Annotated in this window: 49 protein-coding genes and 2 riboswitches; of the genes, 26 read left to right on the forward strand and 23 right to left on the reverse strand. The window is 66.9% G+C overall.

What is annotated here, in order from left to right; genetic code table 11:
- Positions 1-987: 987 nt before the first annotated feature.
- The 10 genes from EAE28_RS22880 to EAE28_RS22925 form a co-directional block, all read right to left on the reverse strand.
- Positions 988-2,010, reverse strand: coding sequence for an aspartate-semialdehyde dehydrogenase (locus EAE28_RS22880; RefSeq protein WP_127110681.1), 1,023 nt, complete (start codon positions 2,008-2,010; stop codon positions 988-990).
- 103 nt (positions 2,011-2,113) lie between these two features.
- Positions 2,114-3,139, reverse strand: a complete 1,026-nt coding sequence (locus EAE28_RS22885) for a glycosyltransferase family 4 protein (RefSeq protein WP_127110683.1) — start codon at positions 3,137-3,139, stop codon at positions 2,114-2,116.
- A 9-nt stretch (positions 3,140-3,148) separates the two neighbouring features.
- Positions 3,149-4,339 carry an MFS transporter gene (locus tag EAE28_RS22890; protein ID WP_127110685.1) on the reverse strand — a complete coding sequence of 397 codons (1,191 nt, stop codon included), beginning with the start codon at positions 4,337-4,339 and terminating at the stop codon, positions 3,149-3,151.
- A gap of 511 nt (positions 4,340-4,850) precedes the next feature.
- A complete protein-coding gene (locus EAE28_RS22895; RefSeq protein WP_127110768.1) occupies positions 4,851-5,336 on the reverse strand; it encodes an RNA pyrophosphohydrolase in 486 nt (161 codons plus the stop codon).
- An 11-nt stretch (positions 5,337-5,347) separates the two neighbouring features.
- Positions 5,348-6,679, reverse strand: a complete 1,332-nt coding sequence (locus EAE28_RS22900) for a S41 family peptidase (RefSeq protein WP_127110687.1) — start codon at positions 6,677-6,679, stop codon at positions 5,348-5,350.
- 53 nt (positions 6,680-6,732) lie between these two features.
- Complete coding sequence (locus tag EAE28_RS22905) at positions 6,733-7,854, reverse strand: murein hydrolase activator EnvC family protein (protein WP_127110689.1); 1,122 nt, start codon at positions 7,852-7,854, stop codon at positions 6,733-6,735.
- 3 nt (positions 7,855-7,857) lie between these two features.
- Positions 7,858-9,381: a 2,3-bisphosphoglycerate-independent phosphoglycerate mutase gene (gene gpmI / locus EAE28_RS22910; protein WP_127110691.1), complete on the reverse strand. Its 1,524-nt coding sequence runs from the start codon at positions 9,379-9,381 to the stop codon at positions 7,858-7,860.
- A gap of 328 nt (positions 9,382-9,709) precedes the next feature.
- Positions 9,710-10,180 (reverse strand): 23S rRNA (pseudouridine(1915)-N(3))-methyltransferase RlmH, encoded by a 471-nt coding sequence (rlmH, locus tag EAE28_RS22915; RefSeq protein ID WP_127110693.1) that lies wholly within the window; start codon positions 10,178-10,180, stop codon positions 9,710-9,712.
- Between the two features lie 6 nt (positions 10,181-10,186).
- Positions 10,187-10,534, reverse strand: a complete 348-nt coding sequence (gene rsfS / locus EAE28_RS22920) for a ribosome silencing factor (RefSeq protein WP_127110695.1) — start codon at positions 10,532-10,534, stop codon at positions 10,187-10,189.
- A gap of 144 nt (positions 10,535-10,678) precedes the next feature.
- Positions 10,679-12,022, reverse strand: a complete 1,344-nt coding sequence (locus tag EAE28_RS22925; protein ID WP_127110697.1) for a mechanosensitive ion channel family protein — start codon at positions 12,020-12,022, stop codon at positions 10,679-10,681.
- Between the two features lie 385 nt (positions 12,023-12,407).
- Here EAE28_RS22925 and leuC point away from each other — a divergent pair, with 385 nt between their 5' ends.
- The 6 genes from leuC (at position 12,408) to EAE28_RS22955 (ending at position 17,459) form a co-directional block, all read left to right on the forward strand.
- Positions 12,408-13,814 (forward strand): 3-isopropylmalate dehydratase large subunit, encoded by a 1,407-nt coding sequence (gene leuC, locus EAE28_RS22930; protein WP_127110699.1) that lies wholly within the window; start codon positions 12,408-12,410, stop codon positions 13,812-13,814.
- A 22-nt stretch (positions 13,815-13,836) separates the two neighbouring features.
- Positions 13,837-14,349, forward strand: coding sequence for an HdeD family acid-resistance protein (locus tag EAE28_RS22935; protein WP_127110701.1), 513 nt, complete (start codon positions 13,837-13,839; stop codon positions 14,347-14,349).
- Positions 14,350-14,391: 42 nt separating this feature from the next.
- On the forward strand, positions 14,392-14,997 hold the full coding sequence (leuD, locus tag EAE28_RS22940; RefSeq protein WP_127110703.1) for a 3-isopropylmalate dehydratase small subunit: 606 nt from the start codon (positions 14,392-14,394) through the stop codon (positions 14,995-14,997).
- A 242-nt stretch (positions 14,998-15,239) separates the two neighbouring features.
- On the forward strand, positions 15,240-16,091 hold the full coding sequence (locus EAE28_RS22945) for a hypothetical protein (protein ID WP_127110705.1): 852 nt from the start codon (positions 15,240-15,242) through the stop codon (positions 16,089-16,091).
- A 62-nt stretch (positions 16,092-16,153) separates the two neighbouring features.
- Entirely contained in the window at positions 16,154-17,071 is a 918-nt protein-coding gene (locus tag EAE28_RS22950; protein ID WP_246022579.1) for an endonuclease/exonuclease/phosphatase family protein, read from the forward strand.
- Between the two features lie 94 nt (positions 17,072-17,165).
- Positions 17,166-17,459, forward strand: coding sequence for a DUF2218 domain-containing protein (locus EAE28_RS22955; protein ID WP_127110707.1), 294 nt, complete (start codon positions 17,166-17,168; stop codon positions 17,457-17,459).
- Positions 17,460-17,554: 95 nt separating this feature from the next.
- On the opposite strand, the gene lhgO is transcribed toward EAE28_RS22955, so the two are convergent.
- The 7 genes from lhgO to EAE28_RS22990 form a co-directional block, all read right to left on the reverse strand.
- The gene (gene lhgO / locus EAE28_RS22960; RefSeq protein ID WP_127110709.1) at positions 17,555-18,742 is read right to left on the reverse strand and encodes an L-2-hydroxyglutarate oxidase; all 1,188 of its coding nucleotides are present in this window, start codon (positions 18,740-18,742) and stop codon (positions 17,555-17,557) included.
- A gap of 21 nt (positions 18,743-18,763) precedes the next feature.
- Complete coding sequence (locus EAE28_RS22965; protein WP_127110711.1) at positions 18,764-20,272, reverse strand: GTPase family protein; 1,509 nt, start codon at positions 20,270-20,272, stop codon at positions 18,764-18,766.
- A complete protein-coding gene (locus EAE28_RS22970; RefSeq protein ID WP_220443990.1) occupies positions 20,259-21,251 on the reverse strand; it encodes a GTPase in 993 nt (330 codons plus the stop codon). Before EAE28_RS22970 ends, EAE28_RS22965 begins: the two co-directional genes overlap by 14 nt.
- 62 nt (positions 21,252-21,313) lie before the next feature.
- Positions 21,314-22,246: an esterase-like activity of phytase family protein gene (locus EAE28_RS22975; protein ID WP_164736757.1), complete on the reverse strand. Its 933-nt coding sequence runs from the start codon at positions 22,244-22,246 to the stop codon at positions 21,314-21,316.
- Positions 22,243-23,163 carry a penicillin-insensitive murein endopeptidase gene (gene mepA, locus EAE28_RS22980; protein WP_127110718.1) on the reverse strand — a complete coding sequence of 307 codons (921 nt, stop codon included), beginning with the start codon at positions 23,161-23,163 and terminating at the stop codon, positions 22,243-22,245. The genes EAE28_RS22975 and mepA overlap by 4 nt, the downstream gene beginning before the upstream one ends.
- Entirely contained in the window at positions 23,160-24,506 is a 1,347-nt protein-coding gene (locus EAE28_RS22985; RefSeq protein WP_127110720.1) for an MFS transporter, read from the reverse strand. Before EAE28_RS22985 ends, mepA begins: the two co-directional genes overlap by 4 nt.
- A 118-nt stretch (positions 24,507-24,624) precedes the next feature.
- A complete protein-coding gene (locus EAE28_RS22990; RefSeq protein WP_127110722.1) occupies positions 24,625-26,940 on the reverse strand; it encodes a Tex family protein in 2,316 nt (771 codons plus the stop codon).
- A 115-nt stretch (positions 26,941-27,055) separates the two neighbouring features.
- On the opposite strand from EAE28_RS22990, the gene EAE28_RS22995 reads away from it, so the two are divergent.
- Positions 27,056-27,559, forward strand: coding sequence for a DUF1643 domain-containing protein (locus EAE28_RS22995; RefSeq protein ID WP_127110724.1), 504 nt, complete (start codon positions 27,056-27,058; stop codon positions 27,557-27,559).
- 225 nt (positions 27,560-27,784) lie between these two features.
- Here EAE28_RS22995 and cobO read toward each other — a convergent pair whose 3' ends face one another.
- Positions 27,785-28,405 carry a cob(I)yrinic acid a,c-diamide adenosyltransferase gene (gene cobO / locus EAE28_RS23000; protein ID WP_127110726.1) on the reverse strand — a complete coding sequence of 207 codons (621 nt, stop codon included), beginning with the start codon at positions 28,403-28,405 and terminating at the stop codon, positions 27,785-27,787.
- A gap of 36 nt (positions 28,406-28,441) precedes the next feature.
- Positions 28,442-28,650: riboswitch (cobalamin riboswitch) on the forward strand.
- A gap of 67 nt (positions 28,651-28,717) precedes the next feature.
- On the opposite strand from cobO, the gene EAE28_RS23005 reads away from it, so the two are divergent.
- Genes EAE28_RS23005 through cobJ form a run of 7 tightly spaced genes read left to right on the forward strand, consistent with a single transcriptional unit; the run spans position 28,718 to position 36,553 of the window.
- Positions 28,718-29,074 carry a DUF1636 family protein gene (locus EAE28_RS23005; RefSeq protein ID WP_127110772.1) on the forward strand — a complete coding sequence of 119 codons (357 nt, stop codon included), beginning with the start codon at positions 28,718-28,720 and terminating at the stop codon, positions 29,072-29,074.
- Complete coding sequence (gene cobW / locus EAE28_RS23010; protein WP_127110728.1) at positions 29,075-30,112, forward strand: cobalamin biosynthesis protein CobW; 1,038 nt, start codon at positions 29,075-29,077, stop codon at positions 30,110-30,112.
- A 7-nt stretch (positions 30,113-30,119) separates the two neighbouring features.
- Positions 30,120-33,344 (forward strand): cobaltochelatase subunit CobN, encoded by a 3,225-nt coding sequence (gene cobN, locus EAE28_RS23015; RefSeq protein ID WP_127110730.1) that lies wholly within the window; start codon positions 30,120-30,122, stop codon positions 33,342-33,344.
- Positions 33,334-34,461: a cobalamin biosynthesis protein CobG gene (locus EAE28_RS23020; protein ID WP_220443991.1), complete on the forward strand. Its 1,128-nt coding sequence runs from the start codon at positions 33,334-33,336 to the stop codon at positions 34,459-34,461. Before cobN ends, EAE28_RS23020 begins: the two co-directional genes overlap by 11 nt.
- Entirely contained in the window at positions 34,462-35,091 is a 630-nt protein-coding gene (locus tag EAE28_RS23025; protein WP_127110732.1) for a precorrin-8X methylmutase, read from the forward strand. It abuts the gene before it with no gap.
- Positions 35,088-35,810 carry a precorrin-2 C(20)-methyltransferase gene (gene cobI / locus EAE28_RS23030; protein ID WP_127110734.1) on the forward strand — a complete coding sequence of 241 codons (723 nt, stop codon included), beginning with the start codon at positions 35,088-35,090 and terminating at the stop codon, positions 35,808-35,810. Before EAE28_RS23025 ends, cobI begins: the two co-directional genes overlap by 4 nt.
- The gene (gene cobJ / locus EAE28_RS23035; RefSeq protein ID WP_127110736.1) at positions 35,807-36,553 is read left to right on the forward strand and encodes a precorrin-3B C(17)-methyltransferase; all 747 of its coding nucleotides are present in this window, start codon (positions 35,807-35,809) and stop codon (positions 36,551-36,553) included. Before cobI ends, cobJ begins: the two co-directional genes overlap by 4 nt.
- 89 nt (positions 36,554-36,642) lie before the next feature.
- Here the strand turns inward: cobJ and EAE28_RS23040 are convergent, their stop codons facing one another.
- Positions 36,643-37,374, reverse strand: coding sequence for a cobalt-precorrin-6A reductase (locus EAE28_RS23040; protein WP_127110738.1), 732 nt, complete (start codon positions 37,372-37,374; stop codon positions 36,643-36,645).
- Between EAE28_RS23040 and cbiE the strand changes: the two genes are divergently transcribed.
- From cbiE to EAE28_RS23090, 10 genes are all read left to right on the forward strand, one after another.
- A complete protein-coding gene (gene cbiE, locus EAE28_RS23045) occupies positions 37,373-38,572 on the forward strand; it encodes a precorrin-6y C5,15-methyltransferase (decarboxylating) subunit CbiE (protein ID WP_127110740.1) in 1,200 nt (399 codons plus the stop codon). The genes EAE28_RS23040 and cbiE overlap by 2 nt on opposite strands.
- Positions 38,569-38,916, forward strand: a complete 348-nt coding sequence (locus EAE28_RS23050; RefSeq protein WP_127110776.1) for a cobalamin biosynthesis protein — start codon at positions 38,569-38,571, stop codon at positions 38,914-38,916. Before cbiE ends, EAE28_RS23050 begins: the two co-directional genes overlap by 4 nt.
- Positions 38,913-39,698, forward strand: coding sequence for a precorrin-4 C(11)-methyltransferase (gene cobM, locus EAE28_RS23055; RefSeq protein WP_127110742.1), 786 nt, complete (start codon positions 38,913-38,915; stop codon positions 39,696-39,698). The genes EAE28_RS23050 and cobM overlap by 4 nt, the downstream gene beginning before the upstream one ends.
- Positions 39,695-41,020: a cobyrinic acid a,c-diamide synthase CobB gene (locus EAE28_RS23060; RefSeq protein WP_127110744.1), complete on the forward strand. Its 1,326-nt coding sequence runs from the start codon at positions 39,695-39,697 to the stop codon at positions 41,018-41,020. The genes cobM and EAE28_RS23060 overlap by 4 nt, the downstream gene beginning before the upstream one ends.
- Positions 41,021-41,059: 39 nt before the next feature.
- Positions 41,060-41,776, forward strand: coding sequence for a uroporphyrinogen-III C-methyltransferase (cobA, locus tag EAE28_RS23065; protein ID WP_127110746.1), 717 nt, complete (start codon positions 41,060-41,062; stop codon positions 41,774-41,776).
- Entirely contained in the window at positions 41,773-42,090 is a 318-nt protein-coding gene (locus EAE28_RS23070) for a DUF1636 domain-containing protein (RefSeq protein ID WP_127110748.1), read from the forward strand. Before cobA ends, EAE28_RS23070 begins: the two co-directional genes overlap by 4 nt.
- Before the next feature lie 75 nt (positions 42,091-42,165).
- Positions 42,166-42,352: riboswitch (cobalamin riboswitch) on the forward strand.
- A gap of 35 nt (positions 42,353-42,387) precedes the next feature.
- Positions 42,388-42,552 (forward strand): CbtB domain-containing protein, encoded by a 165-nt coding sequence (locus tag EAE28_RS23075; protein WP_127110750.1) that lies wholly within the window; start codon positions 42,388-42,390, stop codon positions 42,550-42,552.
- A 15-nt stretch (positions 42,553-42,567) separates the two neighbouring features.
- Positions 42,568-43,290 (forward strand): CbtA family protein, encoded by a 723-nt coding sequence (locus EAE28_RS23080; protein ID WP_127110752.1) that lies wholly within the window; start codon positions 42,568-42,570, stop codon positions 43,288-43,290.
- Complete coding sequence (gene cobF / locus EAE28_RS23085; RefSeq protein WP_127110778.1) at positions 43,287-44,018, forward strand: precorrin-6A synthase (deacetylating); 732 nt, start codon at positions 43,287-43,289, stop codon at positions 44,016-44,018. The genes EAE28_RS23080 and cobF overlap by 4 nt, the downstream gene beginning before the upstream one ends.
- 36 nt (positions 44,019-44,054) lie before the next feature.
- A complete protein-coding gene (locus EAE28_RS23090; RefSeq protein WP_127110754.1) occupies positions 44,055-44,690 on the forward strand; it encodes a DUF2461 domain-containing protein in 636 nt (211 codons plus the stop codon).
- On the opposite strand, the gene EAE28_RS23095 is transcribed toward EAE28_RS23090, so the two are convergent.
- Positions 44,687-45,391, reverse strand: coding sequence for an SDR family NAD(P)-dependent oxidoreductase (locus EAE28_RS23095; protein WP_127110756.1), 705 nt, complete (start codon positions 45,389-45,391; stop codon positions 44,687-44,689). The genes EAE28_RS23090 and EAE28_RS23095 overlap by 4 nt on opposite strands.
- Complete coding sequence (locus tag EAE28_RS23100; protein ID WP_127110758.1) at positions 45,391-45,714, reverse strand: darcynin family protein; 324 nt, start codon at positions 45,712-45,714, stop codon at positions 45,391-45,393. The genes EAE28_RS23095 and EAE28_RS23100 overlap by 1 nt, the downstream gene beginning before the upstream one ends.
- 67 nt (positions 45,715-45,781) lie before the next feature.
- Here EAE28_RS23100 and EAE28_RS23105 point away from each other — a divergent pair, with 67 nt between their 5' ends.
- Complete coding sequence (locus EAE28_RS23105) at positions 45,782-46,390, forward strand: TetR/AcrR family transcriptional regulator (RefSeq protein WP_127110760.1); 609 nt, start codon at positions 45,782-45,784, stop codon at positions 46,388-46,390.
- Between the two features lie 120 nt (positions 46,391-46,510).
- Here EAE28_RS23105 and EAE28_RS23110 read toward each other — a convergent pair whose 3' ends face one another.
- Both EAE28_RS23110 and EAE28_RS23115 read right to left on the reverse strand, forming a co-directional pair.
- Positions 46,511-47,524 (reverse strand): TAXI family TRAP transporter solute-binding subunit, encoded by a 1,014-nt coding sequence (locus EAE28_RS23110; protein WP_127110762.1) that lies wholly within the window; start codon positions 47,522-47,524, stop codon positions 46,511-46,513.
- A gap of 44 nt (positions 47,525-47,568) precedes the next feature.
- Complete coding sequence (locus tag EAE28_RS23115) at positions 47,569-49,467, reverse strand: TRAP transporter permease (protein ID WP_127110764.1); 1,899 nt, start codon at positions 49,465-49,467, stop codon at positions 47,569-47,571.
- A 104-nt stretch (positions 49,468-49,571) separates the two neighbouring features.
- On the opposite strand from EAE28_RS23115, the gene EAE28_RS23120 reads away from it, so the two are divergent.
- The gene (locus EAE28_RS23120; protein WP_127110766.1) at positions 49,572-50,351 is read left to right on the forward strand and encodes an IclR family transcriptional regulator domain-containing protein; all 780 of its coding nucleotides are present in this window, start codon (positions 49,572-49,574) and stop codon (positions 50,349-50,351) included.
- The last annotated feature ends 96 nt before the right edge of the window (positions 50,352-50,447 follow it).

Consider the following 50,447-nt stretch of genomic DNA (forward strand, 5'->3'; position numbering starts at 1 on the left):
GCCAGGATCAAACTCTCAAGTTGAAACGCCGTTACCAGCGTATCCTTGACGAGCGAACCTCTGCACATCACAGGTCAACCGAAGCTGACCCTTCATTTCTTTCCGTTTTGTGCTCAAGTTCCACAAGGAAACAAGAACCGCAAAACAGTGAAGCTGACACTCACATCATCGGCCGAAACCTAGTGAGCTGATATACAGACGTCCGATCCATCGAACTGGACCAAACCGCCCGCATATCCCTTCAAATAACCAAATTGTCAAAAAGCGTTCCAGACACAACACGAAGACTTCGCCAGTTACCCAGCGCCTTCGTTCGCCTTACATCCAGATAATCTCTCAGCGTTTCCGCCGCCGTCGCTGCTTCGTCGCGTTTCCGCGTCTTCGCCGCTTCGGTGAGGCGGTATCTAGGCCCAGTGGCTCGGACCCGCAAGAGAAAAAGCGACGTCACTGCGATAAAAGTTTCACACAGCCCTTCGCCCGGTGCATCGCCGGTCGGCCTGAAAGCACCCATCGTGGCAGAACACCGCGGAACCACAACATATTGAATTCTCCATGGAAACCGCCGCAGCGCGCTGCGAGGTAAGGTTCGCGGACACTCTGGTGGTGGCGAGTCGGACCGGGCGATTTTCCGACTCGCTGTGCGAAATACTCACCCCTAAGCGGCGTGAGGATCGCAAATAAATGTCGGGAAAGGCTCCTGCCGGGGGCGAGTCGCGCTCGCCGTCGGAGAATCGCGGGAAATGGGCGCGGGCGATTCTGCCAAACCGGGCGCTGAGTCGCGCTCGGCGACTGCCGGGAAGCTCGGCGCGGCTGCGTCCACCCCGCCCGCCAGACCCTCAACGGGTCCACGCCGGGGACCAGGCAGGGCAAGCACGCCGCCATATCCGCCCCCAAGCGAGCAAGAGCACCCGCCGCCCCCTTAACCAGACAAAACAAAAAGGGCGCCCTGCGGCGCCCTTTTCCAAAATCGATCCCGTCAGTCGGGCCTCAGCCCTTCTTCAGGCACCGCTGTCCCAGCACTTCGGCGATCTGCACCGCGTTCAGGGCAGCGCCTTTGCGCAGGTTGTCACTGACGCACCAGATGTTCAGGCCGTTCTCGATGGTCGAGTCCTGACGGATGCGGCTGATATAGGTCGCGTATTCGCCGACGCATTCCACGGGGGTGATATACCCGCCCGGCTCGCGCTTATCGACGACCAGAATCCCCGGCGCTTCGCGCAGGATCTCGGTGGCTTCCTGCCAGTCGAGCGGATCTTCGAATTCGATGTTGATCGATTCCGAATGGCCGACGAAAACCGGCACGCGCACGCAGGTCGCGGTCAGCTTGATCTTGGGATCCAGGATCTTCTTGGTCTCGGCGACCATCTTCCACTCTTCCTTGGTCGAGCCATCGTCCAGGAAGACGTCGATGTGCGGGATCACGTTGAAGGCGATCTGCTTGGGGTAGACCGACGGGGCGACTTCCTGACCCGGCACGAAGATGCCCTTGGTCTGGTTCCACAGCTCGTCGATCGCCTCTTTGCCCGTGCCCGACACCGACTGATAGGTCGACACCACCACCCGCTTGATGCGCGCGCGGTCGTGCAGGGGCTTGAGGGCCACCACCATCTGCGCGGTCGAGCAGTTGGGGTTGGCGATGATCATCTTCTTTTTATAGCCCAGCACCGCATCGGCGTTCACCTCGGGCACCACCAGCGGCACATCGGGGTCATAGCGATAGAGCGACGAGTTATCGATCACCACACAACCGGAGGCCGCAGCGCGGGGCGCGTAGATCTTGGTCGCGTCCGAGCCGATGGCGAACAGGGCGATGTCCCAGCCAGTGAAATCGAAATTCTCGATATCCTGACATTTCAATGTCTTGTCGCCAAAGCTGCATTCAGTACCAAGGGAGCGACGAGACGCCAGCGCGGCGATCTCATCGACAGGGAACTCCCTCTCGGAAAGAATATTCAGCATTTCGCGGCCCACGTTCCCCGTGGCGCCGACAACGACGACTCGATAGCCCATCAGGACCTCCATCTCGAAAGAACGCTGCCGAGTAGCGGATTGCCGGTGCAATGGAAAGAGGCACTGGTCTTTTCTGGCGCAGTGGTGCGCGAAACACGCGCCCTCAGGCCAGCAAGCGACGGTAGATCGCGATCAGCGCGTCGGCCTCGTCCTGCAGGCGGAACCCGTTTTCGACATGCGCGCGGGCGGCAGTGCCCGCGCTCTGCCGCATCTGGGCATCGTCAAGGAAGGGTGCAACCCCCGCCGCCAGCGCCGGGATGTCATCAGGCGGGACCGACGCGCCGGTCTGGGGCGTGACGATCTCGGGGAACGCGCCCACGGTCGTCGCCACCACCGGCACGCCGCAGGCCATCGCTTCCAACGGGGTCAGGCCGAACCCCTCCCAGCGTTGCGGCGCGACGTAGAGGTTGAGCACACGGTACCAGTCGGCCATGCGGTCCACACTGACCTCGGGCAAAAAGAGGATGCGGTCGCTCTGTCCCGCCTCGGCCACCCGCGCCTTGAGCTGGTCGAGGAACCCGTTCTGGCCTTCGGTCGCGCGGCCCATCACCAGCGCGGTCACACCGGGCCGGTCGGGCAGCAGCGCGATCATCGCCTCGACGAACGCATCGGTGCCTTTCTGCGCGCGGATGCGGCCGTAGCAGCCGACCAGCACACCATCAGGGAGGCCTAGCGCCTGACGCAGCGCGGCCCGGTCGTCTGGCGGAGTGAAGCTATCGGTGTCGATGCCGTGCAGGATCACCGTCGCCGGGCGCTCAAGATACGCCGCCGTGCGGGCGGACGTCGCCACCACCGCATCCATCTTGCCGATCAGCCAGCGGGTATACCCCGAATGCTTGCGCTGGCTGGCCGAGGTGAAGAGCAGCTTCAACCGGCTCAGCCCCAGCCCGCGCAGGATCAGGCCCAGCGCCATTTCGGTATTGCGCCGCGCGTGCCAGACGCGGGTGCGGCGCGGCAGGAAGGGGATTTTCCACAGCGGTACATGCGGCACATGTGGCGGCAGGCCCGGCCCTGTCGCTACAATACCAAGCGTGCGCGCCTGAACCGGCACCAGCCGCACGATGGTCGAGGTAACACCCGACAGGCGGCGCTTGAGGTTCGGGGCGATGACGTCGATTTCGGTGCTCATGCCGGGGTTTTAACGCCCCGCCTCGCCCCTGTCGCGGGCAAAGAGGTAAAAGCCGATGCCGACCAGGTTGGGCAGCAGGAAGAACAGGAACAACAGGCCGTAGGCATGCGCCGGATCGCGCCCGCTTGAGGCCGCCTCGAACACGGGACGCGACGCGAACTGCATCAGCGCCACGCCCGAGATGGAGAACATGTTCAGCAGCGTCACCCCCCGCCCCAGCAGATGCGGCGGCAGAAAGCTGCGGCCATGCGCCATGACCACCGGGAACGATGCGCCCAGAAAACCCACCGCCGCCAGCAGCGCCGCGGCGGCCCAGATGCCGCTCCCCGGCGTCAGCCACAGCGCGGCCAGCGCCAGCGACAGGCCGATGTTGCCGACCAGAACGACCCGCTTGTGACTACCCAGCAGCCGGTCGGCGGGACCATAGGCGAAATTGCCCATGATCATCGCCAGCCCCATGACCAGCGTCACCGTGCCGATCAGCGCCGCATCCGCGCCATGGACCGAGGTCAGATACGGCCCCGCCCACAACCCGCGAATCCCTGCCGCCGCCGCGTAGTTGGTCATCGCCAGCGGCAGGATCAACCACAACCCCGGCAGGCGCAGCACATCCAGCACCGAGCCGCCCTCGCCCGGCGCGTGCACCAGCCGCTCGGGGTCGCGCACAAAGATCACCAGTGCCAGAGCGACGATCAGCGTCACACCTGCCAACGCGATCAGCGTCTCACGCCAGCCATAGGCCGCGACGACTGCCGCCAACGGCGCTGCCCCGGCCAGATTGCCCAGACTGCCCAGCCCGATGATCGCCGCCGCCAGCGTGCCGAACAGCGCCGGGCGGAAGCTGCGGCCAAAGATATAGTAAGACGCCATCAGCACCGGCGAACAGCCGACCCCGATCAGAACCATCGCCAGATGGATGCCCCACGGCCCCGTTGCCTGCGAGAACACCAGCGCCCCGGTGCCACCACCCAGCGCAAGCAACACGCTGGCTGTCCAGCGCGGCCCGATCCGGTCCAGCGCCGCGCCGACCGGGATCTGCATCAGCGCGAAGGCGAGGAACCACAGGCCCGACGACAGCGCCAGATCCTCAGGGCCCGCGCCGATCTCGCTGCCCAGAACCGGCGAGAGAACGGCCAGAAAGGCACGGTAGAACTGGCTGAGCACATAGGCGATGACCAGAAAGAACAGACCGATTTTCATGTCTTGCCGGCTCCCCCCGGAAGCGCCGATGCGCCGCAGTCGGCGCGACCTTGGCGTAACGGGTGCCAAAGGTCCAGATCACACAGGCTGATTTCACCAACGCCTGCAACACCCTGAACATGGACCGCGACGCTGGCGATGGAGCCCCTTGGCGGCACCGCGCTACAGCCGGTGCTACCCCGGCCACCTATGGTCCAGCATCCGGTTCAGCCCCGACAGCCGGTCTTTGGGGGAAGCCTGCCGCCGCCCTTCGCCCGCGTTGTTCTGGCCGGTCCGGGCAACCTGATCCAATGGCGGGGTCGCACCGGTGAGCGTGTCACTTTCGCGGTGACCGGGTCACAGGATGGCAAGGTCTGGGCGGATCAACATCCACGGCAATGGCGCGTCTCGGGCGGCGGCGACTGGACTGGCAGATACAGGTTTTCTTTCCCGTAAGACCTTCGCCCGCTGGCATGAAAAAAGGGGAGCCGGTTGCCCGCATCCCCTCTTTCATACAACGTGATCGCAGGTCTCAGGCCAGATGCGCCCGGAACTCTTGCACCACGCGGCTGTAGATCTCGCGCTTGAAGGGCACGATCGCCGCGATCATCTCGTCCCCGCTGATCCAGCGCCAGGCGCTGAACTCAGGGTGTTCTTGCTCAAGGTTGATCTGATCGTCCCGGCCCAGATAGCGCAGCAGGAACCATTTCTGCTTTTGCCCGCGAAACCGGCCCTTCCAGATGGTCGGAACCAGCTCATGCGGCAGATCGTAGGTCAGCCAGCCGTCCGACTCGGCCACCACCTGCACCAGCGCGGGCGGCACGCCGGTCTCTTCTTCCAGCTCACGCAAGGCAGCGGCGCGGGCGTCTTCACCTTCGTCAATCCCGCCCTGCGGCATCTGCCAGGCGGGCACCGCGCTATCCAGCCGCTGCGCCGCAAAGATCAACCCCGAAGGGTTGATCAGCATGACACCCACATTGGGCCGGTACGGCAGCGCCGCAATCTGCTCGGGCGTCATCGTGCGCGCGCTCACTGGCCGTTCATCACCGACAGGCCGCGCAGGATGTCCAGCGCATAGGCCAGCTGGTAATCCTCTTCGCGCAGTTGCGAGACTTCTTCGGCGGCGCGCTCTTCCTCTTCCATCTGCCGACGCTCATCATCGGTGATGGTCTCGTTGTTAAAGGCACCACGCAGGGTGGATTCGCTGCGTTGCGGACGCGCTGCCTCTTCCGGTGCCGCAACCTCGTCATGACGCGGCGGCTGGTGCACGACGATATCGGGGGCAACGCCCAGCGCCTGAATCGACCGGCCCGAAGGCGTGTAATACAGTGCCGTGGTCAGACGCACCGCGCCATCACCGCGCAGCGGGATCAGCGACTGGACCGAACCCTTGCCGAAGCTGCGCTCACCCACGATCACCGCACGGCGATGATCCTGCAATGCACCGGCAACGATTTCGCTGGCCGAGGCCGAGCCGCCGTTGACCAGAACCACCATCGGGTGCCCGTCGATCAGATCGCCAGCGGTGGCGTTATAGCGGTCGCCCTGCCCTTCGGAACGGCCCCGGGTCGAGACGATCTCGCCTTGCTCAAGGAACGCATCCGACACCTGAATGGCTTGCGTCAGCAAGCCGCCGGGGTTGTTGCGCAGATCCAGAACGACACCCTGCAACTGCTCGATACCGCCAATTTCGGCGATGCCATCAGCCAGCTGCGAGGCGAGGTTGTCATAGGTCTGCTCATTGAACGTGGTTACGCGCAGCACAACGATGCTGCCCTCGATCCGGCTGCGCACGGCGCGCAGGCGGATGGTGTCACGGATGATCGACAGATCGAACGGCTCGGCCACACCCTCGCGCAGGATGGTCACGACGATCTCGGACCCGACCGGGCCGCGCATCAGATCCACCGCTTCGGGCAGGGTCAGCCCCATCAGCCCGACGCCGTCCACATGCGTCAGCAGATCGCCCGGCTGGACACCGGCCTGCGCGGCAGGCGTGTCGTCCATCGGAGTGATAACGCGGACATAGCCGTCCTGCTGGGTGATCTCGATCCCCAGACCGCCAAAGGCACCGCGCGTCTGCACGCGCATGTCTTCGTAATCATCGGGGGGCAGATAGCTGGAATGCGGATCAAGCGAGTTCAGCATGCCGTTGATCGCCGCCTGAACCAGAGCACCGCTATCGGCCTCGGTCACATATTGCGAGCGGATCAGCTCGAACACATTGCCGAACAGGTCGAGCTGATCATAGACCGACTGCTCGGCGTCCTGCTCCTGCGCCAGAAGCGGGCCGGCCACCTGCGTCGACAGCACCGCGCCGCCCAGAATGCCTGCCGCTGCCGCCACCAGATATTTGTTCATCCATTCCATCCCGTCTGTCGGTCGAGCGCGTCTGCGCACCCTCTGCGGCCTCTCTAGGGCCGCTGTCCACTCAAGTCGAACCAGTCGGCCGGGTCAATGGCTTGCCCGCCCTGTCTGAGTTCCAGATACAGCGTTTCGCTGCGTCCCGCTACCGGGGCCGCCTGCACAAACTCGTCACCCGCGACCGAGCCACCGGGCATCATCCCCAGCGCATCGCCCTGCGCAACGACATCGCCGGTGCGCGGATAAACCGCGTCCAGCCCGGCAATAACGATCAGCCAGCCCTCGCCCGGTTCCAGCAACACCACCGTGCCGTAATCCAGAAGCGGGCCGCGATAGCGCACGGTGCCATACCACGGCGCGGTCACCAGCGCCCCCGTCTCGGTCGCCATCACCAGACCGGGACGGTTGATCCCGGCGGTATCGGCCTCGCCGAACCGGCGCAGGATCGCACCGATCACCGGCAGTTCCAGCCGCCCACGCGCACTGGCGAACACCGGCAGATCCGACGACGCGCCCGACGGACGCTCGGCCAGACTGGTCGCCAGTTCCTGCAAGGTGCGCACTGAATTGAGCAGCGCCAGCATCCGAGTTTCGTCATCACCGACACGGGGCGGCAGATCACGGCGGTCGGCAATGGCTTGCGACAGCTCGGCCCGCGCATCCTGCAAACTGGTCAGCCCGTCGGCCAGCGTTTCAACGGCGGTTTCGCGCAGCGACCGCAACGCCGCCAATTCCCGCGCCAGTGCCCCTATGCGCGCAGCTTCCGCCTGCATACCGGCGGCAACATCGGCAATCATCATGCCAGAGCGCGCCGTGGCCAGCGGTCCCTGCGGATGGACCAGCATCACCGGCCCCTCAATCCGCTCGACGGCCATCATCGCCCCCAGGATTCGGCTGACCTCGGCCTGCTGCGCGTCGAGCACGCGGTTGATTGCCGCCTCGCGCAGCGAGGCTTCGCGCAGTCCTTCGCGCAACGCCGACAACCCGGCCTCATGCGCCTGAATCGCCTGCGTCAGCGCCGCGACCTGATCGGGCGCGCGGCCCGCGTCGGCCAGCGAATCGATGGCATTGAGCAGATCAACCGCCGCCGCCTGCGCGTTCTCCGCCGTATCCGCCCCGGCCTGAGCGCTACTCAGACAGGCCAGAACCGCCAGAACCCGCGCAATCCGCATCCCTCAACCCCGCCGGATCAGGCTGTGACCGGTCATCTCGTCGGGCTGTGGCAGCCCCATCATCTCCAACAGCGTCGGCGCAACATCGGCCAGACGGCCCTTGTCCAGCGTCACCGCCTCGGGCCAGTTGACCAGCGCCACGGGCACCAGATTGGTGGTATGCGCGGTGTGCGGCCCACCGGTGGCGTAATCGATCATCGTTTCGCAATTGCCATGGTCGGCGGTCAGCAGCATCGCCCCGCCGACCTTTTCCAGCGCCGCCAGAACGCGGCCCAGATCGCGGTCGACCTCTTCGACTGCCTTGATCCCGGCCTCGACGATGCCAGTGTGCCCGACCATGTCAGGGTTGGCATAGTTGACCACGATCAGGTCATAGCCTTCCTCGATCGCCGCGACGAAATGATCGGTGACTTCAGGCGCCGACATCTCGGGCTGCAAATCATAGGTGGCGACCTTGGGGCTGGAGGGCATGAACCGATCCTCGCCCTCTTCCGGCGTTTCGCGGCCGCCGTTCAGGAAGAAGGTGACATGCGGGTATTTCTCGGTCTCGGCCAGCCGGAACTGGCGCAGACCCTGCTTGGCCACCCACTCGCCCAGCGTGTTGCGGATCACCCGCTTGGGAAAGGCCGTGTGCATGAAGGCGTTGTGGGCATCGGAATACTCGACCATGCCCAACAGCATCGCCCAGTTGACCCGGTTCTTCACCGCGAACCCGTTGAACGCCGGCGCACCGATCGCGGCCAGAATCTCGCGCGCGCGGTCGGCGCGGAAGTTCAGACAGAACAGACCATCGCCGCCCCGCGCGCCCTTGTAGTCGCCGATGACGGTGGGGGTGATGAACTCATCCGTCTCCCCGGCGGCATAGGCCTCGGCCACCGCCTCAGCGGCACCGGCGCAGGGCTTGCCCTGCCCCTCGACCATCGCGTCATAGGCGCGCTCGACCCTCTCCCAGCGCGAGTCGCGGTCCATCGCCCAATAGCGCCCGATCACCGTGGCGATCCTGGCGCCCTCGGGGAGGTCCGACAGCAGATCGTCGATGAAGCCCTGCGCAGACTTGGGCGCAACGTCGCGGCCATCGGTGATCGCATGGATCGCAACCGGAATCCCGGCACCGGCAATTGCCTTCACCGCAGCTTTCAGATGGCTGATGTGCCCATGCACCCCGCCGTCCGAGACCACGGCCATCATATGCGCGGTGCCGCCGCTGTCCTGCAACCGCGCGATGAACTCGCCCAGCGCGGCATTGGCGGCGAAGGAGCCATCCTCGACCGCCAGATCGATCTGCCCCAGATCCATCGCCACCACCCGGCCCGCGCCGATATTGGTGTGCCCGACTTCGGAATTGCCCATCTGACCGGTGGGCAGACCCACATCAGGACCAAAGGTCACCAGAGTGGCGTTTGGGCAGGTCGCCATGACCCTGTCGAAATTGGGGGTATCGGCCAGAGCGACGGCGTTTCCCTTGGGGTTGGGGTTGATGCCCCAGCCGTCCAGAATGCACAGAACGACAGGTTTGGCGCGGGTCATAAGCGGTCTCCGTTGCTTGGCCGACTGTCTAAGCGGGCGGCGGCGCAGGAGCAATGCCCAAGGGACGACGCTACGCGAGATGTCGCGGGGACGTGAGCGTTTCGCCGTCTGGCAGAGCGGGCAAGGGGGGGGCCTTCTGCCCCCCACTTCGGCTAAAGCCGAATTCACCCCCCGAGGATATTTGAAGAGCAAAGAAAACGCAGTTAACCCTTCGTTAACGCCCCTCTTTGCTCGTTAAATATCCCGGCGGCGGGCCGGAACGGCCCGGCGGGGGCAGCGCCCCCGAGCGGCGCGAGGGCCCTCGATGGGCCCGAGCGCCGCCACCCCCTCACACCCGATGATACGGGGAGCCCGCCAGAATTGTCGCTGCACGATAGAGTTGCTCGGCCAGCATTACCCGCGCCAGGGCGTGCGGCCAGACCATCTGCCCGAACGACACCGCCGCATCCGCCCCGGCGCGCAGCGACGGCGCCAGACCGTCCGCGCCGCCGATGAAGAACGCCACATCCTGCGCCCCCGTATCGCGCCAGCGTTCGAGCCGCCCGGCGAACTCGGGCGAGGACATCACCGCGCCGCGCTCGTCCAACATCACGCGCACGGCGCCCTGAGGGCAGGCGCGGTCAAGCAGCGCAGCCTCGGCCTCCATGCCGCCGCCGCGCTTGTCCTCGACCTCATGCTCCGCCGCCGGGCCCAGCCCCAAAGGCCGCCCGGTCCGGTCGAGTCGTTTCAGATAGTCGTCGATCAGAACGCGTTCCGGGCCCGAGCGGATCCGGCCCACCACGCACAGATGCAGCCGCACCGCGCCTTAGTCCTGGCCGGTTGGCACCTGCCACATGCGTTCGAGCTGATAGAAGTCGCGCACTTCGGGGCGGAAGACGTGCACCACGACGTCATTGGCGTCGATCAGCACCCAGTCGCCGGTTTCCTTGCCTTCGGACCGGGGCGTGATGCGGAACTGCTCCTTGAGCCGCTCGATCAGCTTCTCGGCGATGGCGCCAACCTGACGAGACGAGCGACCCGAGGCGATCACCATGTAATCGGACATCGACGAACGACCGCGCAGGTCGATCTTGACGACCTCTTCGGCTTTGTCGTCATCAAGGGATTGCAGGACCAATGCCAGTACATCGTCAGCCGTAAAATCACGGGCCATAGGTTCCGGGGCGGGGGCCGCAGGGGCGGCCGGGTCGATGTAAGACAGAGAACTGTCCTCCTGCAGGTAAATCTGACCCCTAATGTAACGCTTGCCGCAGCGAATCTCAATGGAGCGCGCACGACAGATCGCAGACGACGCGCATCAGTCCGCCGAAGGCGGGTTTGCCACCACGGGCCGGTCACCCAGCACCCTGACTTCGCGCTGCGGGAAGGGGATCGAAATCTCGTTTTCCTTGAACGCATCCCACAGGGCCAGATACACCGCGCCGCGGATATTGGTCAGCCCGGCTGAAGGGTCGCGGATCCAGAACCGCAGCAGATAATCCACCGACGAGTCGCCGAAATCGATGATGTGGCAGACGGGCGCGGGCTGGCTCAGCACCCGCTGTGCCCCCGCCGCAGCAGCGATGGCAATAGCGCGGACCTTGTGGGGATCGTCGCCGTAAGAGGTGCCGAATTTCAGGTCGAGCCGCACAAGGTCATTCGAGTGCGACCAGTTCACCACCTGCCCGGTGATCAGGTCTTCGTTGGGGATCAGGTATTCCTTGCCGTCGCGCGTCACGACCGAAACATACCGCGCGCCCAAGGTGTTGATCCAACCGAAGGTGTCGCCCAGACTGATCACGTCGCCCGGCTTCACCGACTTGTCGAGCAGGATGATTACCCCCGACACAAGGTTCGACACCACCTTTTGCAGACCAAACCCAAGCCCCACACCGATCGCGCCTGACAGCACCGCCAGCCCGGTCAGATCGAAGCCCACGGCCTTCAGGCCGATGAAGAACGCCGCGCCATACAGCGTGATGCGCAACAGCTTGACCAGCAACTCCTGCATCGAGGGCGAGATGTCGGCATTGCCCCGGATACGTTGCGACGAGGTGACCGTCATGAAACGCGCAACGACGATCAACGCCGCCGTCAGTGCCAGCGCCTTGACCACGGTCAGCAGCGACAGCCGGAACTGGCCGAAAGTCACCGCAACCTGATCCAGCGCGTAGGATGTCTCGTCCAGCAGGCCCAGATAGTAAAGCGTCGCCCAGATCGACAGGCTCCAGACGACCACCGTCCGCAAGAGCCTGTTGCGCACCAGTTGCGCGGCGATTCGAATCGCCAGCCAGGCGGTGGCGATCGTCGCCACCAGCACCAGCACATAGCGGCGCGAGGGGAAGGTGTAGAGCGCAGCGAACACCCCGACGGACAGCCACATCAGCGCGACGAACTCGATCAGCGGTAACCGGCGCCGCAGCACGATCAGCCAGCGAAGCTGCCATTTCGGCCGCCCTTCGAGGCCCCGCATCCAGGCCTCGTACCGCGGCACGATCAGGCGGGAGAGGAGCCATGCCAGCACGATCATCGCGACCACGACGCCGATCTGCGCCAGCCGCGAGGGCAGCAGCATCGTCGAGCCAAAGGCAAGCAGTGCCTGCCAGAAGGCGGCGATACTGTCGGCCACGCTGCTCAGCCAGGTCGTGAACTCTCCATCCATGAAAAGAGTTTAGGGCAAGCGCGGCAGAAGTCCACGACGGCGACGGCTGGCCTGCTGCCGGTGCGCTGAAGCGCACCCTACCCGACCGGCAAGCGCAGGCGGCATCCGCGGCCATGATCGCCCGGTCGCCGCCGGGGTAGGGTGCGCTTCAGCGCAGCGCCTTACCACAGGCGACGCACCCGCAATCCTGTTGCCTGAGCGCGCATTCGGGCGTAAGACATGCCCCATGATCCGCTTCTTTGACATGACCGATCACGCGCGCTTGCCGCAGCGTTTCTGCCGGGAAAACCGGTCTGTCCTCGCGCGTCTTCCAGCCTGACCCTTATTGCCCCGCGCGGGGCACTCCGTCACGCCATCCATTCCCAATACGCGAAGTGAGAGAGCCATGACTGCTCCGAAAACGCTCTATGACAAAATCTGGGACGCCCATGTCGCCCAGGAAGCCGAAGACGGCACCTGCCTGCTGTATATCGACCGCCATCTGGTCCACGAAGTGACCAGCCCGCAGGCCTTCGAGGGTCTGCGCTTGGCCGGTCGCAGCGTGCGCGCGCCCGGCAAGACCATCGCCGTTCCCGACCATAACGTGCCCACCACCGAAGACCGCGTGAAGGGCATCGACAACGAGGAATCGCGCATTCAGGTCGACGCGCTCGACAAGAACGCCAAGGATTTCGGCATCCACTACTACCCCGTGTCCGATGTCCGCCAGGGCATCGTGCACATCGTCGGGCCCGAACAGGGTTGGACCCTGCCCGGCATGACCGTCGTTTGCGGTGACAGCCACACCGCGACGCATGGTGCTTTCGGCTCGCTGGCGCACGGGATCGGCACCTCCGAGGTCGAGCATGTTCTGGCCACCCAGACGCTGATCCAGCGCAAGGGCAAGAACATGAAGGTCGAGATCACCGGCAAGCTGATGCCGGGCGTCACCGCCAAGGACATCACGCTGGCGGTGATCGGCAAGACCGGCACGGCGGGCGGCACCGGCTATGTCATCGAATACTGCGGCGAGGCGATCCGCGCGCTGTCGATGGAAGGCCGCATGACCGTCTGCAACATGGCGATCGAAGGCGGCGCACGCGCGGGCCTGATCGCGCCGGACGAAACCACCTTCGCTTATGTCATGGGCCGCCCGCATGCGCCCAAAGGCGCGGCGTGGGAGGCAGCGCTGGCCTATTGGAAGACGCTCTACACCGACGAAGGCGCGCATTTCGACAAGGTCGTCACCCTGCGCGGTGAAGACATCCAGCCCGTCGTCACCTGGGGCACCTCGCCCGAGGACGTGCTGCCGATCAACGCAACCGTGCCCTCGCCCGACGATTTCACCGGCGGCAAGGTCGAGGCCGTCAAGCGCGCGCTCGACTACATGGGCCTGACGCCGGGCCAGAAGCTGACCGACGTCAAGATCGACACCGTCTTCATCGGCTCGTGCACCAATGGCCGGATCGAGGATCTGCGTGCGGCGGCGGCTGTGCTCAAAGGCAAGAAGATCGCCGACGGCGTGCGCGCCATGGTCGTGCCGGGCTCGGGTCTGGTGCGGGCGCAAGCGGAAGAAGAGGGTCTGGCGCAGATCTTCATCGACGCGGGCTTTGAGTGGCGCATGGCGGGCTGCTCGATGTGTCTGGCGATGAACCCCGATCAGCTGGCCCCCGGCGAGCGGTGCGCCTCTACCTCGAACCGCAACTTCGAGGGGCGTCAGGGCTACAAGGGCCGCACCCATCTCCTCAGCCCCGGCATGGCCGCGGCGGCAGCTGTGACCGGCCATCTGACCGATGTGCGCGATTTCGCGTAACCGCAGCTGAAAGGGCAAACCGATGCGCAGCAGTACCGTTCTGATCGTTCTGGGTGTGATCCTTGGGGTCGGTGGCCTTCTGGCCATCGCCAACCCCTTCGCGGCCTCGCTGGCCGTGACCACGCTTGTGGGGATGCTCCTTATCCTCAGCGGCGCGCTACAGCTGTGGGTCGGTTTCACCGACAAAGGCGCGGCGCACCGGATCTGGACGGCGGTGATCGGGCTGGTTGGCCTGATCGCCGGGGTCTCGCTGATCGCGAACCCGCTGGCCGGGGTCATCTCGCTGACGCTGCTGGTCGGGATCGTGTTCCTGATCACCGGCGGCGCGCGTCTTGGCATGGCCTGGCGCCTGCGCGAGACGCGGCTGTTCTGGTTCCTGCTGCTCTCGGGCGCGGCGTCGCTGCTGATCGGCTTCATGGTCGTCGGCAACATCGCCGCGGCTGCCACCACGCTTCTTGGCCTGCTTCTGGGCATTCAGCTTCTCGCCGACGGCATTGGCCTGCTCGCGCTGGGACTGACCGCCCGCAAGCGCTGACCCTTCTATCCGCGCGGGTGCGCCCGCCACACGGAGACCGACATGGACAAGTTCACCACACTCACCGGGATCGCGGCCCCCATGCCGCTGGTCAATATCGACACCGATATGATCATCCCCAAACTGTTCCTCAAAACCATCAAGCGTTCGGGTCTGGGCAAGAACCTGTTCGACGAGATGCGCTTTGACCGCGACGGCAACGAAAACCCCGATTTCGTTCTGAACCAGCCCGCCTACCGCAACGCCGAAATCATCGTTGCCGGTGACAATTTCGGCTGCGGCTCGTCGCGCGAACACGCTCCTTGGGCGCTGCTCGATTTCGGCATCCGCTGCGTGATCTCGACCAGCTTTGCCGACATCTTCTTCAACAACTGCTTCAAGAACGGCATCCTGCCGGTGGTGCTGCCGGCCGAAGCCGTCAACTACCTGATGGATGATGCCACAAATGGGGCGAACGCCCGGATCACCGTTGACCTTGAGTCGCAGGTCGTCACCGCATCGGACGGAAAAACCTTCCCGTTCGAGGTCGACGCGTTCAAGAAACACTGCCTGATGAACGGTCTGGACGACATTGGCCTCAGTTTGGAAAAAGTGTCTGCAATTGATGCCTATGAAGAACGGGCAAAATTGCAGTATCCTTGGGTCTGATTTCAAACAATTTCAATACCTTAAGGCGCTCCCTCGGGGGCGCCTCATTTTTACCTTATGTTTGATGCAAAGCTGCGACATTTCCGCCTCGAAATCATCGCGATCGTCACCCACTCTTTGAAGGTCTCTTGCGGGAGTACGTGAAAGTGGGCAGAATTGTGGCAAAATTGAGGCAAGCCGCCACATTCCGACGGCGGCACAAACAACCCACCGGCTCTCACCGGCCGGCAAGGGGGTCGAGCATGGGTGACGAAAAATCGAAGTCGAACGTTCCGGGCGCCGCCGCACGCGCCCTTTTGGTCGTTCTGCTGGCCATTTTCCCTGCGCTCGTCGTGCCCTCTACCGCCCCTGATACCGCGCAAAGCATGCTGCTGCTGGCCGTCTTTGCCGGTGGCATCGTGTTTGCAGAATACGCCACCGAATATCCCGGCCTGATCGAATTCCGCTATGCCGCGCCCTTCAACCGCACCCGCTTTGCCCTGATCGCGGTGCTCGCCGTGCTGTTGTCGCTGATGCAGCGCAACGGGGTAGAGCCGGGGCTGCTCGGCGGGCTGACCATATCGGCGGCCAATCTTTGCGGCCAGTTGCTCGACTTCGGCATCAGCCCGGTCCGCCTGCTGATCGCCGCGCTGCCTGATTCGACACCGCCCGTCCATCTGGACATGGTGCGCGACGGCGCGGCCCTGGCGCTGGTGCTGGCGATCACCACGGTTCTGGGCTTTGTCACCGCGATCCGCCTGAACGCCTGGCCGATGGGCACGGGCCCGTTCAACGTCTGGATCAACCTGCCCACCTTTGACCCCACCGCGGGCAATGACGTGGTCCTGCGCCTGCAACGCCATGCTCGCATTAACATTGCGTTAGGGGTTGTGCTGCCATTCTTGCTGCCAGCCGGGGTGATCGCGTCCGAGCTGTTGATCAACCCGGTCACCCTGCTGTCGCCAATGGGCTTCGTGTGGGGGATCGTGCTGTGGGCCTATATCCCGGCCAGTCTGGTCATGCGCGGTGTCGCCATGGCCCGGGTCGCCAAGATGATCCGCGCCAGCCGCCGCCGCTTCGCCGATTCCGAAGGGAACGCCTTCGCCGCGGCCTGATTGCGGGGCTGTTCGCAGCCCTGCTCACCAGCCCCCTGCTTGCGCAACCGATCCGGCTTGCGGTGTACCACACCGGCCTCAGCCGCGATGGCCCCGGTCTGTTGCTGCGAGACATCCGCCGGACAGAGCCTGATATCCTCACCGCCCGCGACGCGCTGGTCGCCCTGTACCCGGACGCCGTGCTGCTTCTCGATTTCGAACATGACCGCGACCTGCTGGCAGTGTCCGCCTTCGCCGCGCTCCTGAACGACGCAGGCCTGCCCCTCCCCCACCACTACGCGCCCCGTCCCAACAGCGGCCTTGCTACCGACCTTGATCTCGATGGCGACGGGCGCAGGGGCGAGGCCGACGATGCCCAGGGCTGGGGTCGCTTCTCGGGCGCAGGCGGCATGGCCCTGCTCTCACGCCATCCGATCCTGACCGCCACAGATCACAGCGCCTTTCTCTGGCGCGACCTTCCCGCCAGCCGCTTCCCGCATGTCGATGGCCAGCCCTTCCCCTCTGCTCAGGCCTTCGCCCTCCAGCGCCTCGCCTCGACCGGCTTCTGGGACGTCACGCTCGCCACGCCCCAGGGCCCGCTCACCCTGCTCACCTGGCACGCCGGGCCGCCCGTCTTTGGCGGCCCCCACCAGCGCAACCACTGGCGCAACGCGGATGAGACCGCCTTCTGGCGTTGGCGGCTCGATGGCGGCCTGAGCCCGGTCCCCGAACCGTTCGTCCTGCTCGGCGACGCCAACCTCGACCCCGCCGCTGGTGCCGGAGAGCGCGGCGAGATCGCCGCCCTCCTCGCCCATCCCCGGCTGCAAGACCCGCTCAGCGGCCAGCCTACTGCCCTCTGGCCGGACGGCCCCGGCGCGCTGCGCGTCGATTATCTGCTGCCCTCGGCAGTGCTGCGCCTGCGCGACAGCGGCCTTGTCTGGCCCATGCCAGACGCGACCCACGCCATCGTCTGGGTCGATCTGGACCTGCCAGCCCCTTGATTCGCGCCAAAAGCGGGGTATTTTCGCAGCTGAGAGCCACGCGACCGCATCGACGGCCGGCCAGCCAATCCTTCCCCCGATCAAAGGCCCTGCCATGAGCAATACCGTCACCACCAGCACCGCCGTGCTCACCACCCCCAACGCCAGCCGCTACCTGCAACAGCTGTGCAAACACTTCGCCCACAAGATCCCCGCCAGCTTCGACACCGAAAAGGGCAGGATCGACTTCCCCTTCGGCACCTGCCACCTCACCGCCGCAGGCGAAACGCTGACCCTGACCGCCGAAACCGCCGAGCCCGAGACCCTCGAACGTCTGGAAGGCGTCATCGCCAGCCACCTCGAACGCTTCGCCTTCCGCGAAGAGCTCGCCATCAGCTGGACCCGCTGACCGCATTTTCTGTCCTCAACTATCCACGGGGGGTTTCTTAAGGGGGGCGCGTGCGTCCCCCTTAAGCGGGGGGTGCGGGGGGCTGGCCCCCCGCCTTACCCGATCAGCCGCCCCGCAATCAGGTCGCCAATCGGCAGCGCCGAGGTCGCGGCAGGGGACGGCGCGTTGCAGACATGCAACATCCGCGCCGTGTCCAGAAACAGAAAGTCCTGCACCAGTTCACCCTTGGCCCCCACCGCCTGCGCGCGGATGCCCGGTGCCATCGGCAGCAGGTCGTCCAGCGTCAGCGACGGGCAATAGCGGCGGCATTCGTCCAGATACCGGCGCTTGAACAGCGAGTTGCCGATCTCGGTCAGGCCGGGGCGAAGGTTCTGCGCGATCACCCGCCAGAAGCCGGGAAAGCCCAGCATCTCGGCCGTATCGCGCAAGGACAGCGAGAATTTCGGATACCCCTCGCGCGCAAAGCCCAGCATCGCATTCGGCCCTAGCGTCATCGCGCCGTCGATCAGCGGCGTCAGATGCACACCCAGAAACGGCAGTCCGGGTTCCGGCACCGGATAGATCATAGCCTTCGCAACCTCCGACCGCTCGGCCCTGAGCCGCCAGTATTCACCCCGAAACGGCACGATCCGGTGGCGGATCGCCAACCCCGCCATCTTCGCTACTCGATCCGATTGCAGCCCCGCGCAGGCCACCAGCCGCCGCGCCTGCACCGTCTCGCCTGCCAGCGCCACCTCGACCCACGCGCCCTGCTCGACAATCCCCACCGGCGCCGCACTATAGCGGATCTCAGCTCCCTGCGCGGTGATCTCGTCCGCCAGCGCCGCCAGCACGCGCTTGTAGTCGACGATGGCCGCCTCGGGCACCCAGATCGCCTTGCGCCCGGCTATCGCCGGTTCGCGCTCGGCAATCTGCGGCCCTGCGACCAGTTCAGCCCTGATCCCGTTCTCCCCCGCGCGCGCGAACAGCGCGTCCAGCCGGGGCACCTCGTCCTGGCGCGTGGCGACGATCAGCTTGCCGCGTTCGTCATAGGGAATGGCGTGCTGCTGGCAGAACTCCTTGGTCTGCGCCGCGCCCTCGCGGCAGAGCCTCGCCTTCAAACTGCCCGGTTGGTAATAGATCCCCGAATGGATCACGCCCGAGTTATGCCCGGTCTGGTGCCGCCCCAGCGCCACCTCTTTCTCCAGCACGATCAGGCTGGCCCCCGGCTGCCGCGCCAGCAGCGCCCGCGCCGTTGCCAGCCCGACAATCCCGCCGCCGATCACACAGAAATCCCAGATCATCCCGCCCCCTTGCTGCGCGGCTCAGCGCCGCCAGCGGCTGCCCAGCGCCTTGGCCACGGCGCTCACGCCGCGCCCGGCGCGGGCGATGTTGCCACGCAACCCCTCGCTGCGCGAGGCCTCAAGCCGCAGCCGGTTGCGCCGGGTCATGCGGGCCTCGGGCAGCACAGCGTCGATGGCGGTGTTGAGCGCGTCGATGTTCCACTCGGGCGCTTCGGCGCGGATCGGGATCACCGCGACCCCACCCATGTCGCGGGCGATCGAGTCGGTGGCCGCGCGCAGGCGGGTCTTGTCCTCAGCCGTGAGCGTGTTCTCGGGCCGGGGCCAGCCCGGCAGCAACAGGTCCGAGGCGTTGGCGACATGCACCACCGGCGGGTGCCGCCGCGCCGGATCGCGCGCCATCGCGGCCTGAAACGCGGCCATCAGCCCCACATCCGCCGCACGCCCCGGCCTGTTCGCCCGGTGCACCCACAGCACCAGATCGGCCGTCACCATCTGCGCCGCAATCGCCCGCGACACCTTGTCGGTGCCATCCAGCCCCGGCGTGTCGATCACCCGCACGCCGCTGTCCAGCGCGTGCCCGGCGGCGGTGTCGGTGGTGGGGGCGGCGTCGGTTTCGGTCGCGTCCTCGCCCAGCAGCGCGTTGACCAGCGTCGATTTCCCGGCGGAAATCTGGCCGACCACGACGATCTGCACCGCCCCCTCGGGCGCGGCATCGGGCACAATCACCCGCGCGCCGTGGCGGCTGAGATCGGCCTCGCTCACCTTGAGCCGCCCCGAGAACAGATCCACCGCCGCCTGCGCCGCCTCTTCCAGCAGGATCGCCTGCGCATCGCGGCGGAATTTCTCGGTCAGGCGGTCCTGCAACCCGGTGGCCAGAACCCGCTCGGCCTCGCGCAGCAACCCGACGGCGGGATTGAGCAACAGCCGCACCCCCCGCCACGCCAGAAACCCGGTCTCCCACGCCGTCAGCGCCGCGTCCTGTTTGCGCCACAGCCAGTGCATCGTGCGCACCGAGAGCCGGTCGGAATAGGGGATACTGTCCAGCAGGAACGCCCGATACCGCAGCGCCACCTGATCAATCAGCAGCAGCGCCTCGGGCAGCGTGAAATCCAGCGCGCTGCGCTGACCGTTGGACATGTCGGTGGCAACTTCTTCCACCACCGTCAGCGCCTCGGTCGGCAGAGTGGCCCACGGGATCGGCTCTTTCAGGCGGGTGTCGATGCGGGCGCGGGCACGCTCGAACGCGGCCTTTTCGGCGGGGGACCATTCTGGATCGGCCTTTGGCCCTTCCAGCTCTCGCGGCTCGCGTTCCCCGGCGACGCGGGTACGCCAGCGGGCCAGCCCGACCGCCACCCGGAAGACCGCGTAGAACCCGGCGGTGCCCAGCGCGAACCACATCAGATAGCCGTGCTCGTTCAGCCACAAAAAGCCCAGCAGCATGGAAATCGTCAACGGCAGCGCCAAAATCGCCGCCAGACCCAGCCGGTCCCAGCGCAACAACGTGTGGCGCAGGCGGTCAGTCAGCCGCATGTTTCGCGCCTTTCAGCGCCTGATCATAGAGGCTGCGCAAGGTCGCGCTGTCCGGTGCCGCCCCCCGCGACAGCCCGTGGAGCCACGCCGAAGCCGCGCGGCCCAGCGCATAGGTCGTGGCAAAACTGGTGCCTGCCGCCGCAGCAGCGCCCAGCGTCTGGCCAAAACCCGGGATCAGCTTGGCCCCCTGCCGCAGCGCCATGCCCGTGGCCATGCGCACCAGCGCGCCGGTGCCAAGGGCCGAGGCCAACAGACCCATCCGCGCCGGTGTCAACTCGACGTCATATTTCCGCGCCAGAGCATGCAGCATCGCGCCCTGCGCTGCGGGCACGGTGGCAAGGCCAGTCAGCGGCACCACGTCCGACGCCCCCGCCATCGCCGCATAGCGCAGCACCAGTGGGCGGTTCTTCGCAAAGGCGCGCGCCTCCTCGGCCCGGCGCAGGATAGACGCGGCGCGGGGCATGAAGCTGTCGAGCGCATCAAGCAGCGCCTCGATACCCACCACCAGACCGTCAGCGGGCAGCGCCATGGTCACGCTGGGAAACTCGCGCCCGATCATCGAGGTGACATGCGCACGGGCGCGCACCTGCGCCCCCGTCTCCGTCACCAGATCGGCCCCGGTAAAGACCAGCAGCACCGGCAGACTGGTATCGCGCAGCACCGCTACCACCGGCGCCTGCACGGGATCATCCAGCCGGATCACCGCCAGTATAGCCTGCGCCGTCTTGCCCGCCTGCTCCAGATCCGGCGTGGCGTCATAGCCCGTCTCGCCCAGACCTCGCGTGTCCAGAAAGCGCACGGCGGCGGCTTGCGGCGGGAAGTCATGGACCGCCGCGCCGCGCGTGCCCGGCTCGAACCCGTTGCCGACCTCACCCGCCCCCGTCAGGGCGCGCACCAGCGAGGTCTTGCCTGCGCCGGTCTTGCCCAGAAGCCAGATCACCGGCACGGCCGGCTCAAGGTTGCGCTGCGTCTCGGTCACGGGTTGCCCTCTTGCGATACATCCTCTTCAGGTAGGATCCCCCGGCCCCGGATGCAATCACCTCAGCGGTTCAGCACCAGATCAACCAGTTCGCTGCGGTCGGGATGCAGGTCATCATCGGCGACCATCAGCAAGCGGGTACGACCGTTCCAGTCGCGGAAGACACTCAAGCCTTCAAGATTGCCGAACTGGCCGTACTCCGAGCGCATCACCACCTGCGGCTCGCTGATCGCGCGGCCCCGGATGGCAAAGCGGCGAACCTGACTGCGAAAGCCCCGCGCGCCGTATTCGCGCTCAAGGACATAAATCTGGCCATCAGGGCCGAAGTCAGCGCCGACCGGCAGGAACGCGCCATCCTCGGGCAGACGGAACGAGCCATCCCAGAGACCGGCGCGCAGCCGGTAGGACGGAAAGCCATAGGTCGCGCGCGCCGGACGCTCGGGGATCGCATAGATCGCCCCGTCACCGGCAATCGCCAGCGCTTCCAGCCCACGCCCGGCCCGCAGGCGCGAAAAGTCGCGGTGTGCGCCCAGATCCTCGCCCGGACCGCCAAGGCGGCGATAGCGCAACACCCGGTTGTGCTGTTCGAAAGACACATAAATCGAGCCATCCGGCCCGATGGTGATCCCTTCCGAATCGTGCAGCGAGCCGGTCAGCGGGCGGTTCTGATCGTCGTTCAGAACGGCGACCTGACGCAGCTGAAACCCGGTGATCTGCTGGCCATAGCCGCGTTGCAACCGGCCCGTGGCGATAAAGCCGTGGTCGGACAGCAGGTAGATATCCACGCCGTCACGCGTCGCGATCCCCGAAAAGTCGTTGATGCCCCCCGACATCAACGGCAGGGAGTAGCGCGCAACGACCTGAACAGGCGGGATATTCGTCGCCGGGTGTTGAACGACCCCGGCGAAATAGGTGGCGGGTTGGGCACTTGCGGCAGCGGGCAGCAACGCGGCAAGGGCCAGGAGAGTAGCGATTAATGATTTGGCAGCATTCATCGTTGTACAACTTCCGAACATTGGCGTGGGAGGTCGGCCATAATAAACTCGCGCGGGTGGCGACGCCGGGGCGGTGCCGGTTCCGTTGGTTGCGCGGGACGACCCGTGGTGCGCGGTGGGTTCAGGTAGTCGGTCACCCACCATCTCAGGCTGTCATCGCAGCCATTGCCGCCGTTTGAGAGCTCGGCCACGGTCGGGCTTTGCGTCTCGCAGTGCGGAGATCCGGCTGGGCAGCGCAGCCGGACATGGAAATGATAATTATGCCCCGCAATGGGGCGAATACGTTGCAGCCACGCCGTATCCTCGGGCGTGGCGGTGCGGCACATCTCGATCTTGACCGCCGCCGCGACAAACACGCGATCCACGCGCAGATCGCTGGCCGCAGCGCGCAACAGGGCGGCGTGGCGCGGGGTCCAGTGGCTGGTCAGCCCGCGCTGATCCTCGGTCCGAACCGACACCGAGCTGATGTTCTCGCGCTCGCTCCGGCTCAGCGTCAGGCTTTCGGGCGGCAGCATCCAGATATCAGCGTCCAGCCCCATCTGGTGGCTGGCATGGCCCGAGGTCATCGGCCCGCCACGCGGCTGGCTGATGTCGCCGACATAAAGCCCCCGCCAGCCGATCTGCACCGCCTGACGGCTCAGCCCCTCAATGAAATCAATCATCTGGGGGTGGCCCCAGTTGCGATTGCGCGACAGGCGCATCGCCTGCCAGGTCGGTCCAGTTTCCGGCAGTTGCACCAGCCCGTCGGCACAGCCACGCGCGTATGAGCCATAGGTCTGGGCAGGTTCGCTGGTCCCGCGCGACGCGGCGCCGAACAGCTGGTTGGCCAGCGACTGGCTGAGGGCCGAATCGACAACCGTCGTGCTCGCGCAGGCCGCCAGAACCAAGCCACCCAGAACCAGACCCAGTTTCTTCATGCCAACACCCTCTTCGAGCCTTCAGGATTAACAAACATCAGCAAAATCAGCCCGATACAGAACAGCGCCGCCACCGGCAGAATGCCGTATTGCTGGCTGCCCGTGATGTCGGTGACGATGCCGATCGACAGCGGTGCCAGAAAGGCGGTGGCCTTGCCCGAGAGTGCATACAGGCCAAAACCCTCGGTCATCTTTTCTTCATCTCCTTGGCGCACCATCATCGTGCGGCTGGCCGATTGCAGCGAGCCACCACCAGCGCCAATGATCGCGCCCAGGATGTAAAAGGAGATATCCGGCAGGTTCGACTCAGGCCCGACAGCGATGCCAAAGACCGAGGTGCGCGAGACAAACACAATCGCCAACGCGACCACCGCCAATACAATCACGTTGAACATGATCACCGGTTTCGGACCCCAGCGGCTGTCCGCCTTGCCGCCGAGCCACGCGAACAGCGCGCCGGTCGTCGCGGCCAGTATGCCGAAGATGCCGACGCTCACCACGCTCCAGCCGAGCACACCGGCGGCATAGATGCCGCCAAAGGTGTAAACGCCGTTGAGCGCGTCACGGTAAAGCATCGAGGATCCCAAAAAGGCAAACAGGCTGCGGTTCTTGGGCAAACTCGCCAACGTCGTCTTAAGTTCCGGCCAAGCGCCAGAAATCGCCGCGCCAATGCTGACCGCGCCGGGTTTCTTGGGCTCACGCACCCACAGAAAGAACGGGATCATGAACACGATATACCAGATCGCCGTCAGCGGCCCGACCGAGCGCGTGCCTTCGCGCGCTGCGGCATCCAGACCGAAGATCGGATCAATGCCGATCAGCGTCTTGCCGGTGTCCCCCTCGGCCAGCAGTGTCAGCATCAGGATCAGGCTGATCAGCCCGCCGACATAGCCCCACGCCCAGCCCGAGCCTGACACCTTGCCCAATTCCTCACGCGGAGCGAGGTCGGGCAGCATGGCGTTGGTGAAGATCGTGGCGAACTCCATGCCCACCAGACCAATGCAGAAGAACAGCATCACCTGCCAGATGTTGAAGCTGTCGGGCGCGGAAAACCACACGCCCCAGGCCCCGATCACATAGAGGATGGAGAAGAACCAGATAAACCCCATCCGGCGCCCGCTCTTGTCCGCGATCGCCCCCAGCAGGGGTGCCAGCAGGGCCAGCAGGATCCCGGCAAAGCCGATTCCATAGCCCCAGATGGTCTGCGCGCGAGAGCCGTCACCGACGACCCCGACCACATATGGACCGAAGATGAAGGTGATCAGCAAAGTGTTGTAGGGTTGGCTGGCCCAATCGAACCACCACCAGCCCCAGATTCGTTTCTGGGCCGCAGACTGCGCCATAAATTCATGCCCCCCCGAGCTATGGGCCGATCAAGAACCCAAGCCGGGGATTCGGGCAAGTCACGAATCTATAACGATTTTCACCTGTGGCCGATTCAGCCCAGACTCTCTGGCCGACTCAGCGCTTCTTCAGCGCGTCCAGCAGCGCGGCCCCAAACGCTCCGGTTGAGTCGTCGCGCTTGGGCGGGCTGGCGCTGCCGCCGTGGACCGGCTTGCCGCGCTGATTGCCACGCTGGTCGCGCGCCGGACGGTCCTCGGCCCCCGCGTTGTCCTTGCGCATGGTCAGCCCGATTCGCTTGCGCGCCACGTCCACCTCGACTACGCGCACGCTGACGACATCGCCCGCCTTGACCACCTCATGCGGGTCTTTCACGAAGCGGTCGGCCAGCTGGCTGACATGCACCAGACCGTCCTGATGCACGCCGACATCGACAAACGCGCCAAAGGCCGCGACGTTGGTCACCGTGCCCTCCAGCCGCATCCCCGGCTTCAGATCGCGGATCTCGTTGACACCTTCGGCGAAGGTCGCGGTCTTGAACTCAGGGCGCGGGTCACGGCCGGGCTTTTCCAGCTCGGACAGGATATCCTTGACCGTCGGCAGACCGAATTTCTCATCGGTAAAATCGCGCGGCTCCAACCGACGCAGCGGCGCGGGGTCTTTCATCAGCGTGGCCACATCCTTGCCCACCGATTTGACGATTCTGCGCGCCAGATCATAGGCTTCCGGGTGCACGGACGAGGCATCAAGCGGCTCTGCACCGCCCTGAATGCGCAGGAACCCCGCCGCCTGCTCGAACGCCTTCGGCCCCAGCCGCGCCACCTTGAGCAGATCGCGCCGCTTGGCAAACGGTCCGTTCGCATCGCGGTGCGCCACCACGGCCTCAGCCAGCCCCGGCCCCAGTCCCGACACCCGCGCCAGCAGCGGTGCCGAGGCCGTGTTCAGCTCGACCCCCACCGCGTTCACCGCATCCTCGACCACGCCATCCAGCGCCTTGCCCAGCGCCGACTGGTTCACGTCGTGCTGATACTGCCCGACGCCGATCGCCTTGGGCTCGATCTTGACCAGCTCGGCCAGCGGATCCTGCAAACGGCGGGCAATCGACACGGCCCCGCGGATTGACACGTCCAGATCGGGAAATTCCTTGGCCGCCAGCTCGCTGGCCGAATAGACCGAGGCCCCCGCCTCAGACACCACCACCTTGACCGGGCGCGGGCTGGGCAGTTTCGACAACAACTCAGCCGCCAGCGCATCGGTTTCCCGGCTCGCGGTGCCATTGCCGATGGCGATCAGCCCGACAGTATGCTTGCGGATCAGCGCGCCCAGCACGGCCAGTGTGCCCTGCACATCCATGCGCGGCTGGAACGGATAGACCGTGGCGTGGTCCAGCACCTTGCCGGTCGCATCGACCACGGCCACCTTGACCCCGGTGCGGATGCCCGGGTCCAGCCCCATCGTCGCCTTGGCCCCGGCGGGAGCGGCCAGCAGCAAGTCCTTGAGGTTGCGCGCAAAGACGCGGATCGCCTCGGCCTCAGATTTCTCGCGCAGGTCGGTCATCAGGTCGATGGTCAGCGACAATTTCAGCTTGATGCGCCAGACCCAGCCGGCCAGCTTGTCCAGCCATTGATCGCCCTTGCCTGCCCGGCCCACGTTAAGCGCGGTCTTCACCATCTGCTCGGCCCGCGACTCGCCGGGCGTGGCTTCCGGCTCGACCTTCAGATCCAGCGCCAGGAAGCCCTCATTCCGCCCCCGGAACATCGCCAGAGCACGGTGGCTGGGCACGCCCGAGAGCAGCTCGGAATGCGCGAAATAATCCGAGAATTTCGCGCCCTCACTCTCCTTGCCCGGCAAAACCTCGGACGAAAGGAAAGCCGCCTGCGCCATATAAGCGCGCAGCTGCGCTTTCAGCGCCGCGTCCTCGACCAGCCCCTCGGCAATGATCTCGCGCGCGCCTTCCAGCGCGGCTTTGGTGTCGGCCACGGCCTCGGACAGATAGCCCGCCGCCAGACCCTCAGGGTCCGCCGCCCGGTCGGCCAGAATCGCCTCGGCCAGCGGCTCCAGCCCGTTCTCGCGCGCGATCATCGCCTTGGTGCGGCGCTTGGGCTTGAACGGCAGGTAGAGGTCTTCGAGCACCGATTTCGTCTCGGCCCCGGTGATGGCCTTGGCCAGCGCGTCGGTCATCTTGCCCTGCGTGCTGATCGATTCGAAGATAACCGCCCGCCGCGCCTCCATCTCGCGCAGATAGGACAGACGTTCCGCCAGAGTGCGCAGCTGCGTGTCGTCCAGCCCGCCAGTGGCCTCCTTGCGATAGCGCGCCACGAAAGGCACCGTCGCACCCTCATCCAGCAGCGCCACAGCGGCCGAGACCTGCTCGGGGCGGGCGCCAATCTCAGTGGCGATCTGACGGGGAATGCGAAAGTCAGCGGGAAGGGTCACGGGAGGGGCCTTTCAACGGGGAACAGGCGGCGAACTTAGCCGCGCGGGGGCGCAACCGAAACCCCTCTCGCGCGGGGACTGGCGGCCTGCCGCCCGGCTGGGCTATGAACTTTGCATGATCACCCGCACGCATACCAAGGGCGACGCGCCCTCGACCGCCGTCTACTCGCCCTGCCAGAAATTTCGCTACACGCTGACCCGGACGTGGGAGTCGCAAGGGCGGCGTGTGCTCTTTGTCATGCTCAACCCCTCGACCGCGACCGAGGTGCAGAACGACCCTACCGTCGAGCGCTGCGAACGCCGCGCGCGGGCGCTCGGGTTCGGCGCGTTCCGGGTGTGCAACATCTTCGCCTACCGCGCAACGGACCCGAAAGTGATGCGCGCGCAGGACGATCCCATCGGCCCGGGCAATGACGCTGCCATCGCTGAAAGCGCCGCTTGGGCGGATACGGTCGTCTGCGCCTGGGGCACCCACGGCGCCCATCTGGCGCGCGGCGCTCAGGTGGAGGCGCTGCTGCGGGGGACCGGCAAGCCGCTCTGGCACCTGGGCCTCAGCCTTGCGGGGCATCCCAAGCATCCGCTCTACATCAGCTATTCTCACCAGCCGGAACCCTGGTGACACGCCGGGCGACCGGGGGGCTGCTCGCCCCCCGGACCCCCTCGCCAAAGGGGGAGCACGCTCCCCCTTTGGAAACCCCCGTGGATATTTGACGCATAAAGTTGGGCCTTAACGATCCGTTAACCCTGCAACTTTATGCCCTAAATATCCTGGGGGGTGAATTGGCCGTCAGGCCAAGAGGGGGGCGACGCCCCCCTTGCCCGGTCGCCCACAGGGCGAAAAACTTCAGAATTCAACGCCCGCCTGCGCCTTGATCCCGGCGCGGAAGGGATGTTTGACCACCGCCATCTCCGTCACCAGATCGGCGATCTCGGTCAGCTCGGGTTTCGCGTTGCGCCCGGTCAGCACGACATGGGTCATGAACGGCTTTTCGTCGCGCAGGAACGCCACCACCTCGGCCAGATCCAGATACTCATACCGCAGCGCGATGTTGATCTCGTCCAGCAGCACCATCTGCACCGACGGGTCGCGGATCAGCTCTTTCGCCTTTTCCCACCCGCGCTGAGCGGCTGCGATGTCGCGGGCCTTATCCTGGGTTTCCCAGGTGAAGCCCTCACCCATCGCATAAAACTGGCACAAATCGCCGAAATGTTCGGTCAGCAGCCGCCGCTCGCCGGTATCCCACGCGCCCTTGATGAACTGCACCACCGCGCAAGGCATCCCATGCGCGATAGAGCGCAGGATCATGCCGAACCCTGACGAAGATTTCCCCTTGCCCGGGCCCGTATGCACGATGATCAAGCCTTTCTCGCCCTGCCGGTCCTCGCTCATCCGGTCGCGCGCCGCCTTGATCTTTTGCATCTTCGCCTTGTGCTTATCGGCCTCGCCGTCGCCCTCGCTGTTCATCCGGTCGCTTCCTTGCTTGACTCGATTGTCCCCGCAGCGCATGTCCAGCGGGCTGGTGCCTGTCATCTGACAGGTGAAAAGGGAATGCGTCCGGGGGGTCAACCCCAAAGCGCAGCCGCCCCCGCGACCGTGACCGAAGAGGTTGCCCAATGCCACTGGCCTTTGCGCCGGGAAGGCGGGCCGCCACCGGGGGGCAACCCCTGAGCTTCGCAAGCCGGGAGACCTGCCAGCCCTGACGATACCAGCCGGACGGGGTGTTCTGGCGACGGGTTCGGCATGTCAGCCTCCCCGCTTACCCCGCAAAGGAGCATGATGGCCCAGACGGTCGAACTTTTGGTCTGCGTGACCTGCAAACGCGAGGGGATGGACCCCGAGGCCACGCGCCCCGGCCAGCTGCTGGCCGATGCCCTGGCGGGTCAGTTGCCCGAGGGCATCACCCTGCGCCAGACCGAGTGTCTGTCCAACTGCACCCGTGGCTGCACCGTCGCCCTGCGCGCGCCTGGCCGGTGGACCTATATCTACGGCAATCTCGCGCCCGAACAGGCCGCCACCGTCGCCGAAGGTGCCGCCAAGTACCACGCCAGCGCTGACGGGTTGGTGCCCTGGCGCGAGCGCCCCGAGCATTTCCGCAAGAACTGCATTGCCCGAATCCCCCCTCTGGAGGCCTGAATGTCCACGCTGAACAAAACCCCCGTCACCGTCATCACCGGCTTTCTCGGGTCAGGCAAAACCACGCTGATTTCGCATCTGATCCGCAACGCGGGCGGTCTGCGTCTGGCCGTCGTGGTCAATGAATTCGGCACTTTGGGCGTCGATGGCGAGATCCTGAAATCCTGCGCGATCCCCGATTGCCCGGCGGAAAACATCGTCGAGCTGTCGAATGGCTGCATCTGCTGCACCGTCGCCGATGACTTCGTGCCCACGGTCGAGGCCCTGCTGGCCATGACCCCGCCGCCCGATCACATCCTGATCGAGACCTCAGGTCTGGCCTTGCCCAAGCCTCTGCTGAAAGCCTTCGACTGGCCTGCGATCCGTTCGCGCATCACGGTGGACGGCGTGATCGCGCTGGCCGATGCCGAGGCTGTTGCCGCCGGCCGCTTCGCCCCCGATCTGGCCGCCGTTGAGGCCCAGCGCGCCGCCGATGACAGCATCGACCATGAGACCCCGCTCAGCGAGGTGTTCGAGGATCAGATCTCCTGCGCCGATGTGATCCTGCTAACCAAAGCCGATCTGGCCGGTCCCGAAGGCGTCGCCAAGGCCCGCGCCGTGATTGCCGCCGAGGCCCCGCGCCCGCTGCCGGTGGTCGAGGTGACCGAAGGCATCGTCGATGCTCGGGTCATTCTGGGCCTCAATGCCGCCGCCGAGGATGATCTGGCCGCCCGCCCCTCGCACCACGACGGCCATGACGACCACGAGCATGACGATTTCGACACCGTTGTGGTGGAGATGGGCGAGATTGCCGATTTGCCCGCGCTGGCCGTGAAGATCGAAGCGATGGCCCGCGATCTCGATATCCTGCGGGTGAAAGGCTACGTCGCCGTCGCCGGCAAGCCGATGCGCGCGCTGGTGCAGGCGGTCGGCGCGCGGGTGCGTCATCAGTTCGACCGCCCGTGGAAAGCCGGAGAGCCGCGCGTCACGCAGCTGGTGGTCATCGCCGAGCATGACCGCATCGACGCCGCTGCCATCAAGGCCGCGCTGGGGGTCTGACACCGCGATGCACGTCATCTTCCGCGAAAGTCACGGGCTGGAGGAAAGCGCCACGCCGCAGGATCTGGGCCAGACGCCCGCAGATCTTGTGGTGCTGTCGTTTTCGGACTCTGACCTTGGCGCTTTCGCGGCGGGGTGGCGGCGTGCCGCAGGGGCGTTGCCGTCGCTGCGGCTGGCCAATCTGGCGGCGCTCAAGCATCCGCTCTCGGTCGATACCTATGTCGAGAGCACCTTGCAGGGGGCAAAGGGCATCCTGATCCGTCTGATCGGGGGCGTGCCCTATTGGTCCTACGGGTTGCAGCAAGTGCAGGCGCTGGCATCGCGCCACGGCATCGCGCTGGCCGTGCTGCCCGCCGATGGCCGCCCCGATCCGCGTCTGGATGAGATCAGCACGCTGCCGGTCTCGACCCTGCGCCGGTTGCAGCACCTATGCGATCAGGGCGGCGCGGTGGCCGCGCAGGCCGCCTTGCAGCAATTCGCGCTGGCCTGCGGGCTTTATGCGCCCCCGGTGCGCGGCGTTCGTGCGCTGCCCGAGGTTGGCGGCTGGACCCCGCAGGGCCTGCACTGCCCCGCCGCGCTGTCCTTCGGCACCCGCCCGCGCATCGTCCTGACCTTCTACCGCGCCTATCTGACCGCCGCCGATACCGAGCCGTTAGAGGCCATCGCGCAGGCGTTCGACGCGCAGGGCTATGACGTCATCGGCCTGTTCGCGCCGTCCCTCAAAGCCCCGCAAGCGCGCGGCTGGCTGGCGCGCTGGGTCAAGGCGCTCGCCCCGGTCGCGGTGATCAACGCCACCGCCTTCAGCGCGCAGGGCGAAGGCGGCACGCCGCTCGAGGCCGCCGGGGTGCCGGTGTTTCAGGTCGCCCTCGCCACCAACCCGCGTCAGGGTTGGGAGAGCGGCGAACGCGGTCTGTCCCCCGCCGATCTGGCCATGCATGTCGTGCTGCCCGAGGTGGACGGGCGCCTCTTCGGCAGCGTCGTCAGCTTCAAGGACGCCACCGACCCCGACCCCGATCTGCAGTTCGCCCGCGTCCAGCACCGCGCCGACGCCCCGCGCATCGCGGCGCTGGTGGCGCGTGTCACCGGCTGGATCGCGCTGGGCCAGACCGCGCCTGCGCAGCGCCGCACTGCGCTGGTGCTCAGCACCTATCCCGGCAAGGGCTGGCAGATGGCGCATGCGGTCGGCCTCGACGCGCTTGAGAGCACGCGCGCAATCCTGCAAGACCTCAGCGCGCAGGGCTACGCCATCGACGCCGCCGATCCGCAAACCCTCGAAACCGCCCGCATCGAGTGGTCGCTGTTCGACTACCGCCTCGCGCTGGCCCGCCTGCCGCAAAAGCTGCAAGAGGCGATCCATCTGGCCTGGGGCGACCCCGATGAGGACGACAGCCTGATCGACGGCGCCTTCCACTTCGCGGCGATCCGCGCCGGCAATGCCCTGATCGCCCTGCAACCCGAGCGCGGCGTGGTCACCGCCCGCGACGCCGATTACCACGATGTCGCACGCGTGCCGCGCCACGCCTATGTCGCCTTTTACCTCTGGCTCAAACAGCAGGCCGACGCGCTGGTGCATATCGGCGCGCATGGCACGCTGGAATGGTTGCCGGGCAAATCCGTCGCCCTGTCCGACGCTTGCTGGCCCGAGGCGCTGACCCGTGGCCTGCCGGTGATCTACCCCTTCATCGTCAACGACCCCGGCGAGGCCGCGCAGGCCAAGCGCCGCATCGGTGCCGTGACGCTGGGCCATGTCCCGCCGCCGATGGCCGTGGCGCAGCAGGGTGCGGGGATGGCGCAACTGGAGGCGCTGCTCGATGAGTTCTCCAACGCCGATGGCCTCGACCCCGCCCGCCGCGACCGGCTGCAATCAAGCATCCGCACCGAGGCGCAGGCGCTGGGGCTTGAGGACGAGCTGGGCCTGACCCGCGCCACCTCGCTGGCCGAGGCGATCACGCGCATCGACCGCTTCGTCTGCGACGTCAAGGAAAGCCAGTTCGGCGAGGGACTGCATATCTTCGGCACCGGCGAGCATGGCGCGGCGGAACGCGAAGGCCTGCATGCCGCGCTCAGCGGCCGCTTCGTGCCCCCCGGCCCCTCGGGCAGCCCGTGGCGCGGGCGCAAGGACGTGCTGCCGACCGGGCGCAACCTGTTCACCACCGACCCCCGCGCCGTGCCCACCCGCGCCGCCTATGCGCAGGGCGTGACGCTGGCCGAGGAGCTGGTGCGCCGCCATCTGCAGGACCACGGCGACTATCCGCACGGGCTGGTGGTGGATCTGTGGGGGTCCGCGACGATGCGCACCGCCGGTGAAGAATTCGCCATGGCCCTGCATCTTCTGGGCGTGAAGCCGGTGTGGGATGAGGGCTCGGGCCGCGTCAATGGCGTGGAAATCCTGCCGATCGCCGAACTGGACCGCCCCCGGCTGGACGTCACCCTGCGCGTCTCGGGCCTGTTTCGTGATGTGTTCCCCGACCTCTCGGCGCTCTACGGTCAGGCGATCCGCGCCTTGGCCGCGCGCGACGAAGCCCCCGACTGGAACCCCTACGCCGGGCGCGAAGACCTTGCCCGCGTCTACGGCCCCGCGCCCGGCACCTATGGGCTGGGCATGGGCGAAACGCCCGACACCTACACCGACGAGGCACGCCAAGCAGCGGGCGAGGCATGGCTCAAGGCCTCATCCCACGCGCTCGACGGCAGCGACAGTACCGGCATCGCCACCCGCGTCGCGCAGGCGGATGCCTTTGTCCACCTGCAAGACCTGCCCGAAACCGACCTGCTGCTTGCCGCAGACTATGCCGCCCATGAGGCCGGTTTCGCCGCAGCACAAGCGATCACCGGCGGCAGCGCTTCGCTCTACCACCTCGACGCCCGCGACCCGGCCAACCCCCGCGCGCGCAGCCTGACCGAGGAAATCGCCCGCGTCGTGCGCGCCCGTGCCGCCAACCCCGTTTGGGTGGACGGCATGATGAACCACGGCTTTCGCGGCGGGGCCGAGATCGCCGCGACGCTCGACCACCTCGGCGCTTTCGCCCATCTCGCCGCTGCCGTGCCGCCGCAGTTGATCGACATCTACCACGAGGCGACTCTGGGCCGCGAAGACGTGCGCGCCTTCCTGCAAGCCGAGAACCCGCAGGCGCTGGCCGCGATGGAGGCCCGCTTTGCCGCCTTGCATGCAGCGGGCCTGTGGGTCACACGCAGGAACTCGATTCTGGCGGGGCTGACCCATGAGCTATGACATCAAAGGCTGGTGCCCGGGCGCGCATCGCCCGATGATGTCGGGCGATGGCTATGTCGTGCGCGTGCGCCCCCGGCTGGGGGAATTCTCCTTGGCTCAGGCGTTGGGCCTGTGCGCGGCAGCTGAAACCCACGGTGCGGGGCTGCTCGACATCACCAACCGCGCGAATGTGCAGATCCGGGGCGTGAGTGAGGCCGCATGGCCCGCGCTGATGGCGGCGCTTGAAGTGCTGGGCCTGCTCGACGCCGATGCCGACACCGAGACCCGCCGCAACATCGTCGTGAACCCCACATGGGCCGCGCAGGATGACACCCACCGTCTGACGCTGGAATTGCTCGACCGGCTGGCCGAGCTGCCGGTCCTGCCGCCCAAGATGGGCTTCGCCATCGACGCAGGCGCTGGCCCGGTGCTAGGCGACACCTCCGCCGATTTCCGCATCGAGCGCGGCAGCGATCGCCGCCTGATCCTGCGCGCAGATGGCCGCACGCTGGGCATCCCCCTGACGCCGGGCACCGAGATCGACATGCTGATCCGCCTGTGCCACTGGTTCGTCGACAGCGGCGGCACGCAAGCCGGGCGCATGGCCCGCCACAGCGCCGCCCTCCCCGACTGGGCCGAAGGCACCCTGGCCCCCGCCCCCCGCCGCGAGCAGCTGCGCCCCGGCCCGCACGCTCTGGGCGCGGTGCAAGGCTGCGCTTTTGGTCAGATCCGCGCCGCCGATCTGGCGCGCGCACTCACCGACTCAAAAGCCACTGCCCTGCGCCTCACACCGTGGCGCGCGCTTCTGCTGCTGAACGCCACCCCCGGCCCCCAAGCCGGTCTCAGCTGGTCGCCCGACGCGCCCGAGCTGCGCGTCGATGCCTGCCCCGGCGCGCCCTTCTGCCCGCAGGCCAGCGTCGAAACCCGCGCTCTGGCGCTTGCGCTGGCCCCCCATGTCACCAATCGCCTGCACGTCAGCGGCTGCGCCAAGGGCTGCGCCTGCCCCGGCCCCGCCGATCTGGTGCTGACCGGCGAGAACGGCCGCTATTCCCTTGCCACCCACGCCCGCGCCGGGGATACCCCCGTGCTCAAAGACCTCAGCGCCGCGCAGGTGCTCGCCCATTTCGGAGCCGTCTGAATGACTTACACCTATGAAACCGACGGGGCCGCGATCTATCTGCAGTCCTTTGCCATGATCCGGGCCGAGGCCGATCTGAGCGCCTTTGACGCAGATCACGAACAAATCGCCGTGCGCATGATCCATGCTGCCGGGATGGTGGGGTTGGAGAAGTTCATCCGCTTCTCGCCCGGTTTCGCGCAGGCCGCGCGCGCAGCCCTTGAGGCCGGTGCACCGATCCTGTGCGACGCGCGGATGGTGTCCGAAGGCGTCACCCGCCCCCGCCTGCCCGCCGACAATGCAGTGATCTGCACGCTGCAAGACCCGCGCGTGCCCGGCATGGCGAAGGAAATGAGCAACACCCGCTCGGCGGCGGCGCTGGAACTGTGGCGCCCGCATCTTGAGGGCGCGGTTGTCGCCATCGGCAACGCACCCACCGCGCTGTTCCACCTGCTCAACATGCTGCAAGATCCGGCCTGCCCGCGCCCCGCCGCGATCATCGGTTGCCCGGTCGGCTTTGTCGGCGCGATGGAGAGCAAGGACGCGCTCTGGGCCGATCAGCCGGTGCCGTGCTGCATCGTGCAGGGGCGTCTGGGGGGATCGGCGATCACCGTCGCCGCGATCAACGCCATCGCGAGCCGCAAGGAATGACGGCGGGTACGATTCACGGCGTCGGCCTTGGCCCCGGCTCGCCCGATCTGATGAGCGTGCGCGCCGACCGACTGGTCCGCAACGCCCGCCACGTCGCCTATTTCCGCAAGGCGGGCAAACCGGGACAGGCGCGGCGCATCGTCGAGGGGATGCTGCGCGCGGATGTGACCGAATACCCGATGGACTACCCGGTAACCACCGAGATCCCGCTCAGCGATCCCCGCTACGCCGAAACCCTTGCCGCCTTCTACGAAGACGTCGCCGCGCCGCTGCGCGCGCTGGCTGAACGCGGAGAGGATGTCGTGGTGCTGGCCGAAGGCGATCCGTTCTTCTACGGCTCGTTCATGCATCTCTACACCCGCCTGCGCCCGCATGTGCCCGTCACCGTCGTGCCCGGCATCACCGGCATGTCGGCGGCGTGGTCGGCGACCGGCACGCCGATCACCTGGGGCGATGACGTGATGACCGTGGTCCCCGCGACCCTGCGGGAGGCTGCGCTGACCGCGCGGATCGCCTCGACCGATGCGCTGGTGGTGATGAAGATCGGCCAGAACCTGAGCAAACTGAAACGCGCGACCGAGCAGGCGGGGCGGATGGCCGATGCCTGGCTGGTCGAATACGCCGCCATGCCCGATCAGCGGGTCGTGCCGCTGGCCGAGGTCGAAACCGCGCCCTATTTCTCGATCGCGCTGATCCACGGACAGGGGCGGCGGCCATGAGCGGCTGGGTTGTCATTGCCGGGCTGGGACCGGGGAATGAAGCGATGGTCACGCCCGAAGTGCACGACGCGCTGGACGCCGCGACCGATGTTGTCGGCTACATCCCCTATGTCGCCCGCGTTGCGCCCCGCGAGGGGCTGACGCTGCACGCCTCGGACAACCGGGTCGAGCTGGACCGCTCGCGCCACGCGCTGGAGATGGCGGCGGCGGGGAAGAGGGTGGTGGTGGTCTCGTCGGGCGATCCCGGCGTGTTCGCGATGGCCTCGGCGGTGTTCGAGGCGCTGGAGGCCGGGCCTGCCGACTGGCGCGCGCTGGAGATCCGCGTCCTGCCAGGCATCACCGCGATGCTGGCCGCCGCGGCAGCAGCGGGCGCACCGCTGGGCCATGATTTCTGCGCGATCAATCTGAGCGATAACCTGAAGCCCTGGGCGCTGATCGAGAAACGCCTGCGGCTGGCGGCCGAGGCCGACTTTGCCATGGCCTTTTACAACCCCCGCTCGAAATCCCGACCTGAGGGGTTCGCACGCACGCTGGACATCTTGCGTGACGCCTGCCGGGACGCCCGCCCGATCTTGTTCGCCCGCGCCGTATCGACGCCCGAGCAATCCCTGCGCATCGTGCCGTTGACCGAGGCCACGCCCGAAATGGCCGATATGCGCACGATGGTGATTGTCGGATCATCGACCACACGGATCATCGACACGCCGCGCGGGCCGATCCTGTATACCCCGAGGTCGGTGTGAACCGCCGGGCCGGGCAAGGGGGGCCTTCTGCCCCCCTCGGGCCGTTCCGGCCCTTCACCCCCCGAGGATATTTTGGGCATAAAGTTGTGTCAGGCGGTCAGCCAGTTGAGGACCGTTGCGATGTCATGAGTTTCGTGGCGCGGCGGCAAGGCAGGGCGGTCGATCATCAGGACCGGGAGATTGAGCGCGCGGGCGGCTTCGAGTTTCGAGACCGAGCCGGTGCCGCCGGCATTCTTGGACACGACAAGGTCGATGGCATGGTCGCGCATCAGCTGTTCGTCGGCTTGGGCGCTGAACGGGCCTCGGTCCACGACGATGGTGTGACGGGGCAGCGGCGGTGTTTCGCCCGGCTCATCGACCAGACGCAGCAGGTAGTGGTGCTGGGGCTGGGGCGCGAACTCGGCCAGATGCATGCGGCCGATAGCCAGCATGACGTTTTGCGGCGGCCCGCTGAGCGCCGCGACCGCCGCCGCCATATCCGGCACGCGCTGCCAGCGGTCCCCGGGACCGGGCTGCCACGCCGGGCGGGTCAGCGCGATCAGCGGCACGCCGGTTTGCGCGCAGGCCTGCACCGCGTTGCCGCTCATCTGCGCGGCGAAGGGATGGGTAGCGTCGACCACATGGGTGATGGCAGTGTCGTGCAGATAGGCGATCAGGCCCGGCACCCCGCCAAAGCCGCCGATGCGCACCGGGATCGGCTGCGGTTTGGGCCGCTCGACCCTGCCCATGTAGGACAGCACCGCGTCATGGCCCGCGTCGGCCAGCGCGCGGGCAAGGGCGCTGGCCTCGGTCGTGCCCCCAAGGACGAGGATTTTCGGCATGGCTGAGGCTCCGTGGCTGACCATCGTGGGTTTGGGCGAAGATGGCCTGGCCGGGCTGACGGATGCAACCCGTGCCGCGCTGGACGCGGCCGAGATTGTCACCGGCGCGGCGCGGCATCTGGCGTTGTTGCCGGGGCTGGCGGCGGAAGGGCGGGTCTGGCCGGTGCCCTTTGCCGACGGGATCGCGCCCCTGCTCGCGCTGCGCGGACGGCGGGTGGTGATGCTGGCCTCGGGCGATCCGTTCTGGTTCGGGGCCGGGACGGTGCTGGCCCGGGCGTTGGAGCCGGGCGAGTGGGTGGCGCATCCCGGACCGTCCTGCTTTGCGCTGGCGGCGGCGCGGCTGGGCTGGGGGCTGGAGAGCACGGCGGTGCTGGGGCTGCATGCGGCACCGCTTGCGCGGTTGCGGCCGGTGCTGGCACCGGGGGCGCGGGTGTTGGTGACGCTGCGCGACGGGGCGGCGGTGGCGGGGCTGGCGGCGTATCTGGACGGCGCGGGGTTCGGCGCGAGCGTCTTGCAGGTGCTGGAGGCGCTGGGCGGGCCGCAGGAGCGGGTGCGGCGGGTAATAGCCGGAGAGTATGCGCTGGCGGATGTGCGGCATCCGGTTGTGATAGGGATCGAGGTTGCCGGGGATGGCGCGGTGCTGGGATTGGCATCCGGCCGCGCGGACGACTGGTTCGCGCATGACGGGCAGATCACCAAGCGCCCGGTGCGGGCGCTGGCCCTGTCGGCACTGGCACCGCGCGCCGGGGAGTTGCTGTGGGATATTGGCGCAGGGTCGGGGTCCGTCGGGATCGAGTGGTTGCTGAGCCATCCGTCGATGCGGGCGATTGGATTTGAGGGCGATCTTGCGCGTGCCGCACGGGCGCGGGAGAACGCGCTGGCGCTGGGGGTGGAGCGGCTGGAGATCGTCGAGGGGCGCGCGCCGGACGTGTTGAACGGGCAGCCTTTGCCGGATGCGGTGTTCATCGGAGGTGGGCTGTCGCAGGCGTTGTTGGAGGCGCTGTTCGCGCAGCTGCGGGCGGGAACACGGCTGGTGGCGCATGCGGTGACGTTGGAGTCCGAGGTGTTGCTGGCGCAATGGCAGGCGGCGAAGGGTGGTTCGTTGCTGAGGGTCGAACTGGCCGAGGCGGCGGCACTGGGCACGCGGCGGGGCTGGAAGTCGGCGTATCCCATCGTGCAGTGGAGCGTCACGCTGTGATCGTCGCGGGGTTCGGTTTCACTTCCAGCGCAACGCTTGCCTCGCTGCAATCGGCGCTCCACGCGACCGGCCAGCAACCGCAGGCGCTGGCGACGCTGGCGGACAAGGCCCCCACCCTCGAAGCACTGGCAGACCATCTGAACCTGCCACTGATCCCCGTCTCTGGCCCGCTGCCCGAGACCGAAACCCAATCCCCCGCCAGCCTTGCCGCGCGCCAGACCGGCAGCGTCGCCGAGGCCTGCGCGCTTGCCGCCGCCGGGCCGGGGGCGTATCTGCTGGCCGGCCGCGTGATATCCGCCGACCGGCTGGCAACCTGCGCCATCGCGAAAGGACCAAACCCATGACCGTACACTTCGTCGGCGCCGGACCGGGCGCGCCCGATCTGCTCACCCTGCGTGGCCGCGACATCATCGCGGCCAGCCCGGTGTGCCTGTATGCGGGCTCGCTGGTGCCCGAGGCGATCCTGAGCCACTGCCCGCAAGGCGCGCGGATCGTCAACACCGCGCCCTTGTCGCTGGATCAGATCATGGAGGAAATCAGCGCGGCGCATGCCGAAGGGCTGGACGTGGTGCGCCTGCATTCGGGCGATCTATCGGTCTGGTCGGCGATGGGCGAGCAGTTGCGGCGGCTCAAGGCGTTGGGCATTCCGTTTACCGTGACGCCAGGGGTGCCGTCCTTTGCAGCGGCGGCGGCGGCGCTGGGTACGGAACTGACCCTGCCGGGCATCGCGCAATCGCTGGTGCTGACCCGCACGCCGGGCCGTGCCAGCGCGATGCCCGAGGGTGAGACGCTGGCGAATTTCGCGGCGACCGGGGCGACGCTGGCGATCCATCTGTCGATCCATAACCTTGCGCAGACCGTGACCGATCTGACGCCGGGCTATGGCGCGGACTGCCCGGTGGCGGTGGTCTGGCGGGCGAGCTGGCCCGAACAACGCATCGTGCGCGGGACGCTGGAAACCATCGAGGCGCTGGTCGCCGGGTCGATGGAACGCACCGCACTGATCCTTGTGGGGCGGGCACTGGCTGGGGAAGGCTTTGCCGAAAGCAGCCTCTATGCAACGGAATACGACCGCCGTTTCCGCCCGCAAAGCGCCGATTCGATCTATGCGGACAGCAAGGAATGAGCGTCCCGGGTCTGATGATCTCGGCCCCCGCCTCGGGCACCGGCAAGACCACGGTCATGCTGGGCCTGTTGCGCGCGCTGTCCGAGGACGGGCTGGTCGTGCAGCCGTTCAAATCCGGCCCTGATTATATTGATCCTGCGTTTCACCGCGCGGCTTGCGGGCGGGCGTCGTTCAATCTGGATACGTGGTCGATGGGGCCGGGGCTGTTCGACGCCATCGCGGCCGAGGCGGCGGGGGCGGATATTGTCGTCGCTGAGGGCTCGATGGGGCTTTACGACGGTGTAGCCTTTGCGGGCGCGACCGGGCACGGGTCCAGCGCCGAGACGGCGCGGCGGATGGGCTGGCCGGTGGTGCTTGTGATCGACGTGTCGGGACAGGCGCAGAGTGCGGCTGCGACGGCGCTGGGATTTGCGAAATATGCGCCTGATCTGCCGTTTGCGGGGGTGATCCTGAACAGGGTTGCCTCGCCCCGGCACGAGCGGCTGGCGCGGCTGGGGATGGAGGCGGTGGGCCTCAACGTGCTGGGCGTGCTGCCCCGGCGCGGCGATCTAAAGCTGCCCGAGCGGCATCTGGGGCTGGTGCAGGCGGTCGAACATCCCGATCTGGACCGCGCGATTGCGGATTATGCAGCGTTCCTGCGCGAGAATGTCGATCTGGGTGCGATCCGGGCGGCGGCGGGAGGTGGGGCGGCAAGTGGGTTGAAAACCCACCCTACGGGGTTGCGCATTAGCCCGCCGGCGCAGCGCATTGCGCTGGCGCAGGATGCGGCGTTTTCCTTTGCCTATCCGCATCAGGTCGAGGGCTGGCGGCGCGCGGGGGCCGAGATCCTGCCGTTCTCGCCGCTGGCGGATGAGGCGCCTGACAGCAGCGCCGATCTGGTCTGGCTGCCGGGCGGCTATCCTGAACTGCACGCAGGCGTTCTGGCTGGCGCTGACCGGTTCCGCGCGGCGCTGCGCGTTCATGCCGAGACCCGGCCCGTGCATGGCGAATGCGGGGGGTATATGGCGCTGGGTGAGGGGTTGGTGGACAAGGCGGGCACGCGGCACCGGATGGCCGGGCTGTTGGGACTGGTCACCAGCTATGAGACGCGCAAGATGCATCTGGGCTATCGCCGTGCGGTGCTGACGGCGGATATGCCGGGGTTTGCAGCGGGGGCGGTTCTGCGGGGGCACGAGTTCCATTACTCGACGATTCTGGAGCAACCGGATGCGCCGCTGGCGGCGGTAACCGATGCCGAGGGCGCGGCGGTGCCAGAGACGGGATCGCGGCGCGGGCGGGTGACGGGGACGTTCTTTCACCTGATCGCGCAGGACGGGGTTTAAGAAAAAGATGCGTATTTTCAGCAAGATGAAAGGGCGGGGATGAGTGGGTTCGTGTCCTTTGTCGGCTCGGGTCCGGGCGATCCTGAGTTGTTGACCGTGAAGGCGGTGAACCGGATAAAGGCCGCCGAGGCGATCTTGTTTGATGACCTGTCGGCGGGGGCGATTCTGGAGCTGGCCAATCCGGCGGCCGAGCTGGTCGCGGTGGGCAAGCGGGCGGGCCGCCCCTCGCCCAAGCAGGACCATGTCAGCCGGTTGCTGGTCGATTACGCCCAAGGCGGCGCGCGGGTGGTGCGGCTGAAATCGGGCGATCCGGGGATCTTCGGGCGGCTTGAGGAAGAGATCACCGCGCTGCGGGCGGCGGGGATCGGGTTCGAGATCATTCCCGGCATCACCTCGGCCTCGGCGGCGGCGGCGGCGGCGGGCATCCCGCTGACCCGGCGGCTGGAGGCGCGGCGCGTACAGTATGTGACCGGGCATGATGTGACCGGCGGGCTGCCCGAGGGGCTGAACCTTGCCGCGCTGGCCGATCCACAGGCGACCACGGTGGTCTTCATGCCCAAGCGCACCTTCGCGAAGCTGGCCGAGATGCTTCTGGCGGCAGGCCTGCCAGGCGACACCCCTGCCCTGCTGGCGGAAAACGTCAGCCACCCCGACCAGCGCCTGACCCGCTCGACCGTGGCCGGACTGGCGGCGGTGCTCGAGCAGGCCGACGGGCGCGCGCCGGGGTTGATCCTGTACGGGCCGCTGTCAGTATGAAGGTCACCCTGTGCCATACCTGCGCTTTGGGGCGCGGGGGCTTTACGCCAAAGCTGGCACAGGCGCTGGACGCGGCAGGCGTCTCAGCCGAGGTGGGCACGGTCGAGTGCCTCTCGGGCTGCATGCGCCCTTCCTCGGTGGCATTCCGCGCACCCGGCAAGACGGCCTATCTGTTCGGCGATCTGACCGAGGCGGATCTGGCCGACCTCACCCGCTTTGCCCGGCTCTACGCCCAATCCCCCGACGGGCAGTTCGCCGATGCCCGTCCGCTGGGCGCTCTGCGCTTCAAGGCACTGGCCCGCATCCCCGGATAGCGACACCAAACGCCCAAACGTCGCGAACGGCTGACGCAGTGCCGCGATCCGCCTTGACCGCAGGGGTCTCTTCCGGCAATTGTGGACCGGTCAGGTGCCCCGCCTTGGGGCTGAAACGGGAACGGGGTGAAATGCCCCGGCCGCCCCCGCGACTGTCAGCGACGAGCTGGCTGCCATCATGCCACTGTTCCAGCCGGGACGGGAAGGCGGCAGTCCGCAGCGACCCGCGAGCCAGGAGACCGGCCAGACACGCGAGAACTGGAAATCGCCGTCGGAGGGACGGCAAGGAGAGTAAACATGACCACGACGACCCAAACCAAAACCCAATCGCTGCTGGCCCCGATCCTTGGCATGGCCGTGATCGGTCTGACCGTGCTGCTGGCCGTCGGCCACGCGCAATCGGCGACCCTGCATGACGCGGCGCATGACATGCGTCACGCCACCGGCTTCCCCTGCCACTGAGCAGCGCAGCCTGACATGTTTCAAAAAATGATGACCGGCGCGTTGATCGCCGGTATTGCGGCGGGGCTGCTTGCAGCCGTGCTGCATTTCGCGTTTGTTCAAAGCTATATCCTGCTGGGCGAACAGTATGAAACCGGCGAGCTGGTGCATTTCCAGACGCCTGCCGATCACGCCACCGAGGATCATGCCGCCGTGGCAGAGCATGATCACGGCAGCCACGAGCATGGCGATGAGCCGAGCGTCCTGCAGCGCAACGCGCTGACGGTGGGCTTCACGGTTCTGCTCTATGTCGCCTACGGCATGCTGCTGACCGCAGGCTTTGCCATCGCCGCGCAGTTTGGCCGCAAGATCACTGCGACCGAGGGTGCGCTCTGGGGTCTGGCCGGGTTCGTCGCCTTCCAGATGGCGCCGGGCATGGGGCTGGCCCCTGAACTGCCGGGCAGCGCTGCCGCTGATCTGACATCGCGCCAGATCTGGTGGTGGGGCACGGTTGTCGCCACCGGCGGCGGGCTGGCCTTGCTGGCCTATGGCCGCAGCATCCTGACCGTCGTGGCCGGGATCGTCCTGCTGGCGCTGCCGCATGTCATCGGTGCGCCGCTTCTGGATGCCTATTACGGTTATGCCCCGACCGAAGTGGGCGCGATCTTCTCGTCGCGCGTGCTGGGCGTTGGTCTGGTGGTCTGGGTTGTGCTGGGCTGGCTGGCCGGGCGGCAATGGGACCGTGGCGCGGCGGCATGATCGCGCTGGATCTGATCGGCATCGGCACCGGCGACCCTGAGCACGTCACGCTGGCGGCGATCCGGGCGATGACGCAAGCCGATCTGATCCTTCTGCCCCGCAAGGGCGATGAGAAAAGCGATCTGGCGGACCTGCGCCGCCAGATCTGCGCGGCCCACCTGACCGATCTGTCGCGGGTGGTCGAGTTCGACCTGCCCCTGCGCGACGCCAACACAGCCTATCTCGACGCGGTCAACGACTGGCACGACGCCATAGCCGCCCGTTGGAAAGCCACGATCGACGCGCATCTGCCGAATGGCGGGCGCGTCGCGCTCTTGGTCTGGGGCGACCCCTCGCTCTACGATTCCACCCTGCGCATCGCGGCCCGGCTGGGGATCACGCCGCGCGTGGTGCCCGGCGTGACCTCGCTGTCGGTGCTGACCGCTGCCCACGCCATCCCGCTCAACGACCTTGGCGCGCCGGTGGTGATCACCACCGGGCGACGGCTGCGCGATGGCGGCTGGCCCGCGGGCGCGGATGCCGTGGCGGTGATGCTGGATGCGGGCGGGGCGTTTTCAGCGCTGGACCCAACCGGCGTGACGATCTGGTGGGGCGCCTATCTGGGCATGCCGCATCAGGCGCTGATCCACGGGCCGCTGGCCGAGGTTGCCGAGCAGATCCTCGACACCCGCGCCGCCCTCAGGGCGCAGCATGGCTGGATCATGGACATCTACCTCTTGCACCGATGAGCCGCCGCGCGGCATCCTGAACGCAGGAGGCCGCCGATGTTCGATGCCGAAACCCTCACCTTCCTGACCGACCTGCGCGCCAACAACAGCCGCGACTGGTTCATCGCCCATCGCGGGCGCTATGACGCCCATGTCGCGGGCCCGGTCCGCGCGTTTTGCGATGCGCTCAGCGCCGAGCTTGAGCGCCGTGCGGGCGGGCCGGTCACCGCCAAGTTCTATCGCCTGAATCGCGATCTGCGCTTTGCCAAGGACAAGACGCCCTACAACACGCATGTCCACCTGAGCTTTACCGCCCCTGACGTGCCCTTCGCATGGATGGTCGGGCTGGAGCCAGGGCAGCTGACGCTGGGTTTCGGCGCCTTTGCGTTCCCGCCCGCGCTGCTGTCGCGCTGGCGCGCGGCGGTTGATGGCCCGGCGGGCAGCGAGTTGGCAGAACGGCTGGATGCGATGCGCGCCAAGGGGCTGCGGATCAGCGCGCCCGAGCTGAAACGCACGCCCGCGCCTTTCGACGCCGATCACCCCAATGCCCAACTGCTGCGGCACAAATCGCTGGCGGTGTGGAACGATAGCCTTGGTGTTGACGCGGCCTTTGGCGCTGACGCGCCGCAGCGGCTGGCCGGTGAGATGACGGCTTTCGAGCCGCTGCGCGCTTGGCTGATCGCCCATATCTAGCGCAAGATCCGCGCCGCCATGCCCGGCGAGATCCGGTTGACCACCCGCAGCAGCTTCGTGCGCTCGACCCAGATCTCGCGCTTGCCCGCCGCGATCCCCGCCAGAACCTCGCGCGCTGCCGCCTCGGGCGCAAGTTTGCGCAGCGGATCGCCGTGCGACAGCGTGGTATCGACCAGCGTCATGATCGCCTCGCTCACCTGAATACCGCGCTGCGCGTCGTCGAGCTGATAGCGCAACGCCTTGGTGAAGGCGCGCAGACCGGCCTTGGTGGCGCAGTAGGTCGCGGCCTCGGCCGTCGGCTGAATCGCCAGCCCCGAGGTGACGTTGCAGATCACCCCGCCCGGTGGCAGATGCGGCAGCATCGCCACGCACATGCCAATGGGCGCGGTCAGGTTGATCGCCACCTCGCGTCTGATCGCGGCGGCATGGGCGGGGTCGGTGGTGGTGTACCGGGTGTGCTCCATCACGGCGGCGTTGTTGATCAGGACCGAGCAGTCGGGATGCGCGCGCGCCACCCAATCCGCTATGGCCTCAGCCGCGCCCGGCTCGGCCAGATCGACGGCAAAGCTGTCGAAACCCGGCACCGGCTGGCGCGCCACCGCCAGCACCTGCGCGCCCGCCTGCGCCAATTGCGCCGCCATCGCCCGCCCGATCCCGCGCGACGCGCCGGTCAGCAGCACGATTTTTCCCGCGAAACCCATCACGCGGCCTCGGGCGCGTAGCGGCGAAAGCCGTCTTCGATGGCGGGCACGATCGCGACCAGCTCGAAATAGGGCACCGCCAGCAGCGCCGAATCGCGCAGCCGGTCGATGGCGCGGGACCAGCCGGGCAGGTCCGCGGTCTCAACCATCAGCACATCCGAGCAATGGGTGCCGAACGCTTCGGCATCGAAAAACCGCACCGGGCCAAGCTCGGCGAGGCCAGTTGCCGCCAGCACCTCGGCCCCCAGCGCATTGCGCTGATCGCGGGGAAGGGCCAGCCATTCGGGACGGGCGCGGAGCAGAAGGAAGAACGTCAGGGTCATCGGCTTGTCCTTTCAATTGATGACAGGCAGAATGTGAGCAATCCCTCAGCTTTCCAACTCGCATCCCATGACCGCCCCGACACCGCGCAAATCCCCCCGCCAGCAACGCGCGCACGCCACCTGCGCCGCGATCCTTGAAGCCACGGCTCGCATTCTGGAAAGCGCGGGGCCTGAGGCCCTGACCACGAATCGGATTGCCGAGGTGGCGGGTGTCTCCATCGGCTCGCTCTACCAGTACTACCCCGCCAAACAGGCGATTCTGGCCGAACTGGTCCGCGCCCAGCGCGCCGCCTTGCTGACAGACCTGCAAGACGCGGTGCAGCAGGCCGCCGGGCTGGACCTGCGCGCCACGGTGCCGCTGCTGATCGCGGCCTCGCTCAAGCACCACGCGCACCGCCCCTTGCTCGCACAGCGGCTGGAGGCTGCGGAGAAGACACTGGCGCTGGATGCGGAAACCGCCGCGCTCAAGGCGCAGATCGACGCGCTGGTGGTGAAAGTGCTGGCGCAGCGCGGCGTCGCGGACCCGCGACAGGCGGCATTCGATCTGGCGGCGATGGTGACCGGCTGGGCGGATGCTGCGGTGATGGCGGGCGACAGCGACACCGTGGCGCTGGCCGAGCGAATGACGCGTGCCGCCAACGGCTATCTGGGACTGGCGCCCGGATCGGTGCGCTGAAGCGCACCCTACGCTGCTTGGGGTAGGGTGCGCTTCAGCGCACCGCTGTCACGCAAAGCGGGGCCAAACAAAACGGGGGCAGTCGCCCGCCCCCGTCTTATCGTGTTCAACCCGGCTCGCTTACATCGGGCGCAGGGCGTCGGGGATCTCCATCCCGATCTCTTCGTAATAGCGCAGCGCCCCCGGATGCAGCGGCAGGTTCAGCGCGTCCAGCGCATGATCCAGCTGGATCGCGCGCAGCCACGGTGCCGAGGAACCCATGCCCTCAACCCCTTCCCAGAAGGCCTTGGTCATCGCATAGACCACGTCCGCATCGACATGTTCGCCCGCGCCGATGCCGACGATCGAACCGGGGACCGTCACCGACTCGGTGTTGACCTGCCCGTCGCCATAGATCCCTGCCGGGATCTCGACCAGCACGCCGCCCGGACGGTTCATGATTGCCTGCACCGCCGGCATCGCCAGTTGTTCAGGCGTCAGGCCCAGAAAGCGGATATCGCGGGTCAGCGCCATCTGCTGGATCACCGGCGAGGGGGCCAGCGTCGAGTTGATGTAAACGTCGATCCGCCCGTCCTGAAACGCCTGCGCAGCAGCGTCCCACCCCAGTTGCACCTGATCATAATCGGTGCCCGCGACCAGCCCGGTCGCAGCCTCGACCGTGCGCTGCATGATCGCCGTTGCGCCGCCACCCGGCGGGCCGAGGAAGACGGAATGTCCGCGCAGATCATCCAGCGATTCGATGCCGGAATCCGCGTAAGTGGTGATGTGATACGGCCCCAGCGGGAAGGCCAGAACGGCGCGCAGATGCGTCGACAGCTCGGCCGCCTGCGGGATATTGGCGTACATCGCCTGACCGCCAATCATCAGCTGGTGCACGCTGGCCGACCACATGAAGAAGTCCAGCTGCCCCGCGCCTGCTTCCAGCGCATGCTGGGTCGCGGCACCCGTGGCGTTGACCTGAACCTCGACATCGGGCAGCGCGTCATTGACGATCTGCGCGAAGGTGCTCATCACCAGATAGGGCGACGAGCCAGGGCCAAGCGTTGCCAGACGGAAGTATTCCTGCGCCTGAGCGGGTCCGGCAAGGGCCGCAAGCCCCAGCGCGAAACCGGCAATCGTGTGTCTCAGTTTCATTGTCTTTTCTCCCAGTTGCGCGGGCCTCCCGCCCGCTTTCTCCGTCAGGCCGCCACGGGTCTTTCGCGGCGGATCGTGTCTTGGGCCACCAGCCCCAGCGCCAGCGCCGTGGCGCCCACTTCGACCCACATGTCCGGCACCAGCACGCCAAAGCCCAGCGCCAGCCGCAGGGCGCGTTGCCCCATGCCCAGCCGGGCCGAGGACACGCCGGTGAACCCGGTCGAGAACATCCAGATCGCCAGCGACAGCCGCAGGCAGATCCACAGGAAGCTCACCCAGTCAAAGCCGATGACCAGCGACAGCGACGGGTTGTAGACCAGCGCGAAGGGGATCACGAAGCCGATCAGCGCCACGCGGCAGGCGTCGATCCCGATCAGCACGGGATTGGCCCGCGCGATGGGCGCCGCCGCAAAGGCGGCAATCGCCACCGGCGGTGTGATCGCGCTGAGCACGCCGTAATAAACCACGAACAGGTGGGCGATCAGCATCGGCACGCCCATATGCTCGATCGCCGGACCCATCACCAGAATGACGATCAGATAGGCCGGAACCGTCGGCATCCCCATGCCCAGCACCAGCGAGCCCAGCATCATCATCACCAGCGCCAGAAACAGCGAATCCCCGGCGATGACCCGGATCACACCGGCAAAGCGCAGGCCCAGTCCGGTCATGTTCATCACCCCGATCACGATGCCGATGGACGCCACCGCAACGAGGATCTGCGCCGATGCCTGCCCGCCCTGCCGCAACGCCTCGATCAGCATCATCGGCTTGCGGCGCAGCTCGGGGTTCAGGATAAAGCCCAGCACCACGGCAATCGGCACCGCCAGAAATCCGGCCATCGCGGCCGAGCGTCCAGACAACAGAACCGTCACCATCACCGCCAGCGGGACGACGAAGCACAAGGCCATCCACCAGTCGTGGCGCTCGATCTTGGGGATCTCGGACTTCGGCAAGGGCTCGATCCCCCGGCGCACGGCTTCCAGATGCACGGCCACGAAGAGCGAGACGTAATAGAACAGCGCGGGCAACAACGCCGCGATACAGATGGTCAGATAGGGAATCCCCGTCACATCCGACATGATGAAGGCCACAGCCCCCATGATCGGCGGCATGAACTGCCCGCCCGCACTGGCCGCTGCCTCAACCCCGCCCGCATAGCGCGGCGGAAACCCCCGGCGGATGATCATCGGAATGGTCATCACCCCGGTGCCCACCACGTTGCCGCTGACCGAACCGGACATGGTGCCAAACACGCCACTGGCGGCAATCGCCGCATGGGCCGGGCCACCGCGGAAACGTCCGGTGGCGGCGAAGGCGAATTTCAGCAATACCGGCCCCGCGCCAATGCCCTCCAGCAGGGCACCAAAGACGATATAGACCAGAATCAGCGTCACCACGACCGATAGCGGCCCGCCGAACACCCCGTCGAACGAGTACCAGACGACCTGCATCACCTGTTGCAGCGAATAGCCGCCATGGCGGAAAATCCACGGCAGGCTGTCGCCATAGAGTGCATAGCCCAGTGTCAGCAGACACACGATGACCAGCGGCAAGCCAAAGGCCCGGCGCGTCGCTTCAAGCAGCACGGCCAGACCGATGACGCCCACCCAGATATCTTGCTTGGAAAAGAAATACAGACCGGTTTCCAGCGCTGTGCCGATCTCGAAATAGCGCGTGACCGACAGCGCCAGACCGGCGAGCAGGGCAATATCCAGCGCCCACAGCCAACGCCCCCATTTCGGGCCGTCGAACCGGACGGCGGCCACCGTTACGGTCGCAATGGCTGCCGCCAACGCATAGGTTCCGACGCGCAACAGCGTCTCGTTGAAACTGCCGAATCCCGCAACCCAGATGCCGATAAGCGCCAAAACAATGGCCCCCACCGCCTGAACGGCGATCACGACCGTGCGCAGCGGCCTGCGCGCCGTGGTGTCTGACATGGAAACTCCTCCTGCCCCGATCATAGGCACAGCCCCCCTCGCGCCCCAACTCGTTTCGTGGCAAGTTTCACACTGTGGCACAGGGAGTCGGAGGAGCAGCGCCCATGGTCAAGCAGATCGAATCGCTTGGACGCGGCCTCAGGGTGCTGGGCATCCTCGAAGGCGGCGGGGCCTATTCGCTGACTGACCTCGCACAGCGCACCGAGTTGCCGAAATCCACCCTGCTGCGCATGCTCGAGACTCTGCGCACCGGCGGGTTTGCCCGGCGGCGGCGGACCGACGGGCATTGGCAGGCCAGCCTCAGCCGCTTCAACGGCGGCGACCCGCGCAGCGATATTCTGGCCGATACCGTCGCCCCGGTGCTGGACGAACTCTGCGGCAAGATCGCCTGGCCATCCGACGTGGGCATCTATGACAAGGGCGGCATCCGGGTGCTGGAAAGCTCGCGCCGCCTGTCACCCTTTGTCGTCAACCGCGACGTTGTCGCCCGGCATATTCACGTGCTGCCTTCGGCGATGGGCCGCGCGATTCTGGCCTGGAGCAGTCCTGCCCGGCTGGACGAGATCCTTGCAGAACTGTCCCACAACAGCGCCCGCCCCGAGAGCATGGCCCGCGACCGCGCCGCCGTTCAGACCCTGATCGACGAGACCCGCGCGCGCGGCTATGCAACGCGCCAACTCGGCTATTTCGTCACTGCCCCCAGCGAGGCCAAGGTGATGGCGATGGCCGTGCCGGTGATGGTCTTCGGCGAACCGATCGCGGCGATCAACGTTGTCTGGATCGGCACCGCGATGAGCGAAGAAGACTTCGCGCGCCTCCATCTGTCGCGCCTGCGCGACGCGGCCAGTTCCATCGCCGTCAAGATGGGCGACGGCACCCGCTAGGCTGGGCGGCCTGCCGCTGGGGTAGGGTGCGCTTCAGCGCACCGGGGGCGGCTGGGTGATTCGGCGGCACGGCGCGCTTGGCCCCCCATCCCCTTT

The sequence above is a fragment of the Pararhodobacter zhoushanensis genome, from assembly GCF_003990445.1.
Classification (GTDB): Bacteria; Pseudomonadota; Alphaproteobacteria; order Rhodobacterales; family Rhodobacteraceae; genus Pararhodobacter; species Pararhodobacter zhoushanensis.

What these genes read in the sequence shown, in the direction of transcription:
- EAE28_RS22880 (WP_127110681.1), bottom strand. Translation starts at nt 2,010, where the DNA reads ATGGGCTATCGAGTCGTCGTTGTCGGCGCCACGGGGAACGTGGGCCGC.
- EAE28_RS22885 (WP_127110683.1), bottom strand. Translation starts at nt 3,139, where the DNA reads ATGAGCACCGAAATCGACGTCATCGCCCCGAACCTCAAGCGCCGCCTG.
- EAE28_RS22890 (WP_127110685.1), bottom strand. Translation starts at nt 4,339, where the DNA reads ATGAAAATCGGTCTGTTCTTTCTGGTCATCGCCTATGTGCTCAGCCAG.
- EAE28_RS22895 (WP_127110768.1), bottom strand. Translation starts at nt 5,336, where the DNA reads ATGACGCCCGAGCAGATTGCGGCGCTGCCGTACCGGCCCAATGTGGGT.
- EAE28_RS22900 (WP_127110687.1), bottom strand. Translation starts at nt 6,679, where the DNA reads ATGAACAAATATCTGGTGGCGGCAGCGGCAGGCATTCTGGGCGGCGCG.
- EAE28_RS22905 (WP_127110689.1), bottom strand. Translation starts at nt 7,854, where the DNA reads ATGCGGATTGCGCGGGTTCTGGCGGTTCTGGCCTGTCTGAGTAGCGCT.
- gpmI (WP_127110691.1), bottom strand. Translation starts at nt 9,381, where the DNA reads ATGACCCGCGCCAAACCTGTCGTTCTGTGCATTCTGGACGGCTGGGGC.
- rsfS (WP_127110695.1), bottom strand. Translation starts at nt 10,534, where the DNA reads ATGGCCCGTGATTTTACGGCTGACGATGTACTGGCATTGGTCCTGCAA.
- EAE28_RS22925 (WP_127110697.1), bottom strand. Translation starts at nt 12,022, where the DNA reads ATGGATGGAGAGTTCACGACCTGGCTGAGCAGCGTGGCCGACAGTATC.
- leuC (WP_127110699.1), top strand. Translation starts at nt 12,408, where the DNA reads ATGACTGCTCCGAAAACGCTCTATGACAAAATCTGGGACGCCCATGTC.
- EAE28_RS22935 (WP_127110701.1), top strand. Translation starts at nt 13,837, where the DNA reads ATGCGCAGCAGTACCGTTCTGATCGTTCTGGGTGTGATCCTTGGGGTC.
- leuD (WP_127110703.1), top strand. Translation starts at nt 14,392, where the DNA reads ATGGACAAGTTCACCACACTCACCGGGATCGCGGCCCCCATGCCGCTG.
- EAE28_RS22945 (WP_127110705.1), top strand. Translation starts at nt 15,240, where the DNA reads ATGGGTGACGAAAAATCGAAGTCGAACGTTCCGGGCGCCGCCGCACGC.
- EAE28_RS22955 (WP_127110707.1), top strand. Translation starts at nt 17,166, where the DNA reads ATGAGCAATACCGTCACCACCAGCACCGCCGTGCTCACCACCCCCAAC.
- lhgO (WP_127110709.1), bottom strand. Translation starts at nt 18,742, where the DNA reads ATGATCTGGGATTTCTGTGTGATCGGCGGCGGGATTGTCGGGCTGGCA.
- EAE28_RS22965 (WP_127110711.1), bottom strand. Translation starts at nt 20,272, where the DNA reads ATGCGGCTGACTGACCGCCTGCGCCACACGTTGTTGCGCTGGGACCGG.
- EAE28_RS22975 (WP_164736757.1), bottom strand. Translation starts at nt 22,246, where the DNA reads ATGAATGCTGCCAAATCATTAATCGCTACTCTCCTGGCCCTTGCCGCG.
- mepA (WP_127110718.1), bottom strand. Translation starts at nt 23,163, where the DNA reads ATGAAGAAACTGGGTCTGGTTCTGGGTGGCTTGGTTCTGGCGGCCTGC.
- EAE28_RS22985 (WP_127110720.1), bottom strand. Translation starts at nt 24,506, where the DNA reads ATGGCGCAGTCTGCGGCCCAGAAACGAATCTGGGGCTGGTGGTGGTTC.
- EAE28_RS22995 (WP_127110724.1), top strand. Translation starts at nt 27,056, where the DNA reads ATGATCACCCGCACGCATACCAAGGGCGACGCGCCCTCGACCGCCGTC.
- cobO (WP_127110726.1), bottom strand. Translation starts at nt 28,405, where the DNA reads ATGAACAGCGAGGGCGACGGCGAGGCCGATAAGCACAAGGCGAAGATG.
- EAE28_RS23005 (WP_127110772.1), top strand. Translation starts at nt 28,718, where the DNA reads ATGGCCCAGACGGTCGAACTTTTGGTCTGCGTGACCTGCAAACGCGAG.
- cobW (WP_127110728.1), top strand. Translation starts at nt 29,075, where the DNA reads ATGTCCACGCTGAACAAAACCCCCGTCACCGTCATCACCGGCTTTCTC.
- cobN (WP_127110730.1), top strand. Translation starts at nt 30,120, where the DNA reads ATGCACGTCATCTTCCGCGAAAGTCACGGGCTGGAGGAAAGCGCCACG.
- EAE28_RS23020 (WP_220443991.1), top strand. Translation starts at nt 33,334, where the DNA reads ATGAGCTATGACATCAAAGGCTGGTGCCCGGGCGCGCATCGCCCGATG.
- EAE28_RS23025 (WP_127110732.1), top strand. Translation starts at nt 34,462, where the DNA reads ATGACTTACACCTATGAAACCGACGGGGCCGCGATCTATCTGCAGTCC.
- cobI (WP_127110734.1), top strand. Translation starts at nt 35,088, where the DNA reads ATGACGGCGGGTACGATTCACGGCGTCGGCCTTGGCCCCGGCTCGCCC.
- cobJ (WP_127110736.1), top strand. Translation starts at nt 35,807, where the DNA reads ATGAGCGGCTGGGTTGTCATTGCCGGGCTGGGACCGGGGAATGAAGCG.
- cbiE (WP_127110740.1), top strand. Translation starts at nt 37,373, where the DNA reads ATGGCTGAGGCTCCGTGGCTGACCATCGTGGGTTTGGGCGAAGATGGC.
- EAE28_RS23040 (WP_127110738.1), bottom strand. Translation starts at nt 37,374, where the DNA reads ATGCCGAAAATCCTCGTCCTTGGGGGCACGACCGAGGCCAGCGCCCTT.
- cobM (WP_127110742.1), top strand. Translation starts at nt 38,913, where the DNA reads ATGACCGTACACTTCGTCGGCGCCGGACCGGGCGCGCCCGATCTGCTC.
- EAE28_RS23060 (WP_127110744.1), top strand. Translation starts at nt 39,695, where the DNA reads ATGAGCGTCCCGGGTCTGATGATCTCGGCCCCCGCCTCGGGCACCGGC.
- cobA (WP_127110746.1), top strand. Translation starts at nt 41,060, where the DNA reads ATGAGTGGGTTCGTGTCCTTTGTCGGCTCGGGTCCGGGCGATCCTGAG.
- EAE28_RS23070 (WP_127110748.1), top strand. Translation starts at nt 41,773, where the DNA reads ATGAAGGTCACCCTGTGCCATACCTGCGCTTTGGGGCGCGGGGGCTTT.
- EAE28_RS23075 (WP_127110750.1), top strand. Translation starts at nt 42,388, where the DNA reads ATGACCACGACGACCCAAACCAAAACCCAATCGCTGCTGGCCCCGATC.
- EAE28_RS23080 (WP_127110752.1), top strand. Translation starts at nt 42,568, where the DNA reads ATGTTTCAAAAAATGATGACCGGCGCGTTGATCGCCGGTATTGCGGCG.
- cobF (WP_127110778.1), top strand. Translation starts at nt 43,287, where the DNA reads ATGATCGCGCTGGATCTGATCGGCATCGGCACCGGCGACCCTGAGCAC.
- EAE28_RS23090 (WP_127110754.1), top strand. Translation starts at nt 44,055, where the DNA reads ATGTTCGATGCCGAAACCCTCACCTTCCTGACCGACCTGCGCGCCAAC.
- EAE28_RS23095 (WP_127110756.1), bottom strand. Translation starts at nt 45,391, where the DNA reads ATGGGTTTCGCGGGAAAAATCGTGCTGCTGACCGGCGCGTCGCGCGGG.
- EAE28_RS23100 (WP_127110758.1), bottom strand. Translation starts at nt 45,714, where the DNA reads ATGACCCTGACGTTCTTCCTTCTGCTCCGCGCCCGTCCCGAATGGCTG.
- EAE28_RS23105 (WP_127110760.1), top strand. Translation starts at nt 45,782, where the DNA reads ATGACCGCCCCGACACCGCGCAAATCCCCCCGCCAGCAACGCGCGCAC.
- EAE28_RS23110 (WP_127110762.1), bottom strand. Translation starts at nt 47,524, where the DNA reads ATGAAACTGAGACACACGATTGCCGGTTTCGCGCTGGGGCTTGCGGCC.
- EAE28_RS23115 (WP_127110764.1), bottom strand. Translation starts at nt 49,467, where the DNA reads ATGTCAGACACCACGGCGCGCAGGCCGCTGCGCACGGTCGTGATCGCC.
- EAE28_RS23120 (WP_127110766.1), top strand. Translation starts at nt 49,572, where the DNA reads ATGGTCAAGCAGATCGAATCGCTTGGACGCGGCCTCAGGGTGCTGGGC.